This is a genomic window from Micromonospora fluostatini (assembly GCF_050410825.1).
GTDB lineage: Bacteria > Actinomycetota > Actinomycetes > Mycobacteriales > Micromonosporaceae > Micromonospora > Micromonospora rosaria.
The window spans coordinates 4,218,132-4,274,954 of sequence record NZ_CP191251.1; the positions used below are offsets into that span (position 1 = coordinate 4,218,132).

At 73.9% G+C, this 56,823-nt stretch carries 49 protein-coding genes, 1 pseudogene and 2 CRISPR repeat arrays (2 of these 52 running past the window's edge); of the genes and pseudogenes, 25 read left to right on the forward strand and 25 right to left on the reverse strand.

The window, feature by feature from the left end; all coding sequences use genetic code 11:
• Positions 1–75: the end of an RNA polymerase sigma factor gene (locus ACQUFX_RS18375; RefSeq protein WP_428961573.1), read on the forward strand. 540 nt of this gene lie to the left of the window's left edge; the window shows 75 of its 615 coding nt (coding positions 541–615); its start codon lies off the left edge, out of view; the stop codon is at positions 73–75.
• Positions 29–892, forward strand: a complete 864-nt coding sequence (locus tag ACQUFX_RS18380; protein ID WP_428961574.1) for an anti-sigma factor — start codon at positions 29–31, stop codon at positions 890–892. Before ACQUFX_RS18375 ends, ACQUFX_RS18380 begins: the two co-directional genes overlap by 47 nt.
• Positions 893–1,000: 108 nt before the next feature.
• Here the strand turns inward: ACQUFX_RS18380 and ACQUFX_RS18385 are convergent, their stop codons facing one another.
• The 4 genes from ACQUFX_RS18385 to ACQUFX_RS18400 all read right to left on the reverse strand — a co-directional run bounded on the left by ACQUFX_RS18385 (position 1,001) and on the right by ACQUFX_RS18400 (position 4,242).
• Positions 1,001–1,960 (reverse strand): electron transfer flavoprotein subunit alpha/FixB family protein, encoded by a 960-nt coding sequence (locus tag ACQUFX_RS18385; protein ID WP_428961575.1) that lies wholly within the window; start codon positions 1,958–1,960, stop codon positions 1,001–1,003.
• Positions 1,961–1,973: 13 nt separating this feature from the next.
• Positions 1,974–2,753, reverse strand: coding sequence for an electron transfer flavoprotein subunit beta/FixA family protein (locus ACQUFX_RS18390; RefSeq protein ID WP_428961576.1), 780 nt, complete (start codon positions 2,751–2,753; stop codon positions 1,974–1,976).
• Between the two features lie 257 nt (positions 2,754–3,010).
• Positions 3,011–3,415: a hypothetical protein gene (locus ACQUFX_RS18395; protein ID WP_428961577.1), complete on the reverse strand. Its 405-nt coding sequence runs from the start codon at positions 3,413–3,415 to the stop codon at positions 3,011–3,013.
• Positions 3,416–3,417: 2 nt separating this feature from the next.
• Positions 3,418–4,242 carry a GNAT family N-acetyltransferase gene (locus ACQUFX_RS18400; protein WP_428961578.1) on the reverse strand — a complete coding sequence of 275 codons (825 nt, stop codon included), beginning with the start codon at positions 4,240–4,242 and terminating at the stop codon, positions 3,418–3,420.
• A gap of 42 nt (positions 4,243–4,284) precedes the next feature.
• Between ACQUFX_RS18400 and ACQUFX_RS18405 the strand changes: the two genes are divergently transcribed.
• From ACQUFX_RS18405 to ACQUFX_RS18420, 4 genes and pseudogenes are all read left to right on the forward strand, one after another.
• The gene (locus ACQUFX_RS18405; RefSeq protein ID WP_067373382.1) at positions 4,285–4,677 is read left to right on the forward strand and encodes a YidH family protein; all 393 of its coding nucleotides are present in this window, start codon (positions 4,285–4,287) and stop codon (positions 4,675–4,677) included.
• On the forward strand, positions 4,674–4,988 hold the full coding sequence (locus ACQUFX_RS18410) for a DUF202 domain-containing protein (RefSeq protein WP_428961579.1): 315 nt from the start codon (positions 4,674–4,676) through the stop codon (positions 4,986–4,988). The genes ACQUFX_RS18405 and ACQUFX_RS18410 overlap by 4 nt, the downstream gene beginning before the upstream one ends.
• A gap of 30 nt (positions 4,989–5,018) precedes the next feature.
• Positions 5,019–5,432: pseudogene (locus ACQUFX_RS18415) on the forward strand (PLD nuclease N-terminal domain-containing protein); the annotation flags it as partial.
• A 278-nt stretch (positions 5,433–5,710) separates the two neighbouring features.
• Complete coding sequence (locus ACQUFX_RS18420) at positions 5,711–9,148, forward strand: AfsR/SARP family transcriptional regulator (protein ID WP_428961580.1); 3,438 nt, start codon at positions 5,711–5,713, stop codon at positions 9,146–9,148.
• Here ACQUFX_RS18420 and ACQUFX_RS18425 read toward each other — a convergent pair.
• From ACQUFX_RS18425 to ACQUFX_RS18440, 4 genes are all read right to left on the reverse strand, one after another.
• Entirely contained in the window at positions 9,132–9,953 is an 822-nt protein-coding gene (locus tag ACQUFX_RS18425; RefSeq protein ID WP_428961581.1) for an ABC transporter permease, read from the reverse strand. The genes ACQUFX_RS18420 and ACQUFX_RS18425 overlap by 17 nt on opposite strands.
• Positions 9,950–10,924 (reverse strand): ATP-binding cassette domain-containing protein, encoded by a 975-nt coding sequence (locus ACQUFX_RS18430; protein WP_428961582.1) that lies wholly within the window; start codon positions 10,922–10,924, stop codon positions 9,950–9,952. Before ACQUFX_RS18430 ends, ACQUFX_RS18425 begins: the two co-directional genes overlap by 4 nt.
• 195 nt (positions 10,925–11,119) lie before the next feature.
• Positions 11,120–12,742: an acetolactate synthase gene (locus ACQUFX_RS18435; protein ID WP_428961583.1), complete on the reverse strand. Its 1,623-nt coding sequence runs from the start codon at positions 12,740–12,742 to the stop codon at positions 11,120–11,122.
• Between the two features lie 110 nt (positions 12,743–12,852).
• Positions 12,853–13,626: an enoyl-CoA hydratase/isomerase family protein gene (locus ACQUFX_RS18440; RefSeq protein ID WP_428961584.1), complete on the reverse strand. Its 774-nt coding sequence runs from the start codon at positions 13,624–13,626 to the stop codon at positions 12,853–12,855.
• Between the two features lie 109 nt (positions 13,627–13,735).
• Here ACQUFX_RS18440 and ACQUFX_RS18445 point away from each other — a divergent pair, with 109 nt between their 5' ends.
• The 3 genes from ACQUFX_RS18445 (at position 13,736) to ACQUFX_RS18455 (ending at position 15,585) form a co-directional block, all read left to right on the forward strand.
• On the forward strand, positions 13,736–14,206 hold the full coding sequence (locus ACQUFX_RS18445; protein ID WP_428961585.1) for a DUF6232 family protein: 471 nt from the start codon (positions 13,736–13,738) through the stop codon (positions 14,204–14,206).
• Positions 14,207–14,272: 66 nt separating this feature from the next.
• Positions 14,273–14,755 carry a DUF6232 family protein gene (locus tag ACQUFX_RS18450; protein ID WP_428961586.1) on the forward strand — a complete coding sequence of 161 codons (483 nt, stop codon included), beginning with the start codon at positions 14,273–14,275 and terminating at the stop codon, positions 14,753–14,755.
• A gap of 71 nt (positions 14,756–14,826) precedes the next feature.
• Entirely contained in the window at positions 14,827–15,585 is a 759-nt protein-coding gene (locus tag ACQUFX_RS18455) for a hypothetical protein (protein ID WP_428961587.1), read from the forward strand.
• Between the two features lie 34 nt (positions 15,586–15,619).
• Here the strand turns inward: ACQUFX_RS18455 and ACQUFX_RS18460 are convergent, their stop codons facing one another.
• The gene (locus ACQUFX_RS18460; protein ID WP_428961588.1) at positions 15,620–16,075 is read right to left on the reverse strand and encodes a rhodanese-like domain-containing protein; all 456 of its coding nucleotides are present in this window, start codon (positions 16,073–16,075) and stop codon (positions 15,620–15,622) included.
• Between the two features lie 71 nt (positions 16,076–16,146).
• Between ACQUFX_RS18460 and ACQUFX_RS18465 the strand changes: the two genes are divergently transcribed.
• Complete coding sequence (locus tag ACQUFX_RS18465; RefSeq protein ID WP_428961589.1) at positions 16,147–17,178, forward strand: helix-turn-helix domain-containing protein; 1,032 nt, start codon at positions 16,147–16,149, stop codon at positions 17,176–17,178.
• A 64-nt stretch (positions 17,179–17,242) separates the two neighbouring features.
• Here the strand turns inward: ACQUFX_RS18465 and ACQUFX_RS18470 are convergent, their stop codons facing one another.
• From ACQUFX_RS18470 to ACQUFX_RS18480, 3 genes are all read right to left on the reverse strand, one after another.
• The gene (locus ACQUFX_RS18470; protein WP_428961590.1) at positions 17,243–17,650 is read right to left on the reverse strand and encodes a YccF domain-containing protein; all 408 of its coding nucleotides are present in this window, start codon (positions 17,648–17,650) and stop codon (positions 17,243–17,245) included.
• A gap of 22 nt (positions 17,651–17,672) precedes the next feature.
• Positions 17,673–18,593 (reverse strand): ribokinase, encoded by a 921-nt coding sequence (locus tag ACQUFX_RS18475; RefSeq protein WP_428961591.1) that lies wholly within the window; start codon positions 18,591–18,593, stop codon positions 17,673–17,675.
• Between the two features lie 208 nt (positions 18,594–18,801).
• Positions 18,802–19,644: an ABC transporter ATP-binding protein gene (locus ACQUFX_RS18480; protein ID WP_428961592.1), complete on the reverse strand. Its 843-nt coding sequence runs from the start codon at positions 19,642–19,644 to the stop codon at positions 18,802–18,804.
• Between the two features lie 131 nt (positions 19,645–19,775).
• Between ACQUFX_RS18480 and ACQUFX_RS18485 the strand changes: the two genes are divergently transcribed.
• Positions 19,776–20,789, forward strand: coding sequence for an ABC transporter ATP-binding protein (locus ACQUFX_RS18485; protein WP_428961593.1), 1,014 nt, complete (start codon positions 19,776–19,778; stop codon positions 20,787–20,789).
• On the forward strand, positions 20,786–21,793 hold the full coding sequence (locus ACQUFX_RS18490; RefSeq protein WP_428961594.1) for an ABC transporter permease subunit: 1,008 nt from the start codon (positions 20,786–20,788) through the stop codon (positions 21,791–21,793). The genes ACQUFX_RS18485 and ACQUFX_RS18490 overlap by 4 nt, the downstream gene beginning before the upstream one ends.
• Positions 21,794–21,892: 99 nt before the next feature.
• On the opposite strand, the gene ACQUFX_RS18495 is transcribed toward ACQUFX_RS18490, so the two are convergent.
• Positions 21,893–23,068 carry an ROK family transcriptional regulator gene (locus ACQUFX_RS18495; protein WP_428961595.1) on the reverse strand — a complete coding sequence of 392 codons (1,176 nt, stop codon included), beginning with the start codon at positions 23,066–23,068 and terminating at the stop codon, positions 21,893–21,895.
• A 147-nt stretch (positions 23,069–23,215) separates the two neighbouring features.
• Here ACQUFX_RS18495 and ACQUFX_RS18500 point away from each other — a divergent pair, with 147 nt between their 5' ends.
• Positions 23,216–24,721, forward strand: coding sequence for a glycoside hydrolase family 3 protein (locus tag ACQUFX_RS18500; protein WP_428961596.1), 1,506 nt, complete (start codon positions 23,216–23,218; stop codon positions 24,719–24,721).
• A gap of 293 nt (positions 24,722–25,014) precedes the next feature.
• On the opposite strand, the gene ACQUFX_RS18505 is transcribed toward ACQUFX_RS18500, so the two are convergent.
• Entirely contained in the window at positions 25,015–25,677 is a 663-nt protein-coding gene (locus tag ACQUFX_RS18505) for a GNAT family N-acetyltransferase (protein ID WP_428961597.1), read from the reverse strand.
• A 303-nt stretch (positions 25,678–25,980) separates the two neighbouring features.
• On the opposite strand from ACQUFX_RS18505, the gene ACQUFX_RS18510 reads away from it, so the two are divergent.
• From ACQUFX_RS18510 to ACQUFX_RS18545, 8 genes are all read left to right on the forward strand, one after another.
• Positions 25,981–26,172: a DNA repair protein gene (locus ACQUFX_RS18510; RefSeq protein ID WP_428961598.1), complete on the forward strand. Its 192-nt coding sequence runs from the start codon at positions 25,981–25,983 to the stop codon at positions 26,170–26,172.
• A gap of 166 nt (positions 26,173–26,338) precedes the next feature.
• The gene (locus ACQUFX_RS18515; RefSeq protein ID WP_428961599.1) at positions 26,339–26,857 is read left to right on the forward strand and encodes a hypothetical protein; all 519 of its coding nucleotides are present in this window, start codon (positions 26,339–26,341) and stop codon (positions 26,855–26,857) included.
• A 181-nt stretch (positions 26,858–27,038) separates the two neighbouring features.
• Positions 27,039–28,652 (forward strand): RICIN domain-containing protein, encoded by a 1,614-nt coding sequence (locus tag ACQUFX_RS18520; protein WP_428961600.1) that lies wholly within the window; start codon positions 27,039–27,041, stop codon positions 28,650–28,652.
• 261 nt (positions 28,653–28,913) lie between these two features.
• A CRISPR array of direct repeats spans positions 28,914–29,247; the repeat unit is 29 nt; unit sequence GGGATCACCCCCGCGTGTGCGGGGAAGAG.
• 389 nt (positions 29,248–29,636) lie between these two features.
• Positions 29,637–30,803 (forward strand): helix-turn-helix domain-containing protein, encoded by a 1,167-nt coding sequence (locus ACQUFX_RS18525; protein ID WP_428961601.1) that lies wholly within the window; start codon positions 29,637–29,639, stop codon positions 30,801–30,803.
• A gap of 182 nt (positions 30,804–30,985) precedes the next feature.
• On the forward strand, positions 30,986–31,156 hold the full coding sequence (locus ACQUFX_RS18530; RefSeq protein WP_428961602.1) for a hypothetical protein: 171 nt from the start codon (positions 30,986–30,988) through the stop codon (positions 31,154–31,156).
• The gene (locus ACQUFX_RS18535) at positions 31,143–32,342 is read left to right on the forward strand and encodes a helix-turn-helix domain-containing protein (RefSeq protein ID WP_428961603.1); all 1,200 of its coding nucleotides are present in this window, start codon (positions 31,143–31,145) and stop codon (positions 32,340–32,342) included. The genes ACQUFX_RS18530 and ACQUFX_RS18535 overlap by 14 nt, the downstream gene beginning before the upstream one ends.
• Positions 32,343–32,683: 341 nt before the next feature.
• Positions 32,684–33,077: a CRISPR direct-repeat array (repeat unit 28 nt; unit sequence GGATCACCCCCGCGTGCGCGGGGAAGAG).
• Positions 33,078–33,690: 613 nt separating this feature from the next.
• Complete coding sequence (locus ACQUFX_RS18540; RefSeq protein ID WP_428961604.1) at positions 33,691–34,953, forward strand: MFS transporter; 1,263 nt, start codon at positions 33,691–33,693, stop codon at positions 34,951–34,953.
• A gap of 75 nt (positions 34,954–35,028) precedes the next feature.
• Positions 35,029–35,967 (forward strand): carbon-nitrogen hydrolase family protein, encoded by a 939-nt coding sequence (locus tag ACQUFX_RS18545; RefSeq protein ID WP_428961605.1) that lies wholly within the window; start codon positions 35,029–35,031, stop codon positions 35,965–35,967.
• Positions 35,968–36,041: 74 nt separating this feature from the next.
• On the opposite strand, the gene ACQUFX_RS18550 is transcribed toward ACQUFX_RS18545, so the two are convergent.
• From ACQUFX_RS18550 to asnB, 11 genes are all read right to left on the reverse strand, one after another.
• Positions 36,042–37,184, reverse strand: coding sequence for a GNAT family N-acetyltransferase (locus ACQUFX_RS18550; protein ID WP_428961606.1), 1,143 nt, complete (start codon positions 37,182–37,184; stop codon positions 36,042–36,044).
• Complete coding sequence (locus ACQUFX_RS18555; protein WP_428961607.1) at positions 37,174–38,565, reverse strand: M20/M25/M40 family metallo-hydrolase; 1,392 nt, start codon at positions 38,563–38,565, stop codon at positions 37,174–37,176. The genes ACQUFX_RS18550 and ACQUFX_RS18555 overlap by 11 nt, the downstream gene beginning before the upstream one ends.
• Entirely contained in the window at positions 38,565–39,734 is a 1,170-nt protein-coding gene (locus ACQUFX_RS18560) for an aminotransferase class I/II-fold pyridoxal phosphate-dependent enzyme (protein ID WP_428961608.1), read from the reverse strand. The genes ACQUFX_RS18555 and ACQUFX_RS18560 overlap by 1 nt, the downstream gene beginning before the upstream one ends.
• 4 nt (positions 39,735–39,738) lie before the next feature.
• The gene (locus ACQUFX_RS18565; protein WP_428961609.1) at positions 39,739–40,569 is read right to left on the reverse strand and encodes a 2,3,4,5-tetrahydropyridine-2,6-dicarboxylate N-succinyltransferase; all 831 of its coding nucleotides are present in this window, start codon (positions 40,567–40,569) and stop codon (positions 39,739–39,741) included.
• Positions 40,566–41,819: a diaminopimelate decarboxylase gene (locus ACQUFX_RS18570; protein ID WP_428961610.1), complete on the reverse strand. Its 1,254-nt coding sequence runs from the start codon at positions 41,817–41,819 to the stop codon at positions 40,566–40,568. Before ACQUFX_RS18570 ends, ACQUFX_RS18565 begins: the two co-directional genes overlap by 4 nt.
• Before the next feature lies 1 nt (position 41,820).
• Positions 41,821–42,522: a class I SAM-dependent methyltransferase gene (locus tag ACQUFX_RS18575; RefSeq protein WP_428961611.1), complete on the reverse strand. Its 702-nt coding sequence runs from the start codon at positions 42,520–42,522 to the stop codon at positions 41,821–41,823.
• On the reverse strand, positions 42,522–43,889 hold the full coding sequence (locus ACQUFX_RS18580) for a hypothetical protein (RefSeq protein ID WP_428961612.1): 1,368 nt from the start codon (positions 43,887–43,889) through the stop codon (positions 42,522–42,524). The genes ACQUFX_RS18575 and ACQUFX_RS18580 overlap by 1 nt, the downstream gene beginning before the upstream one ends.
• 42 nt (positions 43,890–43,931) lie before the next feature.
• A complete protein-coding gene (locus ACQUFX_RS18585; protein WP_428961613.1) occupies positions 43,932–45,764 on the reverse strand; it encodes a GNAT family N-acetyltransferase in 1,833 nt (610 codons plus the stop codon).
• On the reverse strand, positions 45,761–47,371 hold the full coding sequence (locus ACQUFX_RS18590; RefSeq protein ID WP_428961614.1) for a GMC family oxidoreductase: 1,611 nt from the start codon (positions 47,369–47,371) through the stop codon (positions 45,761–45,763). The genes ACQUFX_RS18585 and ACQUFX_RS18590 overlap by 4 nt, the downstream gene beginning before the upstream one ends.
• A 2-nt stretch (positions 47,372–47,373) precedes the next feature.
• On the reverse strand, positions 47,374–48,222 hold the full coding sequence (locus tag ACQUFX_RS18595) for a TauD/TfdA dioxygenase family protein (protein ID WP_428961615.1): 849 nt from the start codon (positions 48,220–48,222) through the stop codon (positions 47,374–47,376).
• Between the two features lie 61 nt (positions 48,223–48,283).
• Positions 48,284–50,119 carry an asparagine synthase (glutamine-hydrolyzing) gene (gene asnB / locus ACQUFX_RS18600; protein WP_428961616.1) on the reverse strand — a complete coding sequence of 612 codons (1,836 nt, stop codon included), beginning with the start codon at positions 50,117–50,119 and terminating at the stop codon, positions 48,284–48,286.
• Positions 50,120–51,108: 989 nt separating this feature from the next.
• On the opposite strand from asnB, the gene ACQUFX_RS18605 reads away from it, so the two are divergent.
• The 4 genes from ACQUFX_RS18605 to ACQUFX_RS18620 form a co-directional block, all read left to right on the forward strand.
• Positions 51,109–51,936, forward strand: a complete 828-nt coding sequence (locus ACQUFX_RS18605) for a DUF72 domain-containing protein (protein WP_428966998.1) — start codon at positions 51,109–51,111, stop codon at positions 51,934–51,936.
• Between the two features lie 461 nt (positions 51,937–52,397).
• A complete protein-coding gene (locus ACQUFX_RS18610; protein WP_428961617.1) occupies positions 52,398–54,749 on the forward strand; it encodes a tetratricopeptide repeat protein in 2,352 nt (783 codons plus the stop codon).
• Positions 54,736–56,664: an MFS transporter gene (locus tag ACQUFX_RS18615; RefSeq protein ID WP_428961618.1), complete on the forward strand. Its 1,929-nt coding sequence runs from the start codon at positions 54,736–54,738 to the stop codon at positions 56,662–56,664. The genes ACQUFX_RS18610 and ACQUFX_RS18615 overlap by 14 nt, the downstream gene beginning before the upstream one ends.
• On the forward strand, positions 56,661–56,823 hold the 5' portion of the coding sequence (locus ACQUFX_RS18620) for a prolyl oligopeptidase family serine peptidase (protein WP_428961619.1). The gene runs 1,913 nt beyond the window's last position; 163 of the gene's 2,076 nt are visible here — the first part of the coding sequence; its start codon is at positions 56,661–56,663; its stop codon lies off the right edge, out of view. Before ACQUFX_RS18615 ends, ACQUFX_RS18620 begins: the two co-directional genes overlap by 4 nt.

Here is a 56,823-nt window from a genome sequence, read left to right on the forward strand (position 1 = left end):
AGCCTGAAGCGCAGATGGGAGGTGGACGGTGCAGCACCTGGACCACGACCGGCTGGTCTTCCTGGCGCTCGGTGAGAGCGTGGCGGACACCGGTGAGGCCGCCCATCTCGACACCTGCGCGCACTGTCGGGACGAGGTGGAGACCTTCCGGCACGTCGCCGGGCTGGGCCCCGCCACCCGGACCCTGCGGGACCTGCCCGACCCGCCGGAGCACATCTGGCAGGGCGTCGTCGCCGAGATCCGCGCGGTGGCGGAACCGCCGACCCAGGCTGAGACCCGGACCAAGGCCGAGACCCGGACCAAGGCCGAGACCCGGACCAAGGCCGAGACCCGGACCAAGGCCGGGGCCGGGGCCGGGGCCGGGACCCGGAACGGGGCCATGGCCGGGGCCGGGGTGGGCTCCCGGGTCGAGGCTCCGGCCCGGCCGGGGCGGGCGGCGGGGGGCCGGCGACGCTGGCCCCGCTGGGCGGTGACCACCGTGACCGCGGCGGCGGCGGCCGTCCTCGGCGTGCTCGGCACCCTCGCGGTGGTGGACACCGACCGGGGTACCCCCGCGCCGGAGCGGGTCGTGGCCAGCGCCCCGCTGGCCGCGTACGGCACGACGCCCCCGCAGGCCCGGGGCGAGGCCCGGGTCTTCGCCGACGGGCGGCTCCACCTGCACGTGACGGACCTGCCGGCGGTGCCGGGGTACTACGAGGTGTGGCTGATCAATCCGAACACCGGGGCGATGTTCTCCGTCGGGGTGCTCGGGGACAGCCCGGACGTGCTGCTGCCGTTGCCACCCCGGGCGGACGTGCGGGAGTACTCGATCGTCGACATCTCGGCCGAACAGTTCGACAACGAACCCGCCCACTCCGGCGACAGCCTGGTGCGGGGCACCCTGACGGGCTGACCGCCGGCCCGCCGGTCCCGCTCGCCGGGGCCGGCGGGCCGGGGGTACGCGTCGGGCCCGCCGGGGGTTCCCGGCGGGCCCGACGACGGCGTCACCCCTGTTCGCGGGTCACTTCCGCTTGCGGATCTCCTCGGTGATCTGCGGTACGACCTTGAACAGGTCACCCACCACGCCGAAGTCGGCCAGCTCGAAGATGGGCGCCTCGGCGTCCTTGTTCACCGCGACGATCGTCTTCGAGGTCTGCATGCCGGCCCGGTGCTGGATGGCACCGGAGATGCCGAGCGCGATGTAGAGCTGCGGGGAGACCGTCTTGCCGGTCTGGCCGATCTGGAACTGGTGCGGGTAGTACCCGGAGTCGACCGCCGCGCGGGACGCGCCGACCGCGCCGCCGAGCAGGTCGGCCACCTCCTCGACCAGCGCGAAGTTGTCCGCGTTGCCGACCCCGCGACCGCCGGCGACCACCACGGACGCCTCGGTCAGCTCGGGCCGGGAGCCCTTCTGCTCGGCGACCCGCTCGACCACCCGGGCCAGCTTGTCCGCGTCGGTGAGCGTCACGGTCAGCGGCTCGACGGCGGGCGTGGCCGGCGCCGGGCTCGGGGTGACCGAGTTGGGCCGGACGGTGACCAGCGGCAGGCCCCGGGTGACCTTGGACTTCACGATGGTGGAGCCGGCGAAGGCGACCTGGGTGGCGGTGCCGTCGGCGGCGAGCCCGACCACGTCGGTCAGGATGCCGTTGTCCAGCTTGACGGCCAGCCGGGCGGCGATCTCCTTGCCCTCCTGGGCGGAGGCGAGCAGCACGGCGGCCGGCTGCACCCGGCCGACCAGTTCGGCGAGGACGGTGGCCTTCGGGGCGACCAGGTAGCCGTCGATCTCCTCGCTCTCGGCGGCGTAGATCTTCTGGGCGCCGTACTCGCCGAGCGTGGCGCCCAGCGCCTCGGCGGCACCGGGCCCACCGAGCACCACGGCGCTGGGCGTACCCAGCTCGCGGGCGAGGGTGAGCATCTCCAGGGTGACCTTCTTGACGCCGAACTCACGGGTGGCTTCGACGACGACGAGAACCTCAGACATGTCCCGGACCCCCTCAGACGAACTTCTCGGTGGCGAGGAACTCGACGAGCTGCGTGCCGCCGGAGCCCTCGTCGTTGACCTTCTCGCCGCCGGAGCGCGGCGGGCGCTTGCTGTGCTCCAGCACCGTGCTGGTGGCGCCGTCGAGGCCGACCTCGGACGCGGCGACCCCCAGGTCGGCCAGGGCGAGCGTCCGCACCGGCTTCTTCTTGGCGGCCATGATGCCCTTGAAGGACGGGTACCGGGGCTCGTTGATGGTGTCCCAGACGGAGACCACGGCGGGCGTGGCGGCGGTGACCACCTCGTAGCCCTCCTCGGTCTGCCGCTCGACGGTCAGGGTGCCGCCGTCGACGGTGAGCTTGCGGGCGCCGGTGAGGGCGGCGACGCCGAGCCGCTCGGCGAGCATGTGCGGCAGGACCTGGACCCGGCCGTCGGTCGACTCGGCGCCGCAGAGCACCAGGTCTGCGTTGAGCTGCCCGAGGGCGGCCGCGAGGACCTTCGAGGTGGCCACGGCGCAGGACCCGTGCAGGGCGTCGTCGACGACGTGCACGGCGGCGTCCGGGCCCATGGAGAGCGCCTTGCGGATCGATTCGGTGGCCCGGTCCGGGCCCATGGTCAGGATGGTGACCTCGCCACCGTGCGCCTCCTTGATCTTCAGCGCCTCCTCGATGGCGTACTCGTCCATCTCGTTGATGACGTTGTTCGCCGAACCGCGGTCTACGGTGTTGTCGTCACTGCGCAGGTTGCGGTCCGCGCCCGAGTCGGGCACCTGCTTGACGAGTACGACGATGTTCATCGCGCTTCGACGACCCTCCTGTTTGGTGGTGCGAATTCTCGCCCGGTCATGCGATCTCTCGCCTGGTACGGCCGCAGCCTCGCGCGTTGTTGCCGACCGGTCAACCACGGGCTGCGGTGCAGTTACCCACTCCGGTTATGTTACCTGCCAGTAGCATCGAGCCCGGAGTGCGCCACAGTGACTCAGCTCACCGCACGGGTCGCGGTCGGTCACGCGCCCGGTCCGGAAGCCGTCAGGACGTCCGCGTCGGCGGGTCGTCAGTCGCCCGCGCCGAGGGCGTCCCGGATCCGCGCGATCACTGCGTCCTCGGCCGGCGAGACGCCCTTGTGCGCCCGCGCCACCTCGTCGGCCGCGGCCAGCACCACCGACCGGTACTCCCGCACGTCCGCCGGGGACTTGCGGCGCAGGATCTCGACCGCCTCGCCGAGCGCCGGGAGCACCATCGACTCGACCTCCAGGACGTTGTCGCGGGGCAGCTTCGGCAGCGGCCCGGTGGTCAGCGCCTCCTTGACCACCCCGCTCGCCCCCGACAGCACTCCGGAGGCGGCGAAGCTCTCCCGGACCAGGGCGAAGATGCCGGGGTCGGCGTTCGACACCAGGTACACCGCGCCGAAGGCCCCCGTCTTGAGGGTGAACCGCTCGTCGTCCGTCAACCGCTCCATGATCACGGAGTGTAGACGTAGGGCGTGGTCGTCGTGACCTGGACGAAGCCCAGCCGTCGCAGGATCGGCCGGCTGTCCGGCGAGGCGTCCACCTGCAACAGGGTCCGCCCCCGCTGCGCGGCCAGGCGGGCCCGGTAGCCGACCAGCGCCCGGTACACCCCCCGGCGGCGCCACCGCGGCAGGGTCGAGCCGCCCCAGAGGGTGGCGAAGCCGGTGTTCGCCACGTACCGCACCCAGCCCGCGCTGACCACCTCCGTACCCGCCTCGGCCACCACCACGGTGATCGACTGCGGGTCGGCGGCGATCTCCCCGGCCAGGCCGTCGACCAGGTGACTGCGGTCGTCGCCCCAGACCGTCGCCTCCATCGCCGCGATCCGCTCCAGGTCCGCGCGGCCGGTCACCTCACGCAGGCGTACCCCCTCGGGTGGGACCGGCAGCGTGGCGGCCAGCGGCGCGACCGGGCCGACCAGCACGCTCTCCTCGTCCTCGCCGACGAAGCCGGCGGCGCGCAGCCGGTCGGCCAGGTCCGCCGGCTCGTCGTGGGCGACGAGCTTCCACTCGACCGGCTCGCCCCGACGCCGGAAGAACTCCACCTGCCGGCCGATCAGCGCGTCCAGCTCCGCGCCGGTCAGGCCACCGAGGTCCCGGTACGTGAGGAAGCCCTGCGCGTCCCGCCCGGTGACCCGGACCAGCGGGCCGTCCCACTCGACGGTCACCCCGGCCGGCACCGGATCGGGGATGTCGGGCCGGAGCTGGGTGTCGTACGCGCTGCGCAACGTCGCCGGGTCGAGGGGGCCGGCACCGGGCGATACGTGATCATTGCTCACCCGGACAGGCTACGACGCGGACAAAGCGGATAATCACTGTTCGTGTGGCAGGCGATCCGACGCTGGTTCGACCCCTCCGACCTGCGGGCGGTGGGGCGTACCCCCGACTACCGCTTCTCGCTGGCCAACGAACGGACCTTCCTGGCCTGGCTGCGCACCGGCCTGGCGCTGGTCGGCGGCGGGCTCGCCGTCGCGCAGTTCCTGCCCCCGCTGCCGCTGCGGCACCTGCGCGAGACCATCGCCATCGTGCTGCTCCTGGTCGGCGGCGCGGTGGCGGTCCGGGCGGTGGACCACTGGGCCCGCACCGAACGGGCCATCCGGCAGGACGAGGAGTTGCCCGCCTCCCGGTTCCCCGCGGTGCTCGCCCTCGTCGTCGGCCTCGGTGCGCTGCTGCTGGTGGTGGCGGTGCTGGCCGGGGCGCTCGGCCAGCGGTGACCGGGACGCCCCCGGGGCGGGACCCGGGCCTGCAACCGGAGCGGACCCGGCTGGCCTGGCGTCGGACCGCGCTCGCGCTGACCGTGGTGGCCGTGCTGGCGCTCCGGTTGGCGCTGGCCGGGGAGCCGTTCGGCGCACTGGTCGGCCTCGCCGTGGTCGGCGTCTGGGCGGCGGCCCTGCGGGTCTGCTGGCGACGGGGCACCGGCAGCGGCCCGGCGCCCACCGGCGGCCCGGCGTTGGCGCAGGCCGCGCTGGCCGCCGTCGGGCTCGCCCTGGCCGGCCTGGCGCTGGTGCTGCACGAGCTGTGGTGACGTACCGCGACGGTGCGTCATGATTGGCCCATGGTCCGGCTGTTGATCCTCCTCGTCTTCGTCCAGGTCGTCGCCGCCGCCCTCGCGTTGATCAGCTGCCTGTCGGCGGAGAAGGGCACGGTGCGGGCCCTGCCCCGGGCCGCCTGGGTGGCGGTCATCCTGCTCGTTCCGCTGGTCGGCTGGCTCGCCTGGTTCTTCGCCGGCCGACCGCTGCCGGCCGGGCGGACGACCGGCTGGCCCGGTGGCACGTCGTTCCGCGCCCCGGCCCCGGCCGCGCCGGACGACGACCCCGAGTTCCTGCGGACCATCGCCGAACGGTCCAGGTCCCCGGAGCACGACCTCTTCCGCCGTTGGGAGGAGGACCTGCGCGACGACGCCGGCCGGGGACGCGAGCGCGACCCCCGACCGGGCACCCCGGCCGGGGAGTCCGGGAGGCCCGGGGTGCCCCGGGGGCCCCTCCGGGACGGCGAGCCGACCGCCGGGGACGACCCGGCCGGCGGCGACGCGCGGGACCGGGAGGGCCTGCACAGCCGCGACGGCGAGCCCCCGCTCGGGGAGGAGCGCCCCGAGTCCCGGTGACGCCGGACACCCCCCGACCGGGCACCCTCGGACCTGCGCACGGTTCCGGCACCGCCGGCCCTGCGCACCGAAGCGGCACCGTCGGCGCGGGGCACGGACCGGGCATCACCAGTGCTCCGCACGGACCGGGCACAATCGGTGCCGTGCAGATCTGCGTGCTCGGGCCGCTGGAGGTCCGGGTCGCCGGGGTACCGGTCGAGGTCGGCGGCGCCCGGCTGCGCCGGCTGCTGGTCCTGCTCGCCCTGGAGCCCGGCCGCCCGGTCCCGGTCCCCCGGCTGGTCGACGGGGTGTGGGGGGACGATCCGCCCACCGGCGCGGTGAACGCCCTCCAGGCCCTGGTCTCCCGGCTGCGCCGGGCCGTGCCGGGGCTCCCCGTCGAGGCCCGGCCCGGCGGGTACCGGCTGGCGCTGGGGCGGGACGCGGTCGACCTGCACCGCTTCGAGACGGCCGTCGCCGCCGGCCGGGCCCTGCTGCGCACCGACCCGGACGAGGCGTACCGGCGGTTGACCGAGGCGCTCGACCAGTGGCGGGGGCCGGCCCTGGCCGACGTCGCCGACACCGACGTCGCGCGGGCGCCGGTGGCCCGTCTCCAGGAACTCCGGCTCACCGCCACCGAGGAGGCCGTCGAGGTTCGGCTGGCCCGGGGCGAGACGGACGAACTCCTGCCCCGGCTGCGGGAACTCGTCGCCGAGCACCCGCTGCGGGAACGGCTCACCGGGCAGGTGATCCGCGCCCTGCACCGCAGCGGCCGGGTCCCGGAGGCCCTCGCCGAGTACGACCGGTTGCGCACCCGCCTGGCCGAACAGTTGGGCACCGATCCCAGCCCCGAGGTGGCCGCCCTGCACCTGGCGCTGCTACGCGGCGACCCGCCACCGACCGCCACCGCGCTGGGACCGGCCGGTCCGCCGCCGCCCGCGCTGAGACCGGCAACCGGACCGACGGCCACGCCGGTACCGGCCGAACCAGTGGCCACGCCGGCACCGGCGGGAACACCGAACACGCCGGTGCCCGCCCCGCCGGGGACAGCCGCGCCGGTGGCGGACGGTGGGGGTCGCCGGGGGAACCTGCCCGCCGGGCTGACCAGTTTCGTCGGGCGGCAGGAGACTCTCGACGCGGTCGCCGGCCTGCTCGGCCGGGCCCGGCTGGTCACCCTCACCGGGCCCGGTGGCGCCGGCAAGACCCGGCTCGCGGTGGAGGCCGGCCGACGCGGCGGGGACCGGTTCGCCGACGGCGTCTGTCTGGTCGAACTGGCCCCGGTCACCGACCCGGCCGAGGTGGCGCCGACCGTGCTGGCCGCCCTCGGGCTGCGGGAGACGACGCTGTTCGCCCCGCGCGCCGCGTTCGCCACCGGTGAGGTCACCGACCCGACCGAACGGCTGACCGACGCGCTGGCGACCCGCGCCGTCCTGCTGGTGCTGGACAACTGCGAACACCTGCTCGACGCCGCCGCCGCGCTGGTCGACCGGCTGCTCGCCGCCTGCCCCCGGCTGCGGGTCCTGGCCACCAGCCGCGAACCGCTGGCGATCACCGGGGAGACGGTCCGGCCGGTCGGCCCGCTCGACCTGCCGCCGCCGGGGGTGGACCCGGCGCGGGCCCTCGACTACCCGGCCGTCCGGCTGCTCGTGGACCGGGCCACGGCGGCCCGGCCCGACTTCGTGGTGGACGCGCAGACCGTGGACGCGGTGGTCCACATCTGCCGGGCGCTGGACGGCATGCCGCTCGCCATCGAGCTGGCCGCCGCCCGGCTCCGGTCGATGACCGTCGGCCAGGTCGCGGCCCGGTTGGCCGACCGGTTCCGGCTCTTCACCGCGGGCAGCCGGACCGCGTTACCCCGGCACCAGACGCTGCGGGCGGTGGTGGACTGGAGCTGGGACCTGCTCGACCCGGCCGAGCGGGCGCTCTGGCGACGGATGGCGGTCTTCGTCGGTGGCGCCACGCTGGGCTCGCTGGAACGGGTCTGCGCGGGTGGCGACCTGGACCCCGCCGACGTCCTCGACCGGCTCGCCGCCCTGGTCGAGAAGTCACTCGTGGTCACCGTGCTCGACCCCGCGCCGCCCACGGGCGGGACCGAGCCGGCGGGTCGGGCGACGACCGGCGGCGCGGTGGACGCGGGTGTCGAGGGCGAGGCGGAGCCCCGGTACCGGATGCTGGAGACCATCCGCGAGTACGGCCTGGCCCGGCTCGCCGAGGCCGGTGAGGCGGAGTCGCTGCGGCGGCGGCACGCCGCCGAGTTCCTGGCCCTCGTCGAGCGGGCCGACGCCCACCTGCGCGGCCGGGACCAGCTGCCCTGGCTGCACCGGCTCCGGACCGAACACGACAACGTGCACACCGCGCTGCGCCGGACGATCACCGCCGGGGAGACCGGTACGGCCGTGCGCTTCGTCGCCGGGCTGGGCTGGTACTGGTGGCTGCGCGGGCACCGGGCCGAGGGCGCCGACCTGGCCGAGGAGGTGCTGACCCGGGCCGAACGGGAGCGGCTCCCGCCCACCACCGCCACCATCGTGGCGTACGCGACCGGCGCGTCGAACCTGCTCAGCGCCCGGGCCGACCTGGACCAGAGCCAACGGTGGTTGCACCGGGGCGCCGAGTTGAGCGTCGGGCTGGACAGCACCGCCCCGATGTTCCGGCTGACCCCGCCGATGGCGGTGGCCGCCGAGCCGGGCCGGGAGGCCGCCGGTAGGGCCGGGCTGGCCGGTTTCTTCGCCGACGCCGACCCGTGGGTGGCCGGGGTGGCCCGGTTGATGCACGCGCACCTGTGTCTCAACCAGGGCGACCCGACCACGGAGGCGGTGGACGGGTTCCAGGCCGCCCTGGAGCTGTTCGAGTCGGTCGGCGACCGGTGGGGCACCTCGGCCGCCCGGTTCTCGCTGGCCGAGCTGTGGGCCCGCGCGGGTGACCACGCCGGGGCGGTGGCCACCGTCCGGTGGGCCATGGCGCAGGCCCGGGAACTCGGGGCGATCGAGGACCTGCCGGGCATGCGGGCCCGGATCGCCCACCAGCACTGGCTGCTCGGCGACCGGGAGACCGCGCTGGCGGTGCTGGACGAGGCCCGGCAGGAGGCGGAACGGCTCGGCGTCAACGAGAGCTGGGCGGCGGTCGCCGTCACCTACGGGGAGGTGCTGCGGGACCGGGCCGACTGGGCCGCCGCCCGGGACTGGCTGGAACGCGCCCGGGACCTGCTGACCGGCCGCCAGATGGTGCCGCAGTGGGTGGCCCTGCTGGCGACCGGGCTGGCCCACACGGCGGTCGGGTCGGGCGACCCGGCCGAGGCCCGTACCCACCTGGCGGAGGGACTGGCGTTGGCCGTCGACGCCGGGGACGCCACGGTCACGGCGATCGTCGTGGTGGGCTACGCCGACCTGGCGCTGCGCGCGGGTTCGGCCGCCGGGGCGGCGTACCTGCTCGGGGCGGCGGTCGGCGTCCGGGGCGGGGTGGACCGGTCGGCGCTGGACGAGCTGCGGGTGACCCGGGCCGCGCGGGACGCGCTCGGCGAGGTGGCCTTCGCCGAGGCGTACGCGCGCGGCCGGGACGTCCGCGTGGAGACCGCCCGGGAGGCGGTCCGGGTCACACTCGACGCCTGAGCCCCCGTACCGCCAGGGGGGCGAAGACGATCGCGATGGCGGCGGCCCAGATCAGCGTGGTGACCACGGGGCGGGCCACCGGGCCGGCGACCAGCAGCCCCCGCAGCGCGTCGGCGAGGACGGTGACCGGGTTGACCTCCACCCACGCCTGCAACCAGCCCGGCATGGTCTCGGTGGGCACGAAGGCGTTGCTGGTGAAGGTCAGCGGGAAGATCACCGTGAAGCCGAAGATCATTACCTTGTCCGGCTCGCTGACCAGCACCCCGACCAGCACCGAGATCCACGACGCGGCCAGCGAGAAGACCAGCAGCAGCGCGAACGCGCCGAGCAGGCCGAGCAGGCCGTTGCCGAGCCGGAAGCCCAGGATCATGCCGACGCCGATCAGCAGCGCCACCGACCAGGCCTGCTTGGCCGTGTCGGCGATGATCCGCCCGGCCAGCGGCGCCCAGCGGGCGATCGGCAACGCGCGCAGCCGGTCGAAGACCCCCTTGGTCAGGTCGTGGTTGAGCCCGAACCCGGTGGACATGGTGGCGAAGAAGGAGTTCTGCACGATGATGCCGGGCAGCGCGAAGAGCAGGTACTCCCCGGGCGAGCCGGCGATCGCCCCGCCGAAGACGTAGGTGAAGAGCAGCACGAACATCACCGGCTGGATGCTCAGGTCGAGCAGTTCCATCGGGTTGTGCTTGATCTGGACCAGGCTGCGCCAGGCCAGCGTCATGGTGTGCCGCAGCCCGGCGACGGGGCCCGGCCGGCGGACGGGCGCCAGCGGGCCGGCGGTGGGGGTGGTGGCGGTGGCGGCGGTCATGCCACGGCTCCTTCCAGGTCGGTGTCGGCCGGGGCGTCCTGCTCGGCGCGGTGCCCGGTCAGGGAGAGGAAGACCTCGTCGAGGCTGGAGCCGCGCAGGGACAGCTCGGCGACCGCGATCCCGGCCTCGTCCAGGCGGCGTACCACGGCGGGGAGCACCCCGGGGTCGTTCACCGGCACCCGGACGGTCTGCTGGGTGACCTCGGGGGTGGCGCCGGCGGCCGCCCCCGCGACGGCCACGACGGTCGGCACGTCGGCCGGGTCGGCCGGCCGGACGGCGAGGCTCTGCCCGCCCGTCTTGGCCTTCAGCTCCTCGGGGGTGCCCTGGGCGATGACCCGACCGTGGTCGACCACGGCGATCTCGCTGGCCAGTTGGTCGGCCTCCTCCAGGTACTGGGTGGTGAGCAGGACGGTGACGCCGTCGGCGACCAGCGTCCGGACGATGTCCCACAGCTCGGTGCGGCTGCGCGGGTCGAGGCCGGTGGTGGGCTCGTCGAGGAAGAGCACCTGCGGCCGGCCGACCAGGCTGGCGGCCAGGTCGAGGCGGCGGCGCATCCCCCCGGAGTAGGTCTTGGCGGCCCGCTCCCCCGCGTCGGTGAGGTGGAAGTCGGCCAGCAACTGCCGGGCGCGGGCCTTCGCCTCGGCCCGGCCCATGCCGAGCAGCCGGCCGATGAGCAGCAGGTTCTCGCTGCCGGTCAGGGCCTCGTCGACCGAGGCGTACTGCCCGGTCAGGCCGATGATCTGGCGTACCCGGTGGGCGTCGCGCCGCACGTCGAAGCCGCCCACGGTGGCGTGCCCCTCGTCGGCGCTCAGCAGGGTGGCGAGCACCCGCACCGAGGTGGTCTTGCCCGCGCCGTTCGGGCCGAGCAGCCCGAAGACGGTCCCGGTCGGGACCGCGAGATCGACACCGGCGAGGGCGGTGGTGGCGCCGAACCGGCGCACCAGCCCCTCTGCCCGGATTGCGTAGTTCATCAGGTCTCCCGTCGTTCGATCGACCGTCACACCCTGCCCGGTGGGTGTGACAACCCGCCGACCCGTCGCTGACAGTACGGCGACCGGGGCTGACATTCCGCTTATCGTGGCTGCTCAGGGCCGGTCCTCAACCGGTGCCACCACGCCGACCGCCGCCGTCCCTCGCGGGGGCGGCGGCGGTCGGCGGCGGGTCGGTCAGGCCAGGTTCGACGAGCGGGGGTACGCGTCGGTCGGGTCGGTGAGCACGTTGACCAGGTACGGCACCCCGGCGGCGAAGGCCCGCTCCAGCGCCGGCCCCAGGTCGGCCGCCTTGGCGACCGTCTCGCCGGCCCCGCCCAGCGCCTCGACCACCCGGTCGTAGCGGAGTTCGGGTTGCAGGTCGGCGGCGACGTCGTAGCCGTACATGGCGCGCATCGGGTGCTTCTCCAGCCCCCAGATGCCGTTGTTGCCCACCACGATCACCGCCGGCAGGTTCTGCCGGACCAGCGACTCCACGTCCATCAGCGAGAAGCCGGCCGCGCCGTCGCCCATCAGCACGCAGACCTGCCGGTCCGGGTGGCTGACCCGGGCCCCCATCGCGTACCCCAGGCCGGTGCCGAGGCAGCCGTACGGGCCGGGGTCGAGCCAGGTGCCCGGCTGCGCCGGCTCCAGGTACTTGCCGGCGTACGAGACGAAGTCCCCGCCGTCGCCGATGGTGATCGCGTCGGCGGCGAGGACCTTGCGCAGTTCGCCGTACACCCGGGCGGGCCGGATCGGGTCGGTGTCGGCGGCCATCGCCTCGGCGTCGCGGGCCTTCGCGGCGTCCTCGGCGGCGCGCAGGTGGGCGATCCAGTCGGCGTGGTCGGCCCGGTCCCCGGCGTGGTCGGCGAAGGCGGTCAGCACGAGCCGCAGGTCCCCGGCGGGGCTGGCGGCCGGCTGCACGTGCTGGGCGCGCTGGCCGGGGGCGTCGACCACGTGCACCACCTGGGCGTCGCCGAAGTCGCCGAAGCCGAGCCGGAAGTCCAGCGGGGTGCCGACCACGACCACCACGTCGGCGCCGCCGAGGGCGACCCGGCGGGCCTTGGCGAAGGCGAGCGGGTGCGCCGGCGGCAGCGCGCCCCGGCCCATCCCGTTGGTGAAGACCGGCACCTGCAACGCCTCGGCGGCGGCGCGCAGCGCCTCGACCGCGTCGCCGCCCCAGACGTCGGAGCCGGCCACGATGACCGGGCGGCTGGCCCCGGCGATCAGCCGGGCCGCCCGGGCGACCTCGTCCGGGTCCGCCTCGACCGGCGCGACCGGGGCGGCCTCGGGGGCGTCGGCGTCGCCCACCGAGAAGACGACCTCCAGCGGGAGGTCGAGGAAGACCGGGCCCCGGTGCGGGGTGAGCGCGGTGGTCAGCGCGGCGGAGACCGCCCGGGGGATGTCGTCGGTGCCGAAGACCGTCTCGGCGTGCTTGGTGACCGGGGCGACCAGCGGCAGGTGGTCCATCTCCTGGAGGCTGCCGGAGCCCCAGCGGAACGCCGGGGCCCGGCCGCCCAGCACCAGCACCGGCGAGGCGTTGAAGTACGCGCTGGTCAGCCCGGAGATGCCGTTGGTCACACCGGGGCCGGCGGTGAGCACGGCCAGCCCGGGGCGGCGCTGGAGCTTGGCCACCGCCTCGGCGGCGAAGACCGCGGACTGCTCGTGCCGGACGTCGTAGATCGGGAAACCGCTCCTGTACGCGGCGTCGTAGAGCGGGAAGACGTGCCCGCCGGAGAGGGTGAACATCTCGCCGACGCCGTACGCGCGCAGCGCCGCGAGCGCCAACTCCCCGCCGTGACCTTCGATCCGCTCCGCCATCGCCACTCCCACCTCGTCGGCTCGCCGTCGGTTGACCGGAGTCACACGTTACTGGCCGGTAAGAGGAATGTGAACCACTCTCGGAACGACTCCGGTCGACGCCGCCCGGGTCAGCGGCCGGTGAAGTCCGGGCGGCGCTTCTCGACGAACGCCGCCATGCCCTCGCGCCGGTCGTCGGTGGCGAACAGCCCCGCGAAGAGCTGGCTCTCCCAGGCCAGGCCGGAGTTCAGGTCCATCTCCAGCCCGCCGTCGACGGCCAGCTTCGCCGCCCGCAGGGCCTGCGTCGGCCCGGTGAGGTACGGCGTCACGAGCTCGACCGCGGCCGAGTACACCTCGGCGGCCGGGACGACCCGGTCGGCCAGGCCGATCCGCAGCGCCTCCTGGGCGTCCACCATCCGGCCGGACATGATGAGATCCTTCGCGCGGGCCGGGCCGACCAGGCGGGCCAGCCGCTGGGTGCCGCCGGCACCGGGGATGACGCCCAGCTTGATCTCCGGCTGGCCGAGCTTGGCGTCCTCGGCCACCACCCGCCAGTCGCAGGCCAACGCCAGCTCGCAGCCGCCGCCGAGGGCGTACCCGGTGATCGCGGCGACCACCGGCTTGGGGATGCGGGCGAACGCGCCGAGGGCGCTGGACAGCTCCGCCGCCCGCTCGGCCATGTCCACGTAGGACATGTCGGCCATCTCCTTGATGTCCGCGCCGGCCGCGAAGACCTTCTCCCCGCCGTACACGATGACGGCGCGGACCTGCGGGTCGGCGGCGGCGGCCGTGGCCGCGGCGCGCAACTCCTCCTGGACCTGGGTATTGAGGGCGTTCATCGGCGGCCGGTCCAACCGGATGGTGCCGATGCCGTCCCCGCTCTCCAGCCGCACGAACTCGCCCACGCCGGTCCTCACTTCCTCGTCGAAGTCGCGTGCCAACCTTACGGCCCGGATCGTTGGGGCACGTAGCCTGGATTCAGCCCCGGTCCGATCCTGCCCGCGGAGCCGCCCGATGACCACCTACTACGACGACCGCACCGTCCGGGTCACCACGACGGCGATCCGGGTGCACGGACGCACCTTTCCGCTCGCCGAGATCACCGCCGTGTGGCACCGGCGGGACAGCCGGTCCTGGCGGGTGCTCGTCGGCCGGGGCGCGATCGGCGCCGCGCTGGCCGCCCCCGTCGTCGCGGCGCTGCTCGGCATCGCGCTCGGGCTCTGGCTGGACGCCTCCCTGACCGTCACCGTCGCCATCGTCGGGGCCGCCATCCTGGTCGGGCTCGGCGTCGGCCCGCTCGCCGACGTCCTCTTCGAACACCTGGACCGCTCGTACGCCCGGGGCAGCCGACCCCGGGAACTCTGGGTCCGGTGGCGGGGCACCCCGGTCCGGCTGCTGCGCACCGGTGACGCGCTGCGCTTCGGCCAGATCTACCGGGCGGTGCAGCGCGCGGTGGAACACACCACGACGACCCGGTACCGCTGACCCGGCACCGCTCGCGTGGTGACGCAGCGGGGCGGCGGGGTGACGGAAAAGCGGTTAGGCTTAGTGATGGCGCTCTATTACCGGGACGACACGGTGCAGGTGACCTCCGAGTCGATCCGCTCAGGTGGCGTGGCCATTCCGATCGACGAGGTGACCTACGTCTGGCACGACCGGGGGCGCAAGACCCTCGCCGTCCGGGGCCGGGTGATCGGCCGGGGCGTGCTGGTGCTGCTGCTCTCCCTGCCGCCACTGGTGGCCCTGATCTGTGTGGTCTCCCTGCTCTGGTCGGCGGCGGACCGGGGCAACTGGACGACGGCGCTGATCGTGCTGGCCGCCTTCGCGGTCGGCGCGCTGGCCCTGGCGCCGTTCCTGGAGCTGCCGCTGACCTGGCTGGACCGCTCGTACGAGCGCGGGAACCAGGTGCACGAGCTGTGGGTGCAGCACCGGGGTCACGAGGTGCTGCTGCTGCGCACCCCCGACGCCCTCCGGTTCGGCCAGATCTACCGCGCCGTGCAGCGCGCCATCGAGCAGCGGGGCGAGCACGGCTGACCGGGCCGGGCCGGCAGCCGCTGGCAGGCCGGGCCGGCAGCCGCTGGCGGGCTCGACGCACACTGGAACGCATGGCGATCCCCCTTCCCCGGCCTGCTGCGATGGTCGGCCTCACCCGGTCCGCTCTCGATCAGGCGCTCGGCTCGGCCGCGTCCCTCGCCGCCGTGCCGGCCCGCGCGTTCGCGGTGCTCGACGGCGTGGACGCGCTGCTGACCCGGATCAACGGGGTGGTGGACCGGATCGAGGAGACGCTGGACCGCACCGACCGGGTGCTGACCGAGGCCGAGGGCGCGGTCCGCGAGGTCGCGGTGATCAGCGCGGCGGCGACCACCGCGATCGAGAACGCCACCGAGGTCGCCACGGTCGCCGCCCGGGTGGTCGGCGAGGCGGAGCGGGTCTCGACCGCCGCCGCCGCGCTGGTGGCGCAGGCCGAGCGGGTGGCGTCGGCCGCCGGCACGGTCGTCGCCGATGCCGACACGGTCGCCGGCCGCGCGGCCGGCACGCTCGCCACCGCGCAGGACGCGGCGACCACCGCCGCCGACCTGCTCGCGGCGTACGAGCCGGCGCTGCGCCGGGCCGCCCCGATGGCGAACCGGTTCATCGAGCAGCTCAGCCACGAGGAGGTGACCGCCGCGATCCGCCTCGTCGACGAGTTGCCCAAGCTCAAGGAGCACGTCAGCGCCGACATCCTGCCGATCCTGGCCACCCTGGACCGGGTCGGCCCGGACCTGCACGACCTGCTGGAGGTGACCCGCGACCTCAAGCTCGCCGTGGCCGGCATCCCCGGTCTGGGCATGCTGCGGCGGCGCGGCGAACGTCTCACCGACTGACCCGTCCGGGCCACCAGCCCTGCCGAGCGGCCGGTCAGCAGGCGCAGGCGGTGTCCGGGGGTGCGGTCAGGTCGTCCACCGGACGCCGGTGCACACCCTGCGGGGTACGGACCGGCAGGCCCTCGCGGGCCCAGTACTCGAACCCGCCGATCATCTCCTTGACCGGGTACCCGAGGCGGGCGAAGGCGAGGGCGGCCCGGGTCGCGCCGTTGCAGCCGGGCCCCCAGCAGTAGGTGACCACCAGCGAACCGGCCGGGACGACCTCGGCCGCCCGGGCCACGATCTCGTCGGTGGGCAGGTGCACCGCGCCGGGCAGGTGACCCTGCCGCCAGGCGGCGGCGGAGCGGGAGTCGACCACCACCAGACCGGGCGTACCGGCCGCCAGGTCGGCGTGGACGTCGGCGACGTCGGTCTCGGCGCTGAGCCGGGCGAGGAAGTGCGCGGCGGCGGTCGCGGGGGACAACGGCTGGACGGCGAAGCTACGGGACATACCGACGATCCTGCGGCCTGGCCGACCGGCGCGGCAGTGGCGCGAACGACGTCGTCCGCTAACATCCCGCCATGCCCTGCGCCCCCGCCGGCCCCGCCACCCCCACCGGCCCGGCGGGCGGCCCCCGCGACCGCACGGTCGCGGTGCTCGCGTACCCGGGGATGTCGGTCTTCGAGACCGGAATCGTCACCGAGGTCTTCGGGCTCCCCCGGCCCGAGTTGGACGTCGCCTGGTACGACCTGCGCGTCTGCGCCGAACGTCCGGTGGTACCGGTGCTCGGCGGGGCCACCCTGCACACCCCGTACGGCCTGACCGAGCTGGCCGAGGCGGGGACGGTGATCGTGCCCGGGGTGCCGGACGTGACCGTCGGCCCCTCCCCCGAACTGGTCGGCGCGCTGCGCCGGGCCCACCGCCGGGGCGCCCGGCTGCTGTCCATCTGCTCCGGCGCGTTCGCGCTGGCCGGCGCGGGGCTGCTGGACGGCCGGCGGGCCACCACCCACTGGCGGTACGCGGACCTGCTGGCCCGCCGCCACCCGAGGGTCGACGTCGACCCCGACGTGCTCTACGTCGACGGCGGCGACGTGCTGACCAGCGCCGGCAGCGCCGCCGGGCTGGACCTCTGCCTGCACGTGGTCCGCCGGGACCACGGCACCGCGATCGCCAACGCGGTTGCCCGGCGGCTGGTGATCCCGCCGCACCGCGACGGCGGGCAGGCGCAGTTCGTCCAGGCGCCGGTCCCCGCCGACCCCGACGACGACCGGATCGCCGGCAGCCTGGCCTGGGCCCTGGCCCACCTCGCCGAGCCGCTGACCGTGCAGCGGCTGGCCCGGCAGGCCGCGATGTCGCCGCGGACCTACCTGCGGCACTTCGCGCGGGCCACCGGGACCAGCCCGATCCGCTGGCTGGTCGGCCAGCGGATCCGGGCCAGTCTCGCGCTGCTGGAGTCGACCGAGCTGCCGGTCGAGCGGATCGCCGCCACGGTGGGCTTCGACACCCCGGTCACCTACCGCCACCACTTCACCCGGGCGATGCGGACCTCACCGTCGGCGTACCGGCGGGCCTTCCGCAGCGGCGGCCCACCGGCCGCGGCCGGTCCAGGCTGACCGGCGGGCCGGCGGGCCGCGCCGAGCGGTGGGCCGGCGGGCCGCGCCGAGCGGTGGTGGGCGGTCAGGCGTGGGCGACGCCCGGCCGACGCAGGTCGTCGATCTCGACCACCTCGCGGCCCAGCGGCCAGAACGCGGCGGGCACCAGCTTGAAGTTGGCGATGCCGAACGGGATGCCGATGATGGTGAGGCAGAGGCTCACCCCGGCGACGATGTGGCTCAGCGCCAGCCACCAGCCGGCCAGCACCACCCAGAGCACGTTACCCAGCCCCGAGCCGACCCCGACCCCCGGCTTCGGCACCAGCGTCCGGCCGAACGGCCAGAGCGAGTAGACGGCCAGCCGCAACGACGCCACGCCGAACGGGATCGTCACCACCAGCACGAAACAGATCAGGGCGGCGACGCCGTAGCCGATGGCCAGCACCAGACCGCCACCGAAGATCAACCAGAGCACGTTGAGCAGGAGCCTCATGTCTCCATCGTGCCTGGCCGGTTCAAGCGGGCGGCGCGTACAGCGCGTCGATGTCGGCCCGGTGCGGCAGGGACACCGAGGCACCGAGCCGGCGGACGCAGGCCGCCCCGGCAGCCGCCGCCCAGTGCACCGCGTCGACCAGGTCCCGCCCCTCGCCCCAGGCCACCGCCAGGGCGGCGGTGAAGGCGTCCCCGGCCGCCGTGGAGTCGACCACGTCGACCCTGACCGCCGGCACGTGCACGGCCACCCCGTCCCGCTCCCCGTACCAGGCGCCCTGGCCGCCGAGGGTGAGCACCGCCCGGGGTACCAGGTCGAGCAGGGCCTCGGGAGCCTCCCGACCCCGCCCGGTGAGCGTCTGCGCCTCGGTCTCGTTGACCACCAGCAGGTCGACCGCGTCGAGCAGGTCCGCCGGCACCGACCGGGCCGGGGCCGCGTTCAGCACCACCCGGGTACCGGCCGCACGGGCGGCCAGCGCCGCCTCGGTGACCGTCTCGACCGGGATCTCCAACTGGGCGACCAGCACGTCCGCCGCGCGTACGCAGGCCAGTTCGGCCTCGGTGAGACCGGTGAACGCGCCGTTCGCGCCGGGGGTGACCAGGATCGCGTTCTCCCCGTCCGCGCTGACCATGATCAGCGCCACCCCGGAAGCGCCGTACACCACCCGGAGGTGGCCGGTGTCCACCCCGGCGGCGGTGATCCGGGCCCGCAGGGTGACCCCGAACGCGTCCGACCCGATCGCGCCGAGGAAGGCGCAGCTCGCGCCGGCCCGGACGGCCGCCACCGCCTGGTTGGCCCCCTTGCCGCCGGACACCATGACGAAGTCGCTGCCCAGCACCGTCTCGCCGGGACGGGGCAGGGTGGGCGCGGTCGCCACCACGTCCATGTTCGCGCTGCCCACGACGGCGATCCTGGTCGCCGCCGGTACCGGCGCTGTCGAATCCACCGTGCCGCACCTCCCCCACCTCGACCACGGGCACGCCCACGACCTCGCCGAGTGTAGGCCCGCGCCGGATTCCGGAGCCGGCCTCGGTGCGCTGCGGGCCGACGCACTACGGCACGGTGCGGCCGGTGCGGTGCGGCGCGGCCGGCGGGGTGTTAGGAGGGGGCCCTTCCTATACCGAAAGCGTTAACAGGGGGCCCTTCCTTACACCTCAGGCGGCGCGGGCGGTCCAGCGGTCGCCGCGCCGTTCCACGGTCAGCGGCAGGCCGAAGGTCGTCGACAGGTTCTCCCCGGTGAGGGTCCGGTCGAGCAGGCCCTGGGCGACCACCCCGCCGTCGCGCAGCAGCAGGGCGTGGGTGAAGCCGGGCGGGATCTCCTCCACGTGGTGGGTGACCAGCACCAGGGCCGGGGCGTCCGGGTCCTGGGCCAGCTCGGCCAGGCGGGCCACCAGGTCCTCCCGCCCGCCCAGGTCGAGCCCGGCGGCCGGCTCGTCGAGCAGGAGCAGCTCCGGGTCGGTCATCAGCGCGCGGGCGATCTGCACCCGCTTGCGCTCCCCCTCGGAGAGCGTGCCGTACCCCCGGTCGGCCAGGTCGGCCACGCCGAGCTGGGCGAGCAGGCCCCGGGCCCGGCTCTCGTCGGCGCGGTCGTAGCTCTCCCGCCAGCGTCCCACCACCGACCAGGCGGCGGTCACCACCACGTCGCTGACCCGCTCCTCGGCGGGGATCCGCTCGGCGAGCGCGGCGGTGGAGAGACCGATCCGGGTACGCAGCTCGTTGATGTCGGTACGGCCGATCCGCTCGCCGAGGACGTGGGCGGTGCCGGTGGTGGGGTGCAGCCGGCCGGCGGCCAGGTTGAGCAGGGTGGTCTTGCCCGCGCCGTTCGAGCCGAGCACCACCCACCGCTCGTCCAGCTCCACCCGCCAGTCCACGTCGTGCAGCAGTGCGGTGCCGGATCGCCGTACCCCGACGGTCTCCAGGCTGACCACCAGGTCGGCGTCCACGGACGACGATGCGGATGCGGCACCACCGGCGCCGGAGATCAGGTCAGTGTGCACCTGCCCATCCAATCACGCACCGCCGGGCTGCCCCCCAGGGGCGGTGGCGCGGGCCTAGGCTGAGGCGCCGTGTCGTTGCTCACCCCACCCGGAGGACGGTCCATGTCGCGACGGTGCACCAGGGCGCCCGGATGAGCCCGGTCATCGAGATCAGCGGGCTGCGCAAGGCGTTCCGCAGTCTGCGGCACGGCCGCCGGGTCGCGGTCGACGGCTTCGACCTGCGGGTCGAGGCGGGGCAGGTGCACGGCTTCCTCGGGCCGAACGGTTCGGGCAAGACCACCACGCTGCGGGCCCTGCTGGGGCTGGTCCGCGCCGACGCCGGGGAGATGACCGTGCTCGGCGCGCGGGCCCCGGAGGAGCTGCCCCGGGTCGCCGGGCGGGTGGGCGCGATCGTGGAGAGCCCGCAGTTCTTCGGCAACTTCACCGGGTACCGCACGTTGCGGCTGCTCGCGCTGGCCGGTGGGGTGCCGACCGACCGGGTGGACCGGGCGCTGGAGCTGGTGGGGCTGCGGGACCGGGGTGACGAGCGGGTCCGGGGGTACTCGCTGGGCATGCGGCAGCGCCTCGCGGTGGCCTCGGCGTTGCTGAAGGACCCCGAGCTGCTGATCCTCGACGAGCCGGCCAACGGGCTGGACCCGGCGGGCATCCGGGAGATGCGGGACCTGACCCGGTCCCTGGCCGAGGCGGGGGTGACCGTGCTGGTCTCCAGCCACATCCTCGCCGAGATCCAGCTCATCTGCGACCACGTGACGATCATCTCGGCGGGTCGCCGGGTGGCGGCCGGCCGGGTGGAGGACGTGCTGGCCGGGTTCGACCGGCACGAGTTCCGGGTCCGGGTGGCCGAGCCGGAGCGGGCCGCCGAGCTGCTGCGCGCCGCCGGGCTGCCGGTCGGGGCGCACCCCGACCACCTGGTGGTCGGCGGCGCGGGCGACCCGGAGCTGATCGCCCGGACGCTGGGCGAGCAGGGGCTGTGGGTGCACGAGCTGACCCCGCTGCGACCGGACCTGGAGAGCGTCTTCCTCGAACTGACCGGCGGTTCGGCCCCTCCCGCCGTGCCCCGGCAGGTGGACGACGCCCAGGCCGGCGACCGGGTCATCGAGCTGGAGGCCACCGCAGCCGACGACAGCGGGAGGGTGGACGCGTGAGGCTGGTCCGTGCCGAACTGGAGCGGCTGGGCTCGCGCCGCTTCGTCCAGCTCATGCTGGTGCTGCTGGTGCTGGCGTTCGGGGTGACCGCGGCGACCACCCTGGCCAGCTCGCACCGGCCCTCCACCACCGAGGTGCAGGAGGCCCGCGCCGAGGCGGCCCGCCAGATCCGCGCCCTGGAGCAGGAGTACGACCGGTGCGTGGAGGCCCGCCGGGGGCACTTGACGCCCGACGAGTTCAGGACGGACCACTACCCGGCGTCCTGCGCGGACCTCGACCCGGGCCGGATGGAACGGCTCCCGGTCACCACCGACTACCTCACCAGCGTGTTCGTCTTCGCCATCGAGGCCAAGGGCCTGCTGTACTTCCTCATCGCCTTCCTGGTGCTGTTCGGGTTCCTGGTCGGCGCGTCGTACATCGGGGCCGACCTGAACTCCGGCGGGGTGGTCAACCTGCTGCTGTGGCGACCACGCCGGCTGACCGTGCTCGCCGCCAAGCTCGGCACGCTGCTCGGCGCGGTGCTGGTGGTGTCGGTGGCCGCCTCGCTGCTCTACCTCGGCGCGTTCTGGCTGATCGCGCAGGTGGCCGGGCTGCCGGGCACCCTCGACGGGGACTTCTGGCAGGCCCTGGCCGCGCTGCACGCCCGGGGTCTGGTGCTGGTCGGGCTGGCCGCCGCGTTGGGCTTCGCGCTGGCCACGCTGGGCCGGCACACCGCCGCCGCGCTGGGCACGGTGGCCGGGTACGCGGTGGTGTGGGAGTTGGGCGCGCGGCTGGTCATGGAGATCGTCGGTGTCGGCCGGGTCGACCAGTGGATGCTCAGCAGCCACATCGGCGCGTGGCTCATCGGCCGGCTCGAGCTGTGGGACGCCGGGCTCTGCGACGCCAGCGGCTGCCGGGGCAACTACGTCCTCACCTCGGGGTCGGCCCTGCTGGTGCTCGGCGGGTTGACCGGTGCGCTCTGCCTGGCCGCGTTCGCCACCTTCCGCCGCCGCGACCTGATCTGACCGGACCGCTGCCCCGGCCACCCCGCCGTCCGTCGCGCCCCGCCCGGCGCGTCCACCGTCCCGCCGCCCGCCCTGTCCCGGGGCGGGCGGTGGGGGCGGTCAGCCGACCGTCGAGCCGAAGACCTCGTCGCGGACCGCGTCCAGGGCGATGCGCAGCGCGCCGTGCAGGACCGGCTCCTCGGTCAGCCCGGTCGTCACCACCCGGGGCTTGACCAGGGTGATCGCGGCGACCTCGTGCTGCACCCGTTCGGCGAGCGCGGCCCCACCGGCCTGGCCGACCTCACCGGCGAGCACCACCAGCGGCGGATCGAGCACCACGCAGGTGCCCGCCACACCGAGGGCGAGCCGCCGGGCCAACTCGTCGAGGAACGGGCCACCGGCCGTGCCGGCCTCGATGGCGGCGCGGACCGTACCGGCGGCGGTGGTCGCGTCGAAGCCGTGCTCGCGCCCCACCGCGCAGACCGCGTCGGCCGCCGCGAGCTGCTGGAACGCCGGCTTGGCCCGGCGCGAGACGTCCCGGGGGATCGGCACGCCGGGCACCGGGAGGTAGCCGATCTCGCCGGCCGCGCCGGTGCTGCCGTGGTGCAGCCGGCCGTTCAGCATGATGGCCAGGCCGAGCCCGGCGCCGACCCAGATCAGCGCGAAGTCGCCCACCCCCTGCGCCGCGCCGGACTGCGCCTCGGCGACCGCGGCCAGGTTGACGTCGTTCTCGAAGAGCACCGGGATCTGGAGGTCCTCGCGCAGGGCGGCGAGCAGCCCCCGGTGCCAGCGGGGCAGGTTGAAGGCGAAGGTGATGTCGCCGGTGCCCGGGTCCACCAGGCCGGGGGTGCCGAGCACCACCCGGCGCACGGTGGTCAGCTCCGCGCCGGCGCTGCTGGCGGCCTGGACGACGGCGTTGTGCACCACGCCGACCGGGTCGTCGGTGTCCCGGGTGGACTGCTCGACCCGGCCCAGCACCGCGCCGGTGATGTCGGCGCAGGCCGCCACCACCCGCTCCGGGCCGACGTCCACGCCGACCACGTGCGCGCTGCCCGGCCGGACCGCGTAGAGCTGGGCGTTGGGGCCCCGGCCGCCGGCCTGCTCGCCGACCCGGGTGACCAGCCCCCGTTCCTCCAGCCGCTCGACCAGTTGGGAGGCGGTGACCTTGGACAGCCCGGTCAGCTCGCCGAGCCGGGCCCGGGTGAGTGGACCGCGTTCGAGCAGCAGCTCCAACGCCGCGCGGTCGTTGAGCGCCCGCAACAGTCGGGGCGTGCCGGGCAGCCGGGTCGCACTCATGCCACGTCCTCTGGTTTCCGTAAACTCAGCTCACCCGTACCGACCTGTGGGTGGGTGCCCGTAGCGTAGCGGTCACGCTGGCGGTACCGGGGCCGGGCGAGGCGGCCCCACCGGCCACGGGAGCACGCCGGCCAGGGAGGAGTGCGGGTGGGGACGGATCCGGGACTGCGCCGGCTGGTGCTCGGCACGCTGCTCGCGGCGTATCCGGGGCCGGTCCCGCCGGACTGGGCGGTCGACCTGGTCGCCGAGGGCCTGGCCGGGCACACCCTGTTCGGGACGAACGTGGACACGCCGCAGCAGGTGGCGGCGAGCACCGCCGCGCTGCGGGCGGCCCGCCCCGACGTGCTGGTGGCGATCGACGAGGAGGGTGGGGACGTCACCCGGCTGGCGCACGCCACCGGCAGCCCGTACCCGGGCAACGCCGCGCTCGGCGCGGTCGACGACGTGGCGGTGACCCGCCGGGTGCACCAGGCCATCGGCGCCGAACTGGCCCGGCTCGGGGTCACCGTGAACCTGGCCCCGACGGTGGACGTGAACACCGCCGACGACAACCCGGTGATCGGTACCCGGTCGTTCGGGGCCGACCCCGACCGGGTGGCCGCGCACGCCGCCGCCGCGGTGACCGGATTGCAGGACGCCGGGGTGGCCGCCTGCGCCAAGCACTTCCCCGGCCACGGCGCGACCGTCACCGACTCGCACCACGAACTACCCACCGTGGACGTCCCCGTCGCGGTGCTGCGCCAGCGGGACCTGCCGCCGTTCGCGGCGACCGTCGCGGCCGGCACCCGGGCGATCATGACCGCGCACATCCGGGTGCCCGCGCTCACCGGGGACGATCCCGCGACCTTCAGCCGGGCCGTCCTGGTCGACCTGCTGCGCGGCGAGTACGGCTTCACCGGCACGCTGGTCACCGACGCGCTGGAGATGAAGGGCGCGGCGCTGGCCGCGGGCGGGGTGGGGCCGGCCGCGGTGCGTTCCCTGGCCGCCGGGGCGGACCTGCTCTGCGTCGGCGCGCGGGTGGACGCCGCGCTGGTCGAACGGGTGGTCGCCGAGGTGGTGGCCGCGCTCACCGACGGCCGGCTGGGCCGGGCCCGGGTCGAGGAGGCCGCCGGCCGGGTCGCCGACCTGGCCGCTGCCACCCGGGCCGCCGTCCGGAGCGCGCAGGCGGCGGCCGGTCACCCCGCCGGGGCGGACACCGGGGACCGGCCGGCACCGGACGCCGACCACCCGGGGTACGCGGTGGCGCGCCGGGCGGTCCGGGTGGAGGGGGCCGTCGCCGGGCTGGACCGCCCTCTGGTGGTGCAGGTGCACACCGCCGCGACCCTCGCCGAGGGCCGGGTGCCGTGGGGCCTCGGCCCGCACCTGGCCGATGCCGAGGAGATCCGGGTGGTCGCCACCGAGACATCGCCGGAGGCGCTGCGCAGCCTCGCCGGGGCTCGGCCGATCGTGCTGGTGGGCCGCCGGCTGCACCAGCTTCCCGGGGCGGTGGGCCTGGTGGAGGCGCTGGCCGCCGCGCACCCGGTGACGGTGGTGGAGATGGGCTGGCCGGGGCGGTGGCGGCCGGCGGGGGCACGGGCGTTCGTCGTGACGTACGGCGCGGGCCGGGCCAACGGCCGGGCGGCGGCGGAGGTGCTGGGCCTGGCCGGGGCCTGACCCCGGCACCGGCGACCCGCGCTTCCCACCCCCTCGGCGGCCACGGTGCGTGAGGCGGCTGCGCATCGACCTCCGACACGGGATGCGCAGGTCAAGTCCACTACCGGACACCGTGAAACCGCCAGGCCACCCTTGTCGACGCGCATTCTGATACGTAGCGTTACCGGCATCGGCCCGCCATCGGCCGCCCGGCAGGGCCTGGGAGGAAGGCCACGGACCGTGGATCCGGCCCGGGATCCACGGTCCGTGCCCGTACCGGTCGCAGCGGCCGGCCGCTGTTCGGGCGTCGTGACTCAGTCCGGGTAGACCCCGTACGCCCGCCAGCCCCGGTCCGGGAAGCCCGCCGCCTCGGCGACCCGGGCCGAGGCGCGGTTGGCGGCGTCGTGCAGGTAGGTGGGGACCGCCCCCTCGTCCAGCACCCGCCGGGCCGCCTGGGCGACCAGCCGGCGGGCCAGCCCACGCCCCCGGGCGGCGGGCACCGTGCCGACCGCGAGTTCGTGCCCGTACCGGTCGTGCCGTTTGATTCCCACGCCGGCCAGGTAGCGGCCGTCCGCGTCCCGCGCCACCAGCACGTCCCGGTCGAACAGGTGCAGCCAGGGCGGCAGGCCAGGATCGTCGGGACGGGTCCAGTCCCCGGCCTCGGGCAGCGGGGCCGGGGCGAGGCTCCACCGGAACGCTCCGTCGTGGGTCGTCCAGCCCGGGTGCCCCACCGCGGCGGGCAACGCGCGCAGCAGCCGTCCGGCCGGCAGACCGGCCAGGGCCCGGACCTCGCCGACCCGGGCCGGTGGCACGGAGAGCACGGTGCTGGCACCCGCCGACACGGCCAGCGCCGGCCGCAGGCGCCCGTCCCAGCCCGGTCGGGCCCGTCGAGGGGAGCCGACCACGTGCCACCCGGGGCCGGCCGGCCACTGCCCGAGCCAGGTCACCAGGTGCAGGTGAAGTCGCCGGTCCAGCACCCCGCGACACCTCCTCACCGCCCTGCGGCCCCGTGGTGATCACGGTACGCCGGGATCGGCCGGCAGGCCGGGCGGACGAGCCGGGCGGCGGCCCGGCCGGGTCGGCGGGCAGCGGCCGGGCGGGCGCGGCGCACCGGCCGCCCCGGCTCCGGTTGCCGGCGACCCGTCCGGGTACGCCGTCGAGAAATGTCGATGGAAGTTGCGCGCGACACGCCGAACAGGGGGGTCGGGGCACCCATACGAGCGGGCATGCGTCATATTGATTTTCATACATGGACAAGTTTCTTTGGGACGGTAATGCTCATGCCAAATCAGCCGAACAAGCGGCACCAGCAGGAAACCGGGCGACTGTGGCGGCCCCCGGAGTCGACCGGCCGCTTTCCCGCCCAGCCGCCGTACCGCGACCACCGGGGCACCAACACCCGGCTCTCCTGGAGCGAGCTCGACCGACTACCGGCCGGGCGTTCGACCAGACGCGGCCTCACCGCGCTCTGATTCACCACGATCTCCACTGCGGCGACGACGGGAAACCCGCACGACGACCCACCCGGCCGGTGAGGAATCGGCGACACCCGGGCGGGTCCACCCACGGTTTTCGCACACCTGTCGGGTAACTTCTCCTGGTCCGAAATTCCGGTCCACGACAGGAGAAGCTCCGCGCATGGGCAAGAAGACGATCCACGTCTCCGACTTCAGCGGCACGGTCCTCCGGCCCGACGACGAGATGGTCCGCGTCGTGGTGCTGGAGCACCCTGACCTGGTGGCCGGGCCCGTGCGGTTGGATGCCACCCCGACCGAGGTGGAGAACATCGACGACGCCGCCCTCGACGTCGCCGTGGTGGAGATCCACGACGGGCGGGACGGCGACGAGCCGCGCCGGGTGGTGCTCACCGCCAGCGAGTTCGACGCGCTGGCCACCGACGTGCCGATGGCCCAACTGCTCAGGACCGCCGAGCGGGTCAAGCCGCCGAAGGCCCGCAAGGCCGCCGAGAAGATCGACTACGGCACGATCGAGCACGCCGGCAAGCCGCACCGGGGCCGGGTCACCGAGGAGGAGTCCCGGATCGTCCGCGAGCACCTCGACGAGGTCAACAAGCGCCTCGCCGACGCCGGCCTGCGCCAGATCGACCCGGCCGACCCGGAGCACGTCGCCCGGTACGGCTTCGACCTGCCCGCCTGACCCGCCCCACCCGACGGCCCCCGACCCACCGGTCGGGGGCCGTACCCGTACCCCCAAATCGTTGACCAGGAGGGATTGAGATAGTTAGATTTCCAAACTAACAGGGAAAGCGCTTGCCACCACCAATGCTCCCCGACAGGCGCTCCGCCCCCAGCGCACCCCCGTCCCGAGGAGTCGACAGATGCGTCGAGAGCACCATCGAGGATCCCCACCCGTACGGCGGATCGGCCTGGCGGCCGTCGCCACCTTCACCCTCGCCGCCGCCAGCGCGGCGGTGGTCGCCCCGGCCGCCGCCCTGGCGGCCACGGCCGACCCCAACACCACGTACGTGCTCGTCAACCGGCACAGCGGCAAGGCGATGGACCTGTACGGCTGGGCCACCGCCGACGGCGCACCGATCAACCAGTTCACCCGCAACGACCTGGCCGTGCAGCAGTGGCGCTTCGTCGACGTCGGCAGCGGGTACTACCAGGTCCGCTCGGTGCACAGCGGCAAGGTGCTGGAGGTGCCGAACGCCACCGACGGGGCCCAGGTCGTGCAGAACACCGCCGCCAGCGGCAACACCCGCCAGCACTTCCGGCTCGCCGACTCCGAGGGCGGGCACGTCCGGCTGATCAACCGGCACTCGAACAAGGCCGTCGAGGTGTGGAGCTGGTCCAACGAGGACGGCGGCATGATCGCGCAGTACCAGGACCTGGACGGCTGGAACCAGCAGTGGCGGTTGACCCCGCTGGGCAGCACCGCCGCCTGCGGCGGAGGATCGTTCAACGCCGAGGCCGTCCTGAACGGCGGCACCTGGACCGCCCGCAACGGCGGCAGCACCGTCTACACCGGTACCGACATGCGCGCCGCCGTCCAGGCGGCGATCGGCAGCCTCAGCGCCGGCCGGACCAGCAAGCAGCGGGTCGTCGTCCGGGGCTCCGGCACGATCAGCGCCAACTCGCGGATCTCGCTGCCCAGCTACACCACCATCGACGTCTGCGGCACCATCAACGTCACCGGCTCCGGCTCCGGTGACCAGGCGCCGATCTACTCCCGGGGCACCACCCAGGTCGAGGTGCAGAACCTCACCGTCACCGGCGCCCCGCTGTACGGCATCTTCATGCGCAACGTCACCGACGTGACCCTCGGCCAGATCGACATGCGGCTCTCCGGCGGCCTCGGCGTCCGCATCGACAACCGGGGCGACACCAGCCAGTGGTCCCGCAACATCCGGATCAACAACGTGTACGTCTCCGGCGCCGGCTCGCACGCCGTCGAGACGTACGGCGTCGACGGCCTGACCATCGGCACCGTGACCGCCCGCAACGTCGGCGAGTCGGGCCTGCTGCTGAACCAGACCATCAACGCGACCATCACCACCGTGGACGCGGAGAACGCCGGCGCCGGCACCGGGTACGCCGCGTTCCGGATGGCCAACCGCAACGGCCGGGTCGGCTCCAGCTACCCGACGAACATCCGCGTCGGCACCGTCAAGGCGCGCGGCGGCGGCCGGGGCATCTTCTGCGTCTCCGAGTCCGGCGGCGCGACCATCGACCGCGTCGACATCGCCAACACCGGCAACAACGCCATCCTGATCGAGAACTGCTACGGCGTGAACATCGCGGCCAACGGCGGCACGATCAGCGGCGGCGGCGAGGTCCGGCTGGCCGCCCGCAGCGAGTTCCCCGGCAACCGGGACATCACCCTGCGGAACTTCACCCTGACCAACAACCGGATCACCGAGAACCCCTGCGCCACGAACCTGACCATCAGCAACATCACCCTGAACAACTCGACGATCAACCGCTGCTGACCGGCTCCCTCCGCGTCGGCGACCACGAGCGCCGGGGGTCAACTCTGGGTTGACCCCCGGCGCTCCCCGTATCGCAGTTGGGCTTCCGAGGATCTCGCCCCAGGACGGGGATCTCGCCCCCGTCCCCGCCCTGTCGAGACACACCACTTCGCGGAGACAAAGACGCCTGGATCGTGTCAGCAGAGACCTTGGAAGAATTCGGCCCCCAGATGGGCCGTTTCCTTCCAAGGTCTTCAGGACAGACCTCGGGACGCCTGCCACCGGATCGCCCCCGCATGCGCGGGGAAGAGGAGCCGGTGAGCCTCGACGCACCCGGAGATCCGGGGATCACCCCCGCGTGTGCGGGGAAGAGCGGCGGTGGGGATCGTGCGCGCGGTGATCGCGGGATCACCCCCGCGTGTGCGGGGAAGAGTTCCGTCTCTGGTTCGCGGTCTTCTCCGCGTCCGGATCACCCCCGCGTGTGCGGGGAAGAGCTGCGTTGAACGCCTATGGCTGCGCTCCGTAGGGGATCACCCCCGCGTGTGCGGGGAAGAGTCTGCGGTGGTGAAGCACAGGGCGTGCTCGCGGGGATCACCCCCGCGTGTGCGGGGAAGAGACTTCCTGACCTGCCACGCTAAAGATCAAATCTCTCGTTTTCATTCACTTTGCTTCGCAAGATCAACCTCCGGAAGTTCTCGTGGTGGTAGCCCTGCGGCGAGCCAGGGCCACCGATCGCAGCCCGACCCTACGTCTGCCTCGGGGTACGTAATGCACAGGCCAACGAGATCGCGGGCGCGAGTCCGGCTACATACTCTGCCAGCCCCAAGGCGGGGCGGATCGACCATGACACAGCCTCCCTGGAGATGTCTGCCAACCTGTCCGCCACCGGTCGACGGACAGCCGAGCGGAAACCGGGCGCGCACGATCGGAGTACAGTCCGTCACGGCGAGGTAGCGGGTTCAGGCGGTTGGCACCGCCGACTCGGTCAGTCACCTGGGAGGCGCTGTGTCCCACGTCGATCCGCGCTTTGGTGACCACCTGCGCTCGCTTCGCACGGCCCGGGGCCTGTCGCTGCGGGCGCTCGGCCAACTCGCGCACCGGGGCAAGAGCCACCTGCACGACCTGGAGACCGGCAACAAGCCACCGACCCCCGACACCGCCCGGCACCTCGACCGCGTGCTCGGGGCCGACGGTACGCTTGCGCGGCTTGTCGACCAGCCGGTGGATCACGATGCCGAGGCCGACGAGCTGATGGCTCGGGTGCGGGCCAGCGACGTCAGCACCGAAACGCTCGCCCGCATCGAGGCTGGCGTCGACGACCTTGCCAGCGCCTACGCGACCAGCCAGTCGGCCGACCTTCTGCAGCGGGTACGGCGACACCTGGCGTACGTGCGCCGGCTTCTCGACGGTCGGTGCACCCTCGCGGAGCGTCGCCGCCTGATCGTCGCCGGTGGGTGGCTCAGTCTGCTGCGGGCGACCGTGCACATCGATCTGCTGCACCGGTCGGCAGCCGGGTCGCACCTGTCCACGGCCGCCGCTCTCGCCGACCATGTTGGGCACTCGGAGATCCGGGCGTGGTGCCTGGAGACGCAGGCGTGGGATCTGCTCACCCGGGGTGACTACCGAACAGCCGTCGACCTGAGCCAACAGGCCCAGCGGGTGGCACCCCGGGGCAGCTCGGCGCAGATCCAGGCCACCGCCCAGGAAGCGCGGGTGTGGGCCCGGGTCGGCGATGTTCGGGAAACCCGTCACGCCCTGGACCGCCTGGAGCGTTTAACCGCGAACCTGCCGGTGCCTGACCGGGCCGAACACCACTACCGATACGACCCGACGAAGGCCTCGGCGTACACGGCGACCACGCTGGCGTGGGCAGGCGACCCGGCGGCGGAGCAGGTTGCCAGGGCCGTTCTGAGAGAACTGGACCCGCGCGGTGACGGTGGCGACCGCCCCCGCCGCTCCGCGTCGGCCCGTCTGGACCTGGCGCTGGCACTCGTCGCCGCCGGTCGACCGGACGAAGCCGCCACGGTCGCCGTCGAGGCGATCACCTCGGGCCGCGTCGTGTCCTCCAACTGGTGGCGGGCTGGAGAAGCGCTGCGGCGCGTCGAGCAGACCGGCACGGCGGAGGCGTCCGCGCTGCGCGAAGCGTACGAGGTGCGCCAGCCCTCCCGTTAGCGGACAGCAGAGGCCGCTGGCGGACGTCCGATTCCGATCTGTCACCCGACAGCTACCCGATGCTGTTGGTTGGGGGTGGCATCGGCACCGATCCGGTGCGATGACACGACCCTCACCTTCGGGCACGGCGGTGTCGGTCCTTCCACGAGCACACCGCCGTGCCTCCCATCCAGGAGGTTGGTATGCGGGATCAGCGTGACGAGCGGATGGTGGACCGGGCGAGGCGGTCGGAGACGGCCGAACAGGATGCCGCTCGGCAGCGCATCCTGGACCTGGCCGAGGCGGAACGGATACCGGTGGAGGAGACCACCCGGGCCATACCGGTTCGCCGGGGGCGGCATGGGCAGCGGTGAGTTTCCGATCGGGCGGCGGATGGCGCGGTGGCGGGTCCGGCGGCGGATGTCGCAGCAGGTGTTCGCGGACCGGCTCGGGAAGTCGAAGAGCTGGGTGGACAAGGTCGAGCGGGGTGTCCGGGCGCTGGACCGGATGTCGGTGATCCAGGAGGTCGCCGGGGTGCTGCGCATCGATCCGGCGGTACTGCTCGGCGAGGACACTCCCGCGCGTCCGGCCGCCGCCCCGCTGGTCGCCGAGGTGGACGACACTCGCGCGGCTCTCACCCGGTACGCCGTCTTCGCCACGGACGGGGTCGACCGGCCCGAGGTTCCGGCGGCGGAGGTGGGACGGCAGGTGGAGCATGCCTGGCTGACGTACCAGCATGCCGGCTATCCGCAGGTGTTGCGGATGCTGCCGCGCCTGCTGGACGTCACCCGGCGGCTGCCCGCCAACGAGCCGACGCGGTCGGCGTTGCGGGTGCAGGCGTACCGGATCGCCGCGTCGGCGCTGGTCAAGCTCGGCGACGCGGAGGGTGCCTGGCTGGCCGCCGACCGGGCGGTCGCGGTGGCCGGGGACGATCCGGTGCTGGCGGCCACGGCGGTGGTGTCGCTCGGCGAGGTGCTGCGCGCGGCCGGGCGGGGCCGGCTCGCGGTGGCGACGGCGGTCGCCGCCGCGCACCGCATCGCGCCGACCGTGCCGGGGCAGGGGCCGCCGGACGTCCTCGCGGTCTGCGGGTCGCTGCTGCTCCAGGCCGCCCTCGCCGCCGCCGGTCGCGGTGACCCGCGCGGCGTCGAGGAGCTGATCGGGCAGGCCACCGAGATCGCGGTACGCCTCGGCGACGGCGAGGACCACCACCAGCTCGCCTTCGGTCCGACCGTGGTGGCGCTGGCCCGGGTGGCGGCAGCGGTCGAGCTGGGCGAGCCCACCGAGGCGGTACGCGGCCACGAGCAGGTCACCGGGCAGGCCCCCTGGCGTCGTCTGCCGCCCGAGCACCGGGCCGCGCACCTGCTCGACGTGACCCGGGCGTACCTGGACCTCGGTGACCCCGCCAGGGCGGGCCGAACGCTGGTCGAGGCGGACCGCACCGCGCCCGCCGAGGTCCGGTGCCGACCCGTGGGCCGCACCCTGCTGACCCGGGTGGCCGGGGACGGCCCGACGGTGGCCGGGGTTGCTCGCCTGGCGACCCTGGTCGACCTGACCCCGTGAACGACCAGCGGCAGGCGACGCGGGCCGGACCGTGCCGTACCCCCGGCAGGCACCCAGACGGGACACCCAAGGCCCTGGATGCCGCCGTACCCGGTGAGATCACCCCCGCATGCGCGGGGAAGAGCGAATCTCATTCCGGCCGCCCGGCCCCATACCGGGATCGCCCCCGCCTGTGCGGGGAAGAGCCGCGCAGGTCCCGGGTGGCCAGCATCGCGGCCGGATCACCCCCGCGTGTGCGGGGAAGAGCTCGCCGCGAACCGGGCCGTCGTCGCGCGGGAGGGATCACCCCCGCGTGGCGCGGGGAAGAGTGCACGTCGAGCGGCACCGGGTCGGCGTGGAAGGGATCACCCCCGCGTGCGCGGGGAAGAGGCCAGGCCAGTGATAACCCCCGGCTTGTAGACCGGATCACCCCCGCGTGCGCGGGGAAGAGCCGAGCTCCGCAACACGCATACGGAAGGCCGCCGGATCACCCCCGCGTGCGCGGGGAAGAGAGCCGCTCGCCCAGCGGCACCGCGTCGATCACCGGATCACCCCCGCGTGCGCGGGGAAGAGACTGTCCGAGCTGGCGGCCAACATCGGTGCCAAGGATCACCCCCGCGTGCGCGGGGAAGAGGACCCCTGGACGCCACAGCGAAGTGCACATCGTGGATCACCCCCGCGTGCGCGGGGAAGAGACCGAGATTGGCACGTTCTTGACCGCAGGCGATGGATCACCCCCGCGTGCGCGGGGAAGAGACTTCCTGAGCTGGGGCGCTAGAGATCAAGTTCTCGGTTTTCATTCACTTTGTTGCCCAAGATCGCCTCCCGGGTCGATCGTCGCGGAGGGCTGCGGAAGTCGGGGGCGTTGGCCGCATCCTCACCCTACTTGCGCGATGGAACGGCGACGAATACGCCTTGGCCTGGGCTGCCGCCGATCGGGCCTTGTCTCGGGTCTTGCGGACCATGCGGCAGTTGACGGCTTGGGCATTGCCCTTCGGGCTGGCGGGCCGGTCCACGTAGACCACCCGAAACGGGTCGCGCCCTTTGTTGCCGGCCGGGACAGACTGCGGACCGACAGCCCGAAACACTTCTGAAACATGCTGTGAGCTGCCCGAACGCGCAGGAGATGTGATGCAGGACTCACGCCTGGTGTCACACATCCGACCGTCGCGCGGGCGGCCACCGTGAAGGCAGCAGGTCGGAGCGGGGATGCCCACGTAGGCCTGCACGACGCGCCCGGCGGGCCGTTTCCCAGCCGGCTCCGGAACGCCCCGGAAACCCCTACAATGCACGCTGGTCGATACGCTCGGTGACGGTGGGGCCGGTCTCACGGACCGGGCGGCGCACCGTGGACGGAAGGACACGCGCCATGGCCGAACCGGACCCCGCAGGCTCGACCGGGACCCTGCGTACCCTGCGCACCCTGCCCCGGCCGGTGGTCGTCCTGCTCGTCGGGATCGCGGTCAACCGGATGGGCGCCTTCCTCGCCATCTTCCTGATTCTGTACCTGACCAGCCTCGGGTTCAGCCCCGCTGCGGCGGGCGTGGTGCTCACCCTCTACGGGGTGGGCTCCATCGCGGGGGTCTTCGCCGGTGGCCTGCTCTCCGACCGGATCGGGGCCCGTCAGGTGATCATCGGCTCCACGCTGCTGTCCAGCGTGGCCGTGGCCGCCATCGCCTTCGAGACGCAGTACACCTGGCTGATGGTGACCAGTCTGGCCGCCGGGGTGCTGACCGCCGCGTACCGGCCGGCCGCCGCCGCGATGCTGGCCGAGCTGACGCCGCTGCACCGGCTCGTCACCACCACCGCCGCGAGCCGGCTCGGCCTCAACGTCGGCGCGACCCTGGGGCCGCTGATCGGGGCCTGGCTGGCGACCCACTCGTACACTGCGGTGTTCCTGGTGAACGCGGGCACCGCGCTCACCTTCGGGCTGGTCACCATCTTCCTGCTGCCCGACGTCCGCTCCGCCGCCCACGCCGCCGCGAAGGCCCGACCGGCCGCCCCCGACGGGGAGCCGGTGCCCGGCGGGGGGCGGGGCATCCTGCAGGACCGCCGGTACCTCGCGGTGCTGGTGGCGATGTTCGCCACCGCCCTCGCCGAGATCCAGTACCAGGTCATTCTGCCGCTGCACCTGGGCGAGCAGGGGCACCCGGTGTCGCTCTACGGCACCATCATCGCCCTCAACGGGGCCATCATCATCGCCCTGGAACTGCCCCTGACCCGGACGGTGCAGCGGCTGCCGATCCGGACCGCCATCGCCGTGGGCTCGCTCTGCATCGGGCTGGGCCTGGCCGTGTTCGGGTTCGCCGGGGGCATCTGGGTCTTCGTCGTGGGCGCGCTCATCTGGACCTTCGGCGAGATCGTCAACGCGCCCTCGCTCAACGCGTACCCGGCGATGGCCGCCCCGGTGCACCTGCGCGGCCGGTACATCGGGGCGCTCTCGGCGGTGCAGTCCGCCGGGTACGCCTTCGGCCCGCTCATCGGCACCACCCTGTTCCAGTTCTTCGGGCGGGCCGCCTGGGCGGTCTGCGCCGTGCTCGGGGTGATCGCCTTCGGCGCCCTCTGGTACGGCGTGCAGAACCGCTTCACCGCCGTCGCCCCGACGGCGGTGAAGGCCCCGGCCACGACCTGAGCCGGCGCGAGGCCCGGCTCCCCGGCCCCTCCCCGACCGCGCGGTGCGGGATGGTTCGGGGTGTAACGTCCGGGTGTGAGCACCCCTGCGGCGGCCCGGGACGACGCCCCCGCCGACCCGAAGGCCCCAGGGGCACCGCACACCCCGCCGACGGCCCCGGTGGGGTTGCGCGCCGCGCCGGTGGCCCCGATCCGGGTGGCCGCCGGTCAGGCCACCCTGGTCCCGCTGGACGTGCCGGCGAACGTGGCCACCGCCGCGCGGCTGGTGGCGCGGGCCGGGGACGCCGGGGCGGCGCTGCTCGTCCTGCCGGAACTCTTCCTCACCGGCTACGACCTGCCCGCGATCGTCGGGCAGCCGCGACGGTACCCGCTGCGCCCGGATGACCCCCGGCTCGACGTGCTCGCCGCCGCCTGCGCGCGGGCGCGTACCGCCGCCGTGGTCGGCGCGGCGACCCACGACCCCGGGCGGGGCACCCTGCACATCTCGGCCGTCGTGCTGGGCCGCGACGGCGCACGCCTGGGCCGGTACGACAAGCAGCACCTGGACCCGGCGGAGCTGGCCGCCGGTTTCACCCCCGGCCGGGCCGGCTGCACGCTGGCCCTCGACGGCTGGCGGCTCGGCCTCGGCATCTGCTGGGACGCCAGTTTCCCCGGGCACGCGCTGGCCGCCGGGCTCGACGGCTGCCAGGCGTACCTGGTCTCGGCGATGTTCGACCGGGGTGCCGGGGTGCGCAAGCGGGCGCTGCTCTGCCCGGCCCGCGCCTGGGACAACGCCGGCTACGTGGTGGTCGCCAACCACTGCGCCCGCAGCGGCCCGTACGACGGGTGCGGGGGCAGCGGCGGCTGGGGCCCGGACGGGCGGCTGCTCGCCGACGCCGGGCTGGACGATCCGGGGCTGGCCGTCGTGCCGCTGGAGCCGGCGGCCGTCGCCGAAGCCCGCGCGGGTGACCTGCCGCTGGCCGACCCGTCGGTGGACGCCCGGCCCGGCCCCCGCGACCTGATCACCGTCGACTGATACGCCGTGCGCGAGGTGTTAGGAAGGGGCCCTTTTACTACAGAAAGCGTTAACAGGGGGCCCCTCCTTACACCTCAGGCGGTGCCGGCCTCGACGGCTTGCGGGAAGGGCCTGGTGAGCGCCTCCCGCCAGGAATCCTCCAGCGGCTGCGGGGACACCACCGTCGACCAGAGCCCGTGCACCTGGGCGCCGCGCAGCACCTTGCCCTGGTAGCTGCCCGCGCCGAGGGCGACGGCCCGCAAACCGTTGGCGAGCGCGTGCCGGACGGGGGCGTAGACGGCCAGGTTGAAGTAGGCGAACGGGGACGCGTCGGCGTTGAACCCGGCGGACCGGGAGTAGAGCATGTCGCCGTGCGCGTAGCAGAGGGTGAAGCCGTTGATCCGCCCGTCGCGCTCGTCCACGAAGACCACGCTGCCCTCGCCGAGGTGCTTGTCCTGGAGGGCGAAGTACCGGCCGACCTCCTCGTCGGTGATATCCGCGCCGAACTTGCGCTGGTGCCCGCCGAGCAGCGGGGACACCTCGGTCAGCACCTCCGCGAGCCGGTACTGCCCGAGGTGGGTGCCGGAGTCGGCGAAGGCGGTCACCTCCTTGCGCAGCTTGCTCCGCCGGGCGCTGGGGAACCGGGACAGGTAGCCCTCGAAGTCGGTCGCGCCGTCCAGCGCGACGGTCGCCTCCGCCGAGGTGGCGATGACCGGGGCGGTCCCGCCCCAGACCGTGGCGACCCGTTGCGCCTCCTCCTTCGGCAGGTACATGAAGGCGGTCGTCCGGGCGCCCAGGTCGGCGGCGAGGTCGCGGCAGCGGTCCAGCAGGGCCCGGGTCACCACGGTCCGGGCCTCGTCGCCGAGGTGCGGGGCGAGGAGCAGGTCGCCGTGGTACCCGCTGCACCCGCCCACCAGCAGCACCGGGAACCAGCGCTCGGCGGCGCCGGCCGGGTCGCAGTGCGGGGCGAGAAACATCCGGACCGGGTCGTACCAGGTGGTGAACCGGGTGGGGACCTCGGTCATCAGGTACGTCGCCACCGCGCCGACCAGCGCGCCGTCGGCGTCGTACGCCAGCACGTAGCCGGGGCGCAGGTCCGCGAAGTACTCCTCCGCCCAGTGCAGCCACCCGTGGCTCTGGTAGAGCTGGGCCCGCGCCGCCAGCGGCGTCCACTGCTCCCGGGGCACGTCCCCGATCGTCGGCACGGTGGTGAGCCGGAGCTGCGGGTCAGCGGACATGCGGATGACTCCGTCCTGACAGGAGGGTGTGGAAGCAGTCGGCACCGAAGTCCAGGGCGGCCAGCGAGATGCGCTCGTCGGCCTGGTGCAGGCGGTCACGGTATCCGACGGGGGCCCCGGCCGGCAGCGGGAACCACCCGAAACACTGGATGCCGAGTTGGCTGAAGAGCCGGGCGTCGGTGGAGGCGGTGGTCAGCACGGGTACCGGCGTCCCCGCCGGGTCGTGCGCCCGCAGCGCGGCCACCAGCCGGTCGTACCCCTCGTCGAACCGGGGCGCGGGGCTGATCTCGCCCTCGACGAAGAGGTCCAGGTCGGCGTCGGGGCCGGTCCGGGCCCGGAGCTGGTCGAGGAACCAGCTCGTCGGGTACTCCCCGGGCAGGACCCGGCCGTCGACCTCCACGGTGATCTCGGCGGGGTGCACGTTGGTGCCGGTGCCGCCGCGCAGCACCGTGGCGCTCACCGTGTGCCGCACGACCGAGCGCAGGTAGCGGGCCGTCGTGTCGGGCAGCCCGTCGAGGGCGCCGGGGTCGGTCGGGTCGGCGTGGAACGCGGCCACCCGGGCGCCCATCCCGGGTGGCAGGGCGGCGGCCAGGTCGGTCAGCATCCGGTGCGCCACCGGGGTCATCTCCACCCCGAGCCCACCGCCGGAGATGGCGGCGAGGAACCGGGTGAGCTGCCCCACCGCCGAGCCCGGCCCGGTGACCCGGGAGGCGTGCCCGCCCGGCCCCCGGAAGGTGACCCGTACCCAGCAGGTGCGTTTCTCCGCCACCACCACCGGGTGCAGGCGCGCGTGGTCGCCGAGCCCCAGCTCCGCGCCGCCGTCCTCGCCGACGGCGTACCGGACCCCGGTGAAGAGGTACGGGTGGTCGCGGACCAGCAGCCGCGCCCCGGCGTCGCTGCCGGTCTCCTCGTCGGAGACCACCGCCAGGATGACGTCACCACGCGGTCGTTCCCCGGCGTCGGACATGCGCAGCACCGCCGCGAGCATCATCGCCAGGTGCCCCTTCATGTCGACCGCGCCCCGGCCCCACAGCTCCCCGTCGACGATCTCCCCGTCGAACGGCGGCCGGGTCCACGGCTGGCCGGTCACCGGCACCACGTCCACGTGGGCGTGCAGCAGCAGTGGCGGTTCCAGGCCCCGGCCGGGCAGCCGCGCCACCAGGTTGGGGCGGGCCGGGTCACCCAGCAGCCGGGTCTCCAGACCGGCGTCGGCCAGCAGGTCGCGGACCCAGCCGACGCACTCGGCCTCGGCGCCCGGCGGGTTCGTCGTGACGAACCGGACCAGGTGCTGCGCGATGGCCGCCGGCGACCGTAGCGCCCGACCCGACCCGGCCGTGCCGGCGGGGCGCAGCGCCCCCGCGAGCTGTTCCGGAGCCACCATCAGAGTCCCTCCCGGAGCCGGGTCAGGGCCGTCTCGATCCGGGCCCCGTCGTGCACGAGCGCGATCCGCAGGTGGCCCACGCCGGGACTGCCGCCGTCGGCGTCGGCCACGGCGAGGAACCGGCCCGGCATGACGGTGAGCGCCTGCTCCCGCCACAGCCGGCGGGCGGTGGCGGTGTCGTCGGCGACCGGCAGCCAGCAGAAGAAGCCGGCCTGGGCCCGCCGGTACCCGGGGACGTCCTTGAGCAGGTCGTCGGCGCGGTCCCAGGTGCGGGACAGGGCGGCGCGAGCCTGCGCCACGTGCGCGTCGTCGGCCCAGAGCGCCGTGGCCACGGCGCAGACCGGACGGGGCAGCGGCACCCCGCAGGTGCGGTTGTACTCGGCGTACGCGGTGACGGTCGCCGGGTCCCCCACCACGAACCCGCTGCGCAGGCCGGGTGCCCCGGACCGCTTGGAGAGGCTGTGCACGACCGCGAACGGCACGTCCCGCACGGCGTCGGCGACCACCGACAGGTAGCCGGGCGGCGGGGTGCCGAGCCACAGGTCGATGTAGCACTCGTCGACCACCAGCACCGCGTCGGCCCGCGCGGCGAGGTCGGCGAGCTGCCGCAGGTAGGTCGGGGTCCGGGTCTCGCCGCGCGGGTTGCCCGGATGGCAGACCACGATCGCCGCGACCCGGCCCGGCTCGGCGTCGACCGCCGCCGCGAGGTCGTCGCCGGTGTGGAAGACCGGCCGGGCGCGGGCCGCCTCGGTGGCGGCCAGGTAGGTCGGGTACCCGGGGTTGGGCAGCACCACCACCGGGTCGGTGACGCCCCGCGCCGCCGCCCGGCCGACGGCCTGGGCGATGAGCACCGCCAGGGCCTGCTTGGTGCCCGGGGTCGGCTCGACGGCGAGGTCCGCGAACGGGTCACCGGGCGACCCGGCCGGTGGCGGGTCCGCGCCGAAGCGGCGGCGCAGCCAGCCCCGGTACGCGTCCCGCAGCTCGGCCGGACCGCCGAGTTCCGGGTACCGGGTCCAGCCGTCCACCCCGGCCAGCACGGCGGTGTCGATCGGCGGGGTGACCAGCCGGGACTCCCCCAGGTGCAGCGGGATCGGGTCGAGCCCGGCCGGCGGCGGGACGTCGGCCAGGAGGTCCCGCAGCCGAGCGAAGGCGTTGCGCGTACCGGGCACCGGCTCAGTCCCGGACCAGGTCGTTGAGGGCCGTCTTGCCCCGGGTCCGCTCGTCGGCGTACTTGACGATGACGGCGGCGTACACGGACAGGCCCGGCTGCTGCGCGGTGGCCCGCGCACCGGCCACCACCACGGCGTTCTCCGGCACCTCGCCGTAGGTCACCTCGCCGGTGGCCCGGTCCACGATGGGCGTGGAGCGGCCCAGGTAGACGCCCATGCCGATGACCGCGCCGGTGCGTACCCGGACCCCCTCGGCCACCTCGCTGCGGGCGCCGACGAAGACGTCGTCCTCGATCACCACCGGGTTGTCCCCGATCGGTTCGAGGACCCCGCCGATGCCCGCGCCGCCGGAGATGTGGCACCGCTCGCCGATCTGGGCGCAGGAGCCGACGGTGGCCCAGGTGTCCACCATCGTGCCCGCCCCCACGTACGCGCCGACGTTGACGAAGGAGGGCATCAGCACCGCCCCGGGGGCGACGTACGCGCCGTACCGGACCACCGCGCCCGGCACCACCCGCAGCCGGGACTTCTCGAAGTCGCCCTCCTCCCACTCCTCGAACTTCAGCGGCACCTTGTCGTACGTCTTCGGCCGGCCCGGCCCGGCCTGCGCGGCGGCGTTCGGGTGGGTCAGGAAGGACAGCAGGATCACCTGCTTGACGTACGGGTCGACGACCCAGTCGCCGTCCTGGGGCCGGGCGGCGCGCAGCTCGCCCCGGTCCAGCCGGGCCATGCCGTCGGTCACGTACGGCCGCAGCGCCGTCACCTCGTCCGGCGTCAGCCGGTCCCGCCGGGCGAAGGCGTCCCCGACGTACTGCCGGGCCTGCGCGTCACTCACCTGGTCACCTCCATGATCGGGGCGGGCGTCCAGCGGGCCGTGGCGAGGTAGTCGTCGAAGGTCTCCGCGCGGCGGATCTCGACCACCTCCCCCGCCGTGGTCAGCATCAGCTCGGCCGGTCGCAGCCGCCCGTTGTACGTGAAGCCCATCGCGTGCCCGTGCGCCCCGGTGTCGTGGACCAGCGCGACGTCCCCCTCGACCGGCGCGGGCAGCAGCCGGTCGATGCCGAACTTGTCGTTGTTCTCGCAGAGCGAGCCCACCACGTCGACGAGCGTCTCCGGCCGCCCGTCGGCGAACGGCAGGCTGATGTGGTGGTACGCGCCGTAGTAGCCGGGACGCATCAGCGCGGACATCGAGGCGTCCACCCCGACGACGTCCTGCCCCTTGCGGCACCGGTTGGTCACCCGGGTGACCAGCACCCCGTGCGGGCCGGTCACGTACCGGCCGAACTCGGAGACGACGCGCGGCCGGTGGTGCCCGAAGACCCGCCGCCGGGCGGCCAGGATCGCCGCCGCGTACGCCCGGAAGTCGATCGGCTGCTCCCCCGGCCGGTACGGGATGCCGAGCCCGCCGCCGATGTTGACGTACTCCAGCTCGATGCCGGTGTCGGCGGCGAGCCGCGCGGCCAGTTCGACCACGTCGACGGCGGCCCGCACCGCCCGGTCGAGGTCCAGCTCGTTGGCGCAGATCATCCCGTGGATGCCGAACCGCCGCGCGCCCCGGCCGCGGGCCTGGCGGTAGGTGTCGGCCAACTCGTCCACCGGCACCCCGAACTTCGAGTGCGCGGCGCTGCCCATCAGGGTGGAGCGGGCCGCCACGCCGTGCGGGGCGACCCGGAACGCGACCACCTCCGGCAGGCGTTCGGCCTTGTCCAGCATGGTCCGGTCGTCGAAGGTGATCACCGCGCCGGCCTTGAGCGCCTGCTCGTACTCGGCGACGGTGGTGTTGTTGGAGGTGAAGACGACGTCGTCGCCACCGGCGCCCAGCCGTTCGGCCAGCTCCAGCTCGACCGGGGAGGCGCAGTCCAGCCCGCTGCCCTCGGCCAGCAGGGTGCTCAGCACGGCGGGGTTGGGCAGCGCCTTCACCGCGAAGTACTGCCGGTACGGCTCGGTGCCGAAGGCCCCGACCATGTCCCGGTACGTGTCGACGATGCCCTGCTGGTCGTAGATGTGGAACGGGGTGCCGTAGCCGGCGACCAGCTCCGGCAGCAGGGGCAGCAGCCGCCCGGCGAACGCCTCGGACAGCGGCATGTCAGGGCACCCGGGCGACGCAGACGGTGCGGTTGCGCAACCCGCTGATCGGCCGCAGGTACGGGAAGTAGTAGCTCTCCACCGGGGCGAAGCCGAAGCGGGTCAGCTCGGTCTGGAGGTACTCGCGGGAGACGAACCAGAACCCGGCGACCCGCTCGTGCGGCGCGAAGTCGACCTCCGGCTCGTACGGCGCGTCGTTGGAGAAGACCACGTACGCCCCGGAGCGCAGGTTCAGCTCCGCCAGCTTCGCCAGGGCCGGCGTGGCGGCCTCCTCGGCGGTGAAGACGTGCCCGAGGAAACCGTCGGCGTAGAGCACGTCGACGTCGGCCACGTCGGCCGGCTTGAGGTCGAAGTAGTCCGCCACGACGGCGTCCACCCCCTTGGCCCGGGACAGCGCGACCGCCTCGTCGTTGTAGTCGATGCCGCGGACGGTCCGCTGCATGGCGACCAGGTCGCCCTCGACGAAGCCGTTGCCGCAGCCGAGGGAGTAGACGGTGCCGGTGGTCGAGGTCAGCGACAGCAGCTTGAGCGCCATGTGCGACCGGTACTCCGGCACGTACGTCGAGGGGGTGACGGAGTCGTTGAACGCCTTGCCCTGCTCCCAGATGGCGTAGATGGTGCCCTCGGAGGTGCCGTCGACGGACCGGTGCGCGCTGTAGTACTCGCGGACCTGCGCGAGGTTCTGCTCGACCTTGATGATCACTACCGGTTCTCCCCAACGGCCGTGGTGTGCGGTTGTCCGTACTCGACCGACCCCGCCGGGCGGGCGCGCAGCTCGTCGACGAGCGGGCGCAGCACCTCGGCGTTGGCCGGGCCGTGGTTGCGGTACAGCTTGAGGGCCAGGTCGGCCTCCCCGGCGAGCAGGAAGTCGGCCAGCACCCGGGCGAGCGAGCGCAGGCCGGCCAGCACCACGCTGGCCTCGCCGGCCAGCCGGGCGCCGTCGGGCGCCAGCGCCCCGACCTGCACGAGGTACGACAGTTGCAGGTACATGCCGTCGCTGTCGGGGAAGTGGCCCAGCCCCCGGCTGACGTAGCGCAGGCACTCGGCGAGGTAGTAGGCGAGCACGTCGGCGGGGGCGAGCCCGAGCCGCTCGGCCCAGACCTCGGTGAGGATCAGGACGCCGAAGACGTCGGCGGCGACCTCCTGGAGCACCACCGACGCCCACCGGTCGGCGGTGTTGAGCGCCGCGAAGCTGGTGGCGGGCCGCTGGACGAAGTGCCCGAACTCGTGGCTGAGCACGCCGAGGGTGGGGATCGCGGCGAACCGTGGCGCGTCGGGCTCGAACGGCGTGTCGAAGGCGAGGAACTCGGCGGCCAGCGGCGCGGAGACGCCCCGGACCAGCGCCGCGTGGGTGTTGGTGAAGTAGTACGTCTTCTTGAACGGCGAGTACTTCACCCCCTCGTCCTCGGGCAGGAAGTACGCGATGTGCTTGGGGTGCAGGTCGCCCTCGCCGGCCATGAAGAACAGCTCCGTCGCGCCGAACGCGGGCAGCTCGCCCAGGCGCAGGTCGGCGTGGAGCCGGGTCAGGTACGGCGGGACGTCCGGCAGGAACTCCAGCGCCCGCGTCACGTCGGCGTGCCGCTGCTCGTCGCGGCGGCAGGCGAAGGCGGTCGGCAGGCCCCGCAGGTCCTTGCCGTACCAGGTGGAAACCTGGCCGGCGACCAGCGTCACCTCCTCCTCCAGGCCGGCCAGCTCCTTGAGGATGTGCTCCTCGTAGCCGTGCTCGACGGCGTCGGCGCGCAGCAGGGCGGCCCGCCGGTCGGTCTCGCCCGGCAGGTGCCCGGCGACCCGGCGCACCGCCGCGGCCACGGCGGCCGGGTCGGCGAACCGGCGGCGCTCGGCGATGCCGTGCTCCTTGGCGTGCGCCCACTCGGCGTCGACGGCGGCACGGAGCTGCGCCAGGGCGGCCGGGAACTCCGCGCCGAGGTCCGGGGTGCCCGCCGCCAGGTCCACCGGGATCAGGTCGTACGTGCTGGTCGGTGGCCAGTGGGCGGCCCGGTGGTCGCGGTACGCGCCGGCCTGGGTCAGGTTGGCGGCGTGGTCGAAGCGGTCGCGGGGGGTGTCAGGCACGCGGGTGTCCCTTCTCGACGGCGGTACGGCCCGGGGAGGTGGTCACGGGGCGACGGTGAAGAAGCGGTTGTCCCGCTCCCACTCGCGGATGAGGGCGTGGTCGGCGGCCAGGACGTCGACGTCCGGGTGGGTCATGAAGACGATCCCGGGGCTGCTGAAGAGGTCGGCGGTGCGGCTGACCCGGTCACCGGGCTTCGGGGCCCGCTGCACCCAGGTCCGGCTGCGCAGGGTGGCGAGCAGCTCGGTGTAGCGCGACTCGGTCACCACCCCCTCCTGGGCGGAGATGAACTGCACCTGCCACAGCGGGTACGCGTGGCCGGGCTGGGCGTCGGCGTACCGCTCGACGAAGGCCGGCCCCTCGACGACGACGTTGGTGACCAGGTCGAGCATGCTGGCCCCGACCGCGTACGCGGCGGCCTCCCGGTGCAGCCCGCCGGAGAGCCGGGACGCGCTCTCGACCAGGGTGGGGGTCCCGTCCGGCGCGACCATCAACTCCGTGTGGTGGGCGCCGTACCGGGTGCCGAGGGCGTCGAGGACCCCGTGCACGTACTCGACGATCTCCTTCATCTCCGGCTGGGTGGGGTCGCAGAGCACGCTGCGGTCGTAGAGCCAGCCGCCGCCGGGCACCCGGATCTTCTCCGTCCGCCAGATCTCGGTGACGACGTGCCGGCCGTTGCCGCTGACGCCGTTGATGAAGTACTCCTGCCCGGTCAGGAACCGCTGGGCGAGCACCGCGTCGTTGCGCCCGCCCATCTGGTTGGTCGCGCCGTGCAGGCGGCGGAAGGCCACGGTCAGCTCGTCCACGTCGGCGCAGAAGACCACCGCGTCGGTACCGGAGCTGGAGGTCGGCTTGAGCACCACCGGCCACGCCCCGGCGTCGGCCCACCCGACGAGCCCGTCGAGGTCGTGCGCCAGGTAGTGGTTTATGCTGCGCAGCCCGGCCGCCTTGAGCCGGTTGTGCATCTCGTACTTGTCGCGGCGGGCCAGGCTGCTCTCCGGGCTGTTGCCGGGCAGGCCGAGGGCGTCGGCCAGCAGGTCGGCGACGATCACCCCGCTCTCCGAGCCGGGCAGCACCGCCGCCGGCCGGTGCCGGGCCAGCTCGGCGACGGTCGCGGCCACGTCCCCGGTGAAGGTGACCAGGTCGAGGTAGTCGTCGGCGTTGAAGGTGCGCAGGAAGTACGGCGACAGGTCGGGGCTGCTCAGCACGTGCACGCACTGCCAGCCGCGTTCCCGCAGCACCCCGGGGAGCCGCGCCCCGGACGAGTAGCCGTCGACCACCACCAGCACCGGCTGCCGCGTCGTGTCCATCCCAGTCCCCTCTTCCTGTCGCTGTCCCGTCGGTGGCCCGTCCAGGGCCTTCTCCATGAAGATGCTGAGCGGGTCGTCGGGGTAGTCGCCGAAGCGTCCCCGCTCGACGTAGCCGAGCCGGCGGTACAGGCCCACCGCCTCGGGTTGGCTCGTCCCGGTCTCCAGCCGCACCAGCGGCACGCCCGCCTCGCGCGCCCACTCCTCCAGGGCGGCGAGGATCGCCAGCCCGATCCCCCGCCGCCGCGCGCCGGGGGCCACGAACATCCGTTTCACCTCGGCGTAGGTGTCGTCGACCCGGGCCACGGCACCGCAGCCGAGCAGCCCGCCGTCGGCCGCGTCGCGGGCCACCAGGAACCGCACCCGGGGGCCGCGCAGCTCGTCCACCGGCAGCATGTGCACGCTCTGCGCCGGGTACAACGAGTGCGCGTACTCCTCGGAGCGGCGCAGCAGGTCCGCCACGTCGGGGCTGTCCGGGTCGCCGGGTGCGACCACGAAGGCCGCGTCGCCGGGCCCGGCGACGAACGCCGGGTCACCCGCCGGGGCGGGCGGCGGCGGGCCGGCGGTCACGGGGCGACCCCGGCCCGGTGGTCCTGGCGGACCAGCGCCGCGCCCTTCTCGCCGATCATCATGCTGGCCGCGTTGGTGTTGCCCGAGATCATCGTGGGCATCACGGACGCGTCGATCACCCGCAGGCCGTGCACCCCGTGCACGCGCAGCCGCTGGTCGACCACCGCGCCCGGGTCGTCGCCCATCCGGCAGGTGCCGACCGGGTGGTAGGAGGTGTCCCCCTTGGTCCGCGCGTACGCCAGCAGGTCCTCGTCGGTGTGCACGTCCGGGCCGGGCTGGGTCTCGAACTCCCGGTACGCGTCCAGCGCCGCGCCCTCGACGATCCGCCGGGCGATCCGCATCCCCGCCACCAGCGTGGTCCGGTCGTACGGGGTGTCCAGGAACCGGGGCCGGATCGCCGGCGGCTGGTCCGGGTCGGCGGAGCGGATGTGGATCGAGCCGCGCGACTCGGGGCGCAGCGGGTAGACGCCGACGGTCATCCCGGGCCGGGTGTCCAGCCGGCGGGTGTTGCCCGCGCCGTAGCTGGCCGGGGCGAAGTGGAACTGGACGTCCGGCCGGTCCAGGTCGTCGGAGGTGCGGACGAAGCCGTGGCCGAGTGCGATGGGGAGGCTGAGCAGCCCCCGCCGGGTCCCCAGGTACCGCAGCACCTCCCCGGCGAGGCGCAGGCCGCGCGAGCGCTCGTTGAAGGTGATCGGCTTGCGGACCCGCCAGCGCAGCCGGGCCGCGAAGTGGTCGCGGAAGTTCTCCCCGACGCCGGGCAGGTGGTGCACCACCGGGACGCCGGCCCGCTTCAGCACCTCGGCCGCGCCGATGCCGGAGAGCTCCAGCAGCTGCGGCGACTGCACGGTGCCGGCGCTGAGGATCACCTCCCGCCCGCAGGTCGCCTGCCGCTCGGCGTCACCGTGCCGGTAGGTCAACCCGACGCAGCGGGTGCCGTCGAAGCGCAGCCGGGCGACGTGCGCGCCGGTGAGCACGGTCAGGTTGGGCCGGCGGCGGGCCGGCGCGAGGTACCCGCCCAGCGCCGACGAGCGCCGGCCGCCCTCGTGGTTGACCTGGTAGTAGCCGAAGCCCTCCTGGTCGCCGGAGTTGTAGTCCGGGTTCCGCGGGTACCCGGCCTGCCCCGCCGCGGTGAGGAAGGCGTCGCAGATCTCGTCGCGGTCGCGGGGCAGGCCGACCGCGATCGGCCCGTCCTTGCCCCGGCTCTCCCCGCCGATCCCGCCGGCCCGTTCCATGCTGCGGAAGTACGGCAGCACACCGGCCCAGGACCAGTCGGTGTTGCCCAGCGCCGCCCAGTCGTCGTAGTCCTGCCGCTGGCCCCGGACGTAGATCATGCCGTTGATGGCGTTGGACCCGCCGAGCAGCCGGCCCCGGGGGATGCGCAGGGTCCGCCCGTTCAGCGTCGGGTCGGCGTCGGTGTCGAAGCACCAGTCGTAGCGCGGGTTGCCCATCAGGATCGTCTCGGCCGCCGGGATGGACAGCAGCGGGCTGCGCCGCTCCCGGCCGGACTCCAGCAGCAGCACACTGACCGACGGGTCCTCGGTGAGCCGGCCGGCGAGCACGCACCCGGCGGCTCCCGCGCCCACCACGATGTAGTCGTACGTCGTCATGGTCAGGCGGCGGCCGGCCGGCCGGCGGCGATGGTGGTCCGGTGCAGCAGCCGGCGGTGCGCCACGTGGTCGTAGTAGGTGGCGCGGTGCATGGCGCTGCGGTTGTCCCAGAGCACGATGTCCCCCGGCCGCCACTTGTGGCAGTACGTGAACTGCGGCTGCACGGAGAACTCCTGGAGGAAGGTGACCAGCGGGGCGCTCTCCTCCTCGGACATCCCCTCGATCCGCCACGGCACGTTGCCGCCGACGTAGAGCGTCTTGCGGCCGGTGACGTCGTGCCGGCGGACCACCGGGTGGCTCACGTCGACCCACTCGGCGCGTTCCTGCTCGGTGGGGGCGGGCCGGTCCGGGTAGTTGTACGGCCGCGACTGGACCCGGCTGATCACCACCCGCAGGTTCTCGATGCGGTCCTTGACCCGCTGCGGCAGGGCCTCGTAGGCGGTGTACATGTTGGCGTACCAGGTGTCGCCGCCGACCGGGGGCACCTCGATCGCGTACAGCATCGAGCCGACCGGCGGGGTGGTGAGGTAGTGGCCGTCGGTGTGCCAGACCCGCCCGCTGTAGGCGGAGCCGATCGGCTTGCCGTCGCGGGTGAGGTTGGACAGGAGCAGGATCTCCGGGTACTCGACGTCGTTGAACTGGGAGCGGGTGTAGGCGAACACCTCGCCGAACCGGCGGGTGAAGGCGATGTGCTGCTCCGGGGTCATCTTCTGGTCGCGGAAGAGCAACACGGCGGTGTCCATCCACGCCTGGTGGATGCGGTCGAACTCGCGGTCGGAGATGTCGCCGGTGACATCGATCCCACGGATCTCGGTGCCGACGCCCTCGGCGAGGGGGACCAGTTCGAGCATGGGACTGCCTACCTTTCTGCCGGGTGGGTCACGCGCGGTGCGCGGGGGCCGCACCGGGTCGTCATCGGACCGCCACGCCGTTCTCCTCGATCCAGGCCCGCATCTCCACGAGCTGGATGAGCAGGTGGGCGGGGCTGGCGCCGCCCGGCAGCTCGGAGCTGAGCTGATCGGCGGCGATCTGCCCGATGAGGTCGTTGAGCCGGGCGGTGTCGAACATCCAGCCGACGGGGGACGCCGGGTCGTTGGCGATCCAGGTCGCCTCCCGGATCAGGGACTCGTCGTACTGCGGGCTCTGCACGTGCGGGTAGGCGCTCTTGCGCCGGTTGCGGGTGCCCGCCGGGAGCAGGTCGGCCATCGCCGCCTTGAGCAGCCCCTTCACCCCGCCGGTCGACTTCATCGACCAGGGCACGTTCCACAGGTACTCGACCAGCCGGTGGTCGCAGAACGGGACCCGGACCTCCAGGCCGTGGGCCATGCTCATGCGTTCCTTGCGGTCCAGGATCACCGCGAGCGGCCCGGACATGCCGAGGTAGAAGACCTCCCGCATCCGGGCGTCCGCCGGGTCCTCGCCGGGCAGCTTCGGCACCCGGGCGAGCAGTTCGTGGTACCGGTCCCGCTCGTCCTGCTCGGGGCGGACGACGTCGCGCAGTTCCGGGGAGAGGTAGTCGACCAGCCGGGGGCCGTCACCGATCCAGGGGAAGGTGTCGCGCCCGACCCGGTCCGCCTTGAAGAAGTACGGGTACCCGCCGAGGAACTCGTCGGCCGCCTCCCCGGTCAGGGCGACCACGCTGCGCTCGCGCATCTGCTGGAAGATCAGGTACATCGAGGCGTCGAACTGGCCCCAGCCGGGCAGGTCGCGGGCGCGGCGGGTGGCCGGGATGGCGGCCAGCAAATCGGCCACGCTCGCGGTGAGGGTGTGGTGCCGGGTGCCGATGAACTCGGCCGCCGCCGCCGCGTACGGCGCGTCCACGTCCGGCCGGAGCTCGGTCGGGGTGAAGTGCGCCGGGTCGCTGGCGAACTCGACGCAGTAGGTGTCGAGCTGCCGGCCGCTGCGGCGCAGCAACTGGGTCGCCAGGGCCGCGATCGAGGTGGAGTCGACCCCGCCGGAGAGCATCGCGCCGCCGGGGACACCGGTGGCGAGCTGCCGGCCGACCACGTCCTCCAGGAGTTCCCGCAGGTGCGCCGCGGTCTTGTCGAAGGACTCGTGGTGCGGCGCGCTGGTCAGCTCCCAGTACCGGCGGGTGGTGGTCCCGGCGTCGGAGCAGGTGACGATCTCGGCCGGGGCCACCTCGCGCAGGCCCACCAGCGGGGTCTCCCCGGGCATGGTGAGGCGCGGCTGGAGCACGATCGGCAGCGCGGACAGCTCCAGCCGGGGGGTGAAGCGCGGGTTCGCCAGGATGCCCTTGGGCTCGGTGGCGAAGACCACCCCGCCGGCGTACCCGTGGTAGTAGAGCGGCTTGAGGCCGAGCCGGTCCCGGGCGAGCAGCAGCCGGCGGGTCCGGCCGTCCCAGACGGCGACGGTGAACATCCCGTCGAGCCGTTCGACGAACCGGTCCCCCCAGATGAGGTACGCCTGGAGCAGGAGTTCGCAGGTCGCGCCGGAGCGGGGGGTGCCGCCCGCCGACTCGACCTCGCGGCGCAGTTCCCCGGTGTTGTAGATCGGCCCGGCCACGACGAGCGCGACGGCCGCGTCGCCGAGATCCAGTCGGGCCAGCAGTCCGCCGTCCTCGACCGCCCCGGTGTCCAGGCCCCGGTACCCGAACCCGGCGTGCGCCGACAGCCACACCCCGGCGCTGTCCGGGCCACGGTGCCGCATGGTCCCGGTCATCGCCTCCAGAATGTCCGACCGCGTACCGATGTCACGACGAAAGTCGATCCAGCCGACTATTCCACTCATCCGTTGATCTCCTGTACGCGCACCACGTACGAATGCGGTGGCCGCTCCGGTTCAGAGGGCCCGGCCCTCACCTACGGGTCATTTCCGGCACTTACCGCCACCCGCCGGACCGGCGCACGCCGAGCCCGCCGCGCGAGGTCGGCAGCGACAAAAGGGAGGACACCGTCGTCCACGAAATTCCCGGCCACACCGCCGGTTCGACATCACCCCATTAGGGGTGGACCGATTCATGATCGTGCAGCTACCGCGACCGCGTCGTCGACGGCTCGCCGGTCGTCACGCCCTGCCCGGCCCGAGCCACTGACCAGGCAAGATCAGCCACTCACGGCGGGCGCACCGATCATCGGCGACTGCCCGGCGCGGTCGGCACGTCCTGGTTGAGCACCGTCAAGACCATCCCCCACCCCGCTCGCCCCGGCACGCAGAATTGACGTACCAGAAACCTGCCCGTAAAACAGTAGCCGCCAATCCGTCGTCCCGTACGTGCCGGAATCCCGACACCTGCAACGACCTGCGGTTACACACCGGACCGAGTGAAGTTTTAATACCGCAGGCCGGAACGAACTCATAATGACCTCCGTCGGTACGCAGCACAAGAGGCCAAAATCCACGTACCGCATGATGGGACACCCTCGTCACAGCCGAGCATTTACGCAGGCCAGGCCGGCTGAGCGAGGTCAAGACGAGGGGATTTCCGGTCCGGCGCGGTAGGCCCGTTCACCAACGAACGGCACGCAATCCACCTCGGACGGACCTGTCGGACACCGGCGGTACCTCGCCGACACCGACGACGGATCGACCGACACCGGCGTACCGGCTGGCGGCGGGGCCGCGACGCCGGTCCGGGGCCACGCGACGCCCGGACGGGGGCAGCCGGATACCGTACCTCCGGCGCGGTCGGCGGCCCGACGGACGGGGCCGGGGCGGGTGCGCGGGGTGCCCGGTGGGTGGGAGGGGACGAGGTGCGGCGGTTGCACGTGGGCTGCGCGATGTGGACGCACACCTCCTGGCAGGGGCGGCTGCTGGCGCACCCGCTGCCGGCCCGCGACCGGCTGCGGCACTACGCGGGCTGGTGCGACGCGGTCGAGGGGAACACGACCTTCTACGCGACCCCGAGCCGGGAGACCGTGGCATCCTGGGCCGAACAGACCGACCCCGACTTCCGGTTCGTGCTCAAGCTGCCCAAGGTCGTCACGCACGAACGCCGACTCGGCGATGTGACCGAGCCGATGCGCGCCTTCCTCGCGGCGATCGAGCCGCTCGGGCCCCGCACGCACGCCCTCTGGATCCAACTGCCCGCGTCGTTCGCTCCCGCCGACCTCCCCGTGCTCACCCGGTTCCTGCGCCGGCTGCCCGACCCGTACCGCCCCGCCGTGGAGGTCCGCCATCCGGCCTTCTTCACCAACCCCCGCTCGACGCGGCTGCTCGAAGGCGTGCTCGCCGACGCGACCGCCGAGTGGATCCCGTTCGACACCACCGCGCTCTTCCAGGACCGGCCGACCAGCGACGCGGAGCGGGACGCCTGGACCAAGAAGCCCCGCACGCCGCTGCGGACCCACGCGCTGACCGACCGGCCGATCGTGCGCTACCTCGGGCGCGACGACACCGCCCGGACCGTCGCGGGCTGGCAGCACTGGATCGACGCCTGCGTCGACTGGCTGCGCGAGGGCCGCTCCCCCACCGTCTTCGTGCACACCCCGGACAACGCCGACGCCCCGGTGCTCGCCCGCCGCTTCCACGACGAGGTACGGGCCCGGGTGCCCGACCTGCCGCCCCCGCCCGAGCCGATCCCGGCCGAGCCGTCGACCCTGTTCTGACCGGCCCGGGACGCGGTCCAGGGTTTCTGTCGCTTGTACGACTCGCCGTCACTCTGCGTGAGATGCGGGCCGTCCCGCAGCCGCGGCGGGCACCCCCACCGACCCACCCGCCCGCCGCACCGATCTGGCGCGTCGCGCGGACGCCGACGGCGACCGGGTCCGCCGTCCCCCGGACCGCCGCGTACTCACGGGGCGTGTCGAATTGTTTCGGGCAGATGTCCTCACCCGCCTCCACAATTGCACCTACTTGACTCCGGAGCGAGCCGCACCACACACTGACGAAAATCACGTGCTTCAATATCATGGTGGGGGGTGAAACATGAAGGTCAAGGTCGCCGAGAAGCAGGAGACGGTCCGCACCACCACGCCGTACGTCGCCGGCTAGGCGAAGCCCGTGGGGGCCCGTCGAATGCGGGCCCCCACCCCTGACCGAAACATTCCGGCCCCTGGGGGAGCCCTGCATGACCACCCACCATTCCCGCGTCCGCCCCGCTCTCTTTCCGGCCCTGGACGACGCGCGCCGGCAACTGGCCGCGCGGGAGCCGGACGGCCCCGTGTTCCTGCTGGTCACCGCGCCGGACGGCAGCGGGAAGGCGGACACGGTCCACGCCTGGCTCGCCGCCGGGGGCGACGGGCGGCCGGCGGATCGTGTGGTGTCCGGCAGCGGCGACAAGCTGACCCACGGCTACTTCGCCGGTTTCCAGCCGTTGGTGGATCACGCGCTGGCCGTCGCGGAGGTCGAGCATCCCGATCTCGTGGCGAATGCGGAGCAGTCCCTCAAACGATTCTTCCCGCTCCGGGAATCCCCCGCCTACCGGACTCCGCGGGACCTCACCGGAATTGCCAGCCGGGAGGAGCGTACCCGCTTCTACTTCCACGACTACCAGGGCAAGCTGCTGAACGGCCTGTACGAGTTCCTGGACGCTTTCCTCGCGGTCACCCCGCAGCCCTACACGCTGGTCGTCGACAACGCCGAACGGCTGTCGCCCACCGTGTCGCAGTTCCTCGACATCGTCGCCCGACGCCGGACGCTGAGCCGGCGGCTGACGATCGTGCTGCTGGTCGACGGCGAGCCGGACGTCGCCCTCGCCGAACACGGCGTGCGGGTCACCCTGCCGCCGCTGACCCGCGCCGAGGCCCGGGAGACGATCCTCGGCTGGGGGTTCGCCGCCCCGGCCGCCAAGCAGGTGGACAACCTGTGGCGGCTCGCGCAGGGCCGGCCGGCCCGCCTCTCGGCGCTGATGCGCTGCGCCGAGCGGAACGTGACGATGCCCGGGTACCTGACCTTCGAGACGCACCTCGACCTCTACCTGAGCCTGCTCGGCGAGCGGGCCCGGTACGACCTGCTGACCGGGTACGTCCGCGAGCACTGCGCCGACGACGACCCGGTCGCGGTCCGCAACTACGAGACCTTCGACGCCGGCACCCGGGAACGCGTCCACCGGGAGGTGCTCGCCGACCTGGCGGGGACCCCGGAGGAGATCGTCCACCCGGTGCACCACTGCGGGCTGCGGGACGCCGCCGACCGGATGGTGGCGCTGGCCCCGCTGTCGATCTCGCTCCAGGAGATCGGGCTCTACAACACCTGGTTCGACCTGTTCTCCCGGTACTGGGCGGACCCGCAGCTACGGACCCTGCCCGGGGGCGGGCAACCGCACAACCTGGTCTACCTGCGCATGGCCTTCGTGCTGTACTCGCTCAAGCTCGCGCACGTGTCGATCCCGTACCTGGACACCTTCTACCACCACTTCCCGCAGAGCTTCTACACGCCCACGGTGCTCTACTCGCAGAGCATGGCGCACGGGCGGTACCAGACCCCACCGGACCTGGTCACCGCCGAACGGTTCGCGCTGCTCAACCTGGAACGGATCAGCAGCGACTTCCGGGACCACCCGAAGTACGAGTACATCAAGGTCTTCGCGGAGAACGCGCTGGCCTACATCCGCGCCCGGCAGGGCCGGCTGGACGAGGCGCTGACCCTCTGCACCGAGGGCATGGCGCGGATGCAGCGGATCTACGGCGACGACCGGTACGCGCTGCACCAGTCGATCCTGGTCTACAACACCGCCCAGATCTACGAACTGGTCAAGGACCACGACCGGGCGTACGAGGTGTACCAGCGGACCATCAGCCTCGACCCGAACTACGGCGAGTACGCCAACGACCTGGCCAACATGCTGCAACGCATCGGGCGGCACGAGGAGGCGCTGGCGTACTACGAGCGAGCCCTGGCGCTCTGCCCGCCGTACTACGAGGCGCACCTCAACCGCGCCCGGCTGTACGTGCAGACCGGCGAGACCGCCGCCGCCGAGGCCGACTTCCGGCGGGTGGTGGAACTCAACCCCGAGGAGGCCCGCGCCCACCTCGGGCTCGGCACCCTCCAGCTCAAGCGGGGCGACGCCGCCGGGGCGCTGGCCAGCCTCGACGCCGCCGTCTACCACGACCCCGGCAACGCGCAGGCGTGGAACAACCGGGGGCTGGCGCTGGTCGAGCTCGGCCGGGCCGACGAGGCGGAGCAGAGCCTGCGGACGGCGGTGGACCGCGATCCCCGGTTCGCCGAGGGCTGGAACAACCTCGCCCACGTCCTGCACACCAACGGTCGACTCGTCGAGGCGCTGCACTGCCTGGACCACTCGGTGCGGCTCTCCGACGACCCGGACTACGCCTACAACCGGGCCCTGCTCCGCCTGGAGTCGGGTGACCCGGCCGGGGCGCAGGCGGACACCGCGCTCGCCGCCGAGCGGGGCGCGGACGCCGCCGACCTGACCGAGCTGCGTACCCGGTTGTCCAGGGTCACCGGTGCCCGCCGCTGAGCACCCCGACCGGCCGGGACACGTGCCGCTCCGGACGCTGCTGGCCGCGTACGCGGTCAGCCAGTTCGGCAACTGGCTGTTCCGCACGGCGGTCGTCTACTACGCGTACAACCAGAACCGGGGCTCGAACGCGGTGCTCACCACCGCGATCGTGCTGGTGTACCTGCCCGTCCTGTTCGGCTCACGGCTGCTCGCGCCGCTGGCCGACCGCAGCGACACCCGGCGTACCCTCATCGGGTTGGACGTGCTGCGGGCCGTGGTGCTGGTCGGCCTGCTCGGCGCGGTGCTCGCCGGCATCGGGTCGACCAGCGCCGTCACCATCGGCGTGCTGGCCTTCCTCAGCCTGCTGACCCCCTTCTTCACCGCCTCCCAGACGGCCTACCTGCGGCGGGTGCTGCCGACCGAGCGCCTCGCCCCGGCGCTCGCCGCGGTGTCCACGGTCGACTGGTGGATGTTCGTGCTGGGCACCGCCGCCGGGCCGCTGGTGTTGCAGGTCAGCGACCTGCCCACGCTGATCGTCGTGGACGTGGCCACCTTCGTCGTCTCCGCGCTGCTGCTGGTCCGGCTCATACCCGCCCCCGTGCCGGCCGCCGGTCCCCGAGACGGCGCGGCGGCCGGCGCGTCGCGCCACCGGCTGAGCGTGAGCAGCCGGTGGCTGCTGCTCGGGGTCTTCGCGCTCAACGCCGGGGCCGGGCTGATCAACGTCTACCCGAACGTGGTCGCCCGCAACTTCCTCGGCGGCGGGGCCACCTGGTTGAGCGTCATCAACCTGGCCAACGGCATCGGGGCCGTGGTCGGCGCCACCCTCGTCGGCCGCCTCGGCACCCGGCACGGCCTGCGGCCCGGGGTACTCGCCGCGGCGGTCGTCGCGCTCGCCCTGGCGGGCATGACCTTCGTGACCACGCCCTGGGTCGCGGTGCTGGCGAGTTCCGTGATGCTGCTGGCCGGGCAGGTGTTCGCGGTCGTCTTCCAGACCCGGATCCTGGCGAACGAGCCGGTCGCGGTGGCGGGCCGGGTGTCCGGCCTGTTCACGCTGGGGACGTTCGCCGGGGTCACCCTCAGCGTCGCCCTCTTCCTCGGCCTCACCAGCATCGGCCCGCTGCGCGGCACCTTCACCGTCCTGCTGCTCGTCGGCGCCGCCTCGGCCCTGGCCGCGACGCTCGTCGGGCTCGCCGCCGCGCGCCGCCACGGCAACACCGCCCGCGCACCCGCCGGGTCCGCGCCCCCCGTGACGCCGGAGCCCGACGCGCCGGAGCCGGACGAGGTGGCGGTGACCGACGCGGTGGCGGACGCGGTGCTGGTCCGGCAGGCGGGCCGGGCCTTCGCCACCGGCGTCACCGTCGCCTCGACGGTCGACGCCGGGGTTCCGCACGCCACGACGGTGAACTCCTTCGTCACCGTCTCGCTCGATCCGCCGCTGGTGCTGGTCTGCGTGAAGCGCGGTTCCCGGCTGGAGTCGATGCTCGGCGCGCAGGCACCGCTGGGCGTCACCATCCTCGCCGCCGACCAGCGGGACACCGCCCGGTCCTTCGCCCGCAGCGACCGGCCGACCGGCACGGGACAGTTCGAGGGCTACCCCTGGCAGCCGGGCGCGCTCACCGGGGCACCCCTGCTGGCCGGCGGCAGCGCCTGGCTCGAATGCCGGGTCCACCGTGTGGTGCCCGCCGGGGACCACTCGATCGTGCTGGCCCGGGTCCTGTCGTTCACCCGGTCGGACAAGCACGGGCAGACCCCCCTGGTCTTCTTCGGTGGCGGGTTCCACACGCTGCCCGACGCACCGGCCACACCGGCCGGGGAGCCGGTGGGAGGGGAACGGGCGGGTGGGGTGCCGGACCCGTCGCACGGGCAGCCGTCGCACGGGCAACTGTCGGCCGACGGTCCGGTGCCGATCGGGCGGGCGGGAGCGCAGCGATGAGCCTGCGGTACCCGCCCGCCCGGCGGGAGGCCCGCACCGAGAAACTGCACGGGCACCTGGTCGAGGACCCGTACCGGTGGTTGGAGGACCCGGCCGACCCGGAGACCCGGCGCTGGGCCGACGCGCAGCGCGCCCTGTGCGACCGCGAGCTGGACGGCC

What these genes read in the sequence shown, in the direction of transcription:
- ACQUFX_RS18385 (WP_428961575.1), bottom strand. Translation starts at nt 1,960, where the DNA reads ATGTCTGAGGTTCTCGTCGTCGTCGAAGCCACCCGTGAGTTCGGCGTC.
- ACQUFX_RS18390 (WP_428961576.1), bottom strand. Translation starts at nt 2,753, where the DNA reads ATGAACATCGTCGTACTCGTCAAGCAGGTGCCCGACTCGGGCGCGGAC.
- ACQUFX_RS18395 (WP_428961577.1), bottom strand. Translation starts at nt 3,415, where the DNA reads ATGGAGCGGTTGACGGACGACGAGCGGTTCACCCTCAAGACGGGGGCC.
- ACQUFX_RS18425 (WP_428961581.1), bottom strand. Translation starts at nt 9,953, where the DNA reads ATGACCGCCGCCACCGCCACCACCCCCACCGCCGGCCCGCTGGCGCCC.
- ACQUFX_RS18430 (WP_428961582.1), bottom strand. Translation starts at nt 10,924, where the DNA reads ATGAACTACGCAATCCGGGCAGAGGGGCTGGTGCGCCGGTTCGGCGCC.
- ACQUFX_RS18435 (WP_428961583.1), bottom strand. Translation starts at nt 12,742, where the DNA reads ATGGCGGAGCGGATCGAAGGTCACGGCGGGGAGTTGGCGCTCGCGGCG.
- ACQUFX_RS18445 (WP_428961585.1), top strand. Translation starts at nt 13,736, where the DNA reads ATGACCACCTACTACGACGACCGCACCGTCCGGGTCACCACGACGGCG.
- ACQUFX_RS18450 (WP_428961586.1), top strand. Translation starts at nt 14,273, where the DNA reads ATGGCGCTCTATTACCGGGACGACACGGTGCAGGTGACCTCCGAGTCG.
- ACQUFX_RS18455 (WP_428961587.1), top strand. Translation starts at nt 14,827, where the DNA reads ATGGCGATCCCCCTTCCCCGGCCTGCTGCGATGGTCGGCCTCACCCGG.
- ACQUFX_RS18460 (WP_428961588.1), bottom strand. Translation starts at nt 16,075, where the DNA reads ATGTCCCGTAGCTTCGCCGTCCAGCCGTTGTCCCCCGCGACCGCCGCC.
- ACQUFX_RS18465 (WP_428961589.1), top strand. Translation starts at nt 16,147, where the DNA reads ATGCCCTGCGCCCCCGCCGGCCCCGCCACCCCCACCGGCCCGGCGGGC.
- ACQUFX_RS18470 (WP_428961590.1), bottom strand. Translation starts at nt 17,650, where the DNA reads ATGAGGCTCCTGCTCAACGTGCTCTGGTTGATCTTCGGTGGCGGTCTG.
- ACQUFX_RS18485 (WP_428961593.1), top strand. Translation starts at nt 19,776, where the DNA reads ATGAGCCCGGTCATCGAGATCAGCGGGCTGCGCAAGGCGTTCCGCAGT.
- ACQUFX_RS18495 (WP_428961595.1), bottom strand. Translation starts at nt 23,068, where the DNA reads ATGAGTGCGACCCGGCTGCCCGGCACGCCCCGACTGTTGCGGGCGCTC.
- ACQUFX_RS18510 (WP_428961598.1), top strand. Translation starts at nt 25,981, where the DNA reads ATGCCAAATCAGCCGAACAAGCGGCACCAGCAGGAAACCGGGCGACTG.
- ACQUFX_RS18515 (WP_428961599.1), top strand. Translation starts at nt 26,339, where the DNA reads ATGGGCAAGAAGACGATCCACGTCTCCGACTTCAGCGGCACGGTCCTC.
- ACQUFX_RS18520 (WP_428961600.1), top strand. Translation starts at nt 27,039, where the DNA reads ATGCGTCGAGAGCACCATCGAGGATCCCCACCCGTACGGCGGATCGGC.
- ACQUFX_RS18530 (WP_428961602.1), top strand. Translation starts at nt 30,986, where the DNA reads ATGCGGGATCAGCGTGACGAGCGGATGGTGGACCGGGCGAGGCGGTCG.
- ACQUFX_RS18535 (WP_428961603.1), top strand. Translation starts at nt 31,143, where the DNA reads ATGGGCAGCGGTGAGTTTCCGATCGGGCGGCGGATGGCGCGGTGGCGG.
- ACQUFX_RS18540 (WP_428961604.1), top strand. Translation starts at nt 33,691, where the DNA reads ATGGCCGAACCGGACCCCGCAGGCTCGACCGGGACCCTGCGTACCCTG.
- ACQUFX_RS18550 (WP_428961606.1), bottom strand. Translation starts at nt 37,184, where the DNA reads ATGTCCGCTGACCCGCAGCTCCGGCTCACCACCGTGCCGACGATCGGG.
- ACQUFX_RS18555 (WP_428961607.1), bottom strand. Translation starts at nt 38,565, where the DNA reads ATGGTGGCTCCGGAACAGCTCGCGGGGGCGCTGCGCCCCGCCGGCACG.
- ACQUFX_RS18570 (WP_428961610.1), bottom strand. Translation starts at nt 41,819, where the DNA reads ATGCCGCTGTCCGAGGCGTTCGCCGGGCGGCTGCTGCCCCTGCTGCCG.
- ACQUFX_RS18590 (WP_428961614.1), bottom strand. Translation starts at nt 47,371, where the DNA reads ATGACGACGTACGACTACATCGTGGTGGGCGCGGGAGCCGCCGGGTGC.
- ACQUFX_RS18595 (WP_428961615.1), bottom strand. Translation starts at nt 48,222, where the DNA reads ATGCTCGAACTGGTCCCCCTCGCCGAGGGCGTCGGCACCGAGATCCGT.
- asnB (WP_428961616.1), bottom strand. Translation starts at nt 50,119, where the DNA reads ATGAGTGGAATAGTCGGCTGGATCGACTTTCGTCGTGACATCGGTACG.
- ACQUFX_RS18605 (WP_428966998.1), top strand. Translation starts at nt 51,109, where the DNA reads ATGTGGACGCACACCTCCTGGCAGGGGCGGCTGCTGGCGCACCCGCTG.
- ACQUFX_RS18610 (WP_428961617.1), top strand. Translation starts at nt 52,398, where the DNA reads ATGACCACCCACCATTCCCGCGTCCGCCCCGCTCTCTTTCCGGCCCTG.